Source organism: Streptomyces sp. C36 (assembly GCF_040932295.1).
Lineage (GTDB): Bacteria > Actinomycetota > Actinomycetes > Streptomycetales > Streptomycetaceae > Streptomyces > Streptomyces triculaminicus.
The window spans coordinates 1-57,671 of sequence record NZ_JBFQGI010000015.1 but is presented as its reverse complement, the minus strand read 5'-3'; the positions used below and the strand labels follow the sequence as shown (position 1 = coordinate 57,671).

The 57,671-nt window shown below is 73.1% G+C and carries 41 protein-coding genes, 1 other RNA gene and 1 pseudogene (2 of these 43 only partly in view); 33 read left to right on the top strand and 10 right to left on the bottom strand.

The window, feature by feature from the left end; translation table 11 throughout:
- On the top strand, position 1 holds a 1-nt sliver of the coding sequence (gene mtrB / locus AB4K12_RS30815) for an MtrAB system histidine kinase MtrB (RefSeq protein ID WP_368438054.1). It extends 2,033 nt beyond the left edge of the window; just 1 of its 2,034 coding nucleotides falls inside the window; its start codon lies beyond the left edge, outside the window; the stop codon is cut by the window's left edge — 1 of its three bases falls inside, at position 1.
- Positions 1-1,838, top strand: partial view of an LpqB family beta-propeller domain-containing protein gene (locus AB4K12_RS30810; protein WP_368438052.1) — the 3' portion only. Its footprint begins 16 nt before the window's first position; the window shows 1,838 of its 1,854 coding nt (coding positions 17-1,854); its start codon lies beyond the left edge, outside the window; it ends in the stop codon at positions 1,836-1,838. The genes mtrB and AB4K12_RS30810 overlap by 17 nt, the downstream gene beginning before the upstream one ends.
- Before the next feature lie 144 nt (positions 1,839-1,982).
- On the top strand, positions 1,983-2,708 hold the full coding sequence (locus AB4K12_RS30805) for a ComF family protein (protein ID WP_368438050.1): 726 nt from the start codon (positions 1,983-1,985) through the stop codon (positions 2,706-2,708).
- A 337-nt stretch (positions 2,709-3,045) separates the two neighbouring features.
- Complete coding sequence (gene raiA / locus AB4K12_RS30800) at positions 3,046-3,735, top strand: ribosome-associated translation inhibitor RaiA (protein WP_362262460.1); 690 nt, start codon at positions 3,046-3,048, stop codon at positions 3,733-3,735.
- 233 nt (positions 3,736-3,968) lie between these two features.
- A complete protein-coding gene (locus tag AB4K12_RS30795) occupies positions 3,969-4,712 on the top strand; it encodes a response regulator (protein ID WP_368438048.1) in 744 nt (247 codons plus the stop codon).
- Between the two features lie 90 nt (positions 4,713-4,802).
- Here the strand turns inward: AB4K12_RS30795 and AB4K12_RS30790 are convergent, their stop codons facing one another.
- The gene (locus tag AB4K12_RS30790) at positions 4,803-6,047 is read right to left on the bottom strand and encodes a winged helix-turn-helix domain-containing protein (RefSeq protein WP_368438046.1); all 1,245 of its coding nucleotides are present in this window, start codon (positions 6,045-6,047) and stop codon (positions 4,803-4,805) included.
- A 14-nt stretch (positions 6,048-6,061) separates the two neighbouring features.
- Complete coding sequence (locus AB4K12_RS30785) at positions 6,062-6,655, bottom strand: GNAT family N-acetyltransferase (protein ID WP_368438044.1); 594 nt, start codon at positions 6,653-6,655, stop codon at positions 6,062-6,064.
- A 239-nt stretch (positions 6,656-6,894) separates the two neighbouring features.
- On the opposite strand from AB4K12_RS30785, the gene secA reads away from it, so the two are divergent.
- A complete protein-coding gene (secA, locus tag AB4K12_RS30780) occupies positions 6,895-9,720 on the top strand; it encodes a preprotein translocase subunit SecA (protein ID WP_368438042.1) in 2,826 nt (941 codons plus the stop codon).
- A gap of 107 nt (positions 9,721-9,827) precedes the next feature.
- On the opposite strand, the gene AB4K12_RS30775 is transcribed toward secA, so the two are convergent.
- Positions 9,828-10,274 carry an Rv3235 family protein gene (locus AB4K12_RS30775; RefSeq protein ID WP_368438041.1) on the bottom strand — a complete coding sequence of 149 codons (447 nt, stop codon included), beginning with the start codon at positions 10,272-10,274 and terminating at the stop codon, positions 9,828-9,830.
- 289 nt (positions 10,275-10,563) lie between these two features.
- Here AB4K12_RS30775 and AB4K12_RS30770 point away from each other — a divergent pair, with 289 nt between their 5' ends.
- The 4 genes from AB4K12_RS30770 (at position 10,564) to AB4K12_RS30755 (ending at position 18,443) form a co-directional block, all read left to right on the top strand.
- Complete coding sequence (locus AB4K12_RS30770; protein WP_086574223.1) at positions 10,564-11,067, top strand: hypothetical protein; 504 nt, start codon at positions 10,564-10,566, stop codon at positions 11,065-11,067.
- A gap of 116 nt (positions 11,068-11,183) precedes the next feature.
- Complete coding sequence (locus tag AB4K12_RS30765) at positions 11,184-11,849, top strand: HAD family hydrolase (RefSeq protein ID WP_368438039.1); 666 nt, start codon at positions 11,184-11,186, stop codon at positions 11,847-11,849.
- A gap of 328 nt (positions 11,850-12,177) precedes the next feature.
- Positions 12,178-17,184, top strand: a complete 5,007-nt coding sequence (locus AB4K12_RS30760) for an NAD-glutamate dehydrogenase (protein WP_368438037.1) — start codon at positions 12,178-12,180, stop codon at positions 17,182-17,184.
- 83 nt (positions 17,185-17,267) lie between these two features.
- Complete coding sequence (locus tag AB4K12_RS30755; RefSeq protein ID WP_368438035.1) at positions 17,268-18,443, top strand: hypothetical protein; 1,176 nt, start codon at positions 17,268-17,270, stop codon at positions 18,441-18,443.
- Here the strand turns inward: AB4K12_RS30755 and AB4K12_RS30750 are convergent.
- Positions 18,371-18,895, bottom strand: coding sequence for a GtrA family protein (locus tag AB4K12_RS30750; RefSeq protein ID WP_368438063.1), 525 nt, complete (start codon positions 18,893-18,895; stop codon positions 18,371-18,373). The two genes, AB4K12_RS30755 and AB4K12_RS30750, sit on opposite strands and share 73 nt — an antisense overlap.
- Before the next feature lie 195 nt (positions 18,896-19,090).
- Between AB4K12_RS30750 and AB4K12_RS30745 the strand changes: the two genes are divergently transcribed.
- From AB4K12_RS30745 to AB4K12_RS30720, 6 genes are all read left to right on the top strand, one after another.
- Complete coding sequence (locus AB4K12_RS30745) at positions 19,091-20,170, top strand: sugar phosphate nucleotidyltransferase (RefSeq protein ID WP_368438033.1); 1,080 nt, start codon at positions 19,091-19,093, stop codon at positions 20,168-20,170.
- A gap of 71 nt (positions 20,171-20,241) precedes the next feature.
- Positions 20,242-21,057, top strand: a complete 816-nt coding sequence (locus AB4K12_RS30740; RefSeq protein ID WP_368438032.1) for a polyprenol monophosphomannose synthase — start codon at positions 20,242-20,244, stop codon at positions 21,055-21,057.
- Positions 21,058-21,060: 3 nt separating this feature from the next.
- Positions 21,061-22,578, top strand: coding sequence for a hypothetical protein (locus AB4K12_RS30735; protein ID WP_368438030.1), 1,518 nt, complete (start codon positions 21,061-21,063; stop codon positions 22,576-22,578).
- Positions 22,575-23,831, top strand: coding sequence for a glycosyltransferase 87 family protein (locus AB4K12_RS30730; protein ID WP_368438028.1), 1,257 nt, complete (start codon positions 22,575-22,577; stop codon positions 23,829-23,831). Before AB4K12_RS30735 ends, AB4K12_RS30730 begins: the two co-directional genes overlap by 4 nt.
- Positions 23,832-23,840: 9 nt before the next feature.
- A complete protein-coding gene (locus AB4K12_RS30725; RefSeq protein ID WP_368438026.1) occupies positions 23,841-26,696 on the top strand; it encodes a CDP-glycerol glycerophosphotransferase family protein in 2,856 nt (951 codons plus the stop codon).
- Complete coding sequence (locus tag AB4K12_RS30720; protein ID WP_368438024.1) at positions 26,693-27,838, top strand: glycosyltransferase; 1,146 nt, start codon at positions 26,693-26,695, stop codon at positions 27,836-27,838. Before AB4K12_RS30725 ends, AB4K12_RS30720 begins: the two co-directional genes overlap by 4 nt.
- Positions 27,839-27,963: 125 nt before the next feature.
- On the opposite strand, the gene AB4K12_RS30715 is transcribed toward AB4K12_RS30720, so the two are convergent.
- Complete coding sequence (locus tag AB4K12_RS30715) at positions 27,964-29,607, bottom strand: glycosyltransferase family 2 protein (RefSeq protein ID WP_368438022.1); 1,644 nt, start codon at positions 29,605-29,607, stop codon at positions 27,964-27,966.
- Between the two features lie 202 nt (positions 29,608-29,809).
- Between AB4K12_RS30715 and AB4K12_RS30710 the strand changes: the two genes are divergently transcribed.
- Complete coding sequence (locus tag AB4K12_RS30710; protein WP_368438020.1) at positions 29,810-31,309, top strand: glycosyltransferase family 39 protein; 1,500 nt, start codon at positions 29,810-29,812, stop codon at positions 31,307-31,309.
- A 22-nt stretch (positions 31,310-31,331) separates the two neighbouring features.
- Here the strand turns inward: AB4K12_RS30710 and AB4K12_RS30705 are convergent, their stop codons facing one another.
- The 4 genes from AB4K12_RS30705 to AB4K12_RS30690 all read right to left on the bottom strand — a co-directional run bounded on the left by AB4K12_RS30705 (position 31,332) and on the right by AB4K12_RS30690 (position 38,503).
- Entirely contained in the window at positions 31,332-32,231 is a 900-nt protein-coding gene (locus AB4K12_RS30705) for a carbohydrate ABC transporter permease (protein ID WP_368438018.1), read from the bottom strand.
- The gene (locus tag AB4K12_RS30700; RefSeq protein ID WP_368438062.1) at positions 32,228-33,514 is read right to left on the bottom strand and encodes an ABC transporter permease subunit; all 1,287 of its coding nucleotides are present in this window, start codon (positions 33,512-33,514) and stop codon (positions 32,228-32,230) included. The genes AB4K12_RS30705 and AB4K12_RS30700 overlap by 4 nt, the downstream gene beginning before the upstream one ends.
- Before the next feature lie 76 nt (positions 33,515-33,590).
- Positions 33,591-35,000 carry an ABC transporter substrate-binding protein gene (locus tag AB4K12_RS30695; RefSeq protein ID WP_368438017.1) on the bottom strand — a complete coding sequence of 470 codons (1,410 nt, stop codon included), beginning with the start codon at positions 34,998-35,000 and terminating at the stop codon, positions 33,591-33,593.
- A gap of 230 nt (positions 35,001-35,230) precedes the next feature.
- Positions 35,231-38,503, bottom strand: a complete 3,273-nt coding sequence (locus tag AB4K12_RS30690) for an FtsK/SpoIIIE domain-containing protein (RefSeq protein WP_368438061.1) — start codon at positions 38,501-38,503, stop codon at positions 35,231-35,233.
- 473 nt (positions 38,504-38,976) lie between these two features.
- On the opposite strand from AB4K12_RS30690, the gene AB4K12_RS30685 reads away from it, so the two are divergent.
- The 4 genes from AB4K12_RS30685 to AB4K12_RS30670 all read left to right on the top strand — a co-directional run bounded on the left by AB4K12_RS30685 (position 38,977) and on the right by AB4K12_RS30670 (position 44,834).
- The gene (locus tag AB4K12_RS30685) at positions 38,977-40,761 is read left to right on the top strand and encodes a serine/threonine-protein kinase (protein WP_368438015.1); all 1,785 of its coding nucleotides are present in this window, start codon (positions 38,977-38,979) and stop codon (positions 40,759-40,761) included.
- Between the two features lie 166 nt (positions 40,762-40,927).
- Complete coding sequence (locus tag AB4K12_RS30680) at positions 40,928-42,301, top strand: serine/threonine-protein kinase (protein ID WP_368438013.1); 1,374 nt, start codon at positions 40,928-40,930, stop codon at positions 42,299-42,301.
- A gap of 98 nt (positions 42,302-42,399) precedes the next feature.
- Positions 42,400-43,515, top strand: a complete 1,116-nt coding sequence (gene prfB / locus AB4K12_RS30675) for a peptide chain release factor 2 (RefSeq protein ID WP_368438011.1) — start codon at positions 42,400-42,402, stop codon at positions 43,513-43,515.
- 257 nt (positions 43,516-43,772) lie between these two features.
- Entirely contained in the window at positions 43,773-44,834 is a 1,062-nt protein-coding gene (locus AB4K12_RS30670; protein ID WP_368438009.1) for a hypothetical protein, read from the top strand.
- Between the two features lie 82 nt (positions 44,835-44,916).
- On the opposite strand, the gene AB4K12_RS30665 is transcribed toward AB4K12_RS30670, so the two are convergent.
- Positions 44,917-45,111: a hypothetical protein gene (locus tag AB4K12_RS30665; RefSeq protein WP_086567842.1), complete on the bottom strand. Its 195-nt coding sequence runs from the start codon at positions 45,109-45,111 to the stop codon at positions 44,917-44,919.
- A 271-nt stretch (positions 45,112-45,382) separates the two neighbouring features.
- Here AB4K12_RS30665 and ftsE point away from each other — a divergent pair, with 271 nt between their 5' ends.
- From ftsE to AB4K12_RS30605, 12 genes and pseudogenes are all read left to right on the top strand, one after another.
- Complete coding sequence (gene ftsE / locus AB4K12_RS30660; protein ID WP_086567844.1) at positions 45,383-46,072, top strand: cell division ATP-binding protein FtsE; 690 nt, start codon at positions 45,383-45,385, stop codon at positions 46,070-46,072.
- A 52-nt stretch (positions 46,073-46,124) separates the two neighbouring features.
- Positions 46,125-47,036, top strand: a complete 912-nt coding sequence (gene ftsX / locus AB4K12_RS30655; RefSeq protein ID WP_368438007.1) for a permease-like cell division protein FtsX — start codon at positions 46,125-46,127, stop codon at positions 47,034-47,036.
- A gap of 67 nt (positions 47,037-47,103) precedes the next feature.
- Positions 47,104-48,354: a S41 family peptidase gene (locus tag AB4K12_RS30650; RefSeq protein ID WP_368438005.1), complete on the top strand. Its 1,251-nt coding sequence runs from the start codon at positions 47,104-47,106 to the stop codon at positions 48,352-48,354.
- A gap of 18 nt (positions 48,355-48,372) precedes the next feature.
- Complete coding sequence (smpB, locus tag AB4K12_RS30645) at positions 48,373-48,876, top strand: SsrA-binding protein SmpB (protein ID WP_086567849.1); 504 nt, start codon at positions 48,373-48,375, stop codon at positions 48,874-48,876.
- A gap of 100 nt (positions 48,877-48,976) precedes the next feature.
- Positions 48,977-49,346, top strand: a transfer-messenger RNA (tmRNA) gene (ssrA, locus tag AB4K12_RS30640).
- Between the two features lie 133 nt (positions 49,347-49,479).
- Positions 49,480-50,688 carry a hypothetical protein gene (locus tag AB4K12_RS30635; protein WP_368438003.1) on the top strand — a complete coding sequence of 403 codons (1,209 nt, stop codon included), beginning with the start codon at positions 49,480-49,482 and terminating at the stop codon, positions 50,686-50,688.
- A 116-nt stretch (positions 50,689-50,804) separates the two neighbouring features.
- Positions 50,805-51,377, top strand: coding sequence for an ABATE domain-containing protein (locus AB4K12_RS30630; RefSeq protein ID WP_368438002.1), 573 nt, complete (start codon positions 50,805-50,807; stop codon positions 51,375-51,377).
- 332 nt (positions 51,378-51,709) lie between these two features.
- Positions 51,710-52,033, top strand: a pseudogene (locus tag AB4K12_RS30625) (hypothetical protein); the annotation flags it as partial.
- Positions 52,034-52,186: 153 nt separating this feature from the next.
- Positions 52,187-52,708, top strand: a complete 522-nt coding sequence (locus AB4K12_RS30620; RefSeq protein ID WP_281256970.1) for a sigma-70 family RNA polymerase sigma factor — start codon at positions 52,187-52,189, stop codon at positions 52,706-52,708.
- Positions 52,705-53,469 carry a zf-HC2 domain-containing protein gene (locus AB4K12_RS30615; protein ID WP_368438000.1) on the top strand — a complete coding sequence of 255 codons (765 nt, stop codon included), beginning with the start codon at positions 52,705-52,707 and terminating at the stop codon, positions 53,467-53,469. The genes AB4K12_RS30620 and AB4K12_RS30615 overlap by 4 nt, the downstream gene beginning before the upstream one ends.
- A 160-nt stretch (positions 53,470-53,629) precedes the next feature.
- Positions 53,630-55,918: a UvrD-helicase domain-containing protein gene (locus tag AB4K12_RS30610; RefSeq protein WP_368437998.1), complete on the top strand. Its 2,289-nt coding sequence runs from the start codon at positions 53,630-53,632 to the stop codon at positions 55,916-55,918.
- 399 nt (positions 55,919-56,317) lie between these two features.
- On the top strand, positions 56,318-57,671 hold a 1,354-nt coding region (locus AB4K12_RS30605), incomplete at its 3' end, for an NAD-dependent malic enzyme (RefSeq protein WP_368437996.1).

Below are 57,671 nucleotides of genomic sequence, written 5' to 3'. Positions count from 1 at the left end.
GGGTCCGGCGGATCGCCGGCGGCGGACGCGGTCGCCGGGCGGCGGGATTCGGCGTGCCGGTGGTCGTCGGCATGCTGCTGGCCGGCTGTGCCTCGATGCCCGGCAGCGGCGAGGTGAGCCCGGTCGACTCCTCGCAGCGTGCCGACGCCGACGCGCAGGTGCGCGTGTACGGCGTGCCGCCGCACAAGAACGAGCACCCCCAGGAACTGGTGGCGGGCTTCCTCGAGGCGACGACGAGCGACGACCCGGACTACGAGACGGCCCGGATGTACCTGGCGAAGAACGTCAAGCGGCAGTGGGATCCGTCCGCGGCGACCATCGTGCTCGACCGCACGCCGCAGGTGCGCGTCGAGCGCCGCGGGAGCGACCGCGAGCAGTCCTACACCGTCACCCTGACCGGCAAGCAGATCGCGCGGGTGGACGCCAAGCACGCGTACAAGCCGGACGAACGGCAGTTCACGACGACCTTGCACATGGCGCGCGAGGACGGCGAGTGGCGCATCGACACGCTGGACGCCGGGCTGGTGCTGGGGGTCTCGGACTTCCAGCGCATCTACCGGTCGGTCAATAAGTACTACTTCGCCGAGCTGGGCCCGGACGGGGGCGGCGCGGACAGCACCCGGGGCGTGCTCGTCGCGGACCCGGTGTACCTGCGCAAGCGGATAGACCCGGTGACCTCCGGGGTCAAGGCGCTGCTGGACGGGCCCACGAACTGGCTGGACCCGGTCGCCGGGACGGCCTTCCCGACCGGTACGCGCCTGGTCGGGCCGCGGCTGTCCCTGGACGATTCGAACGCCCTGAAGGTGCGGCTGAACGACCGGGCGGCCGGCGCCGACCAGGAGCAGTGCCGGCGCATGGCCGCGCAGCTGCTGTACACCGTTCAGGAGTCGGCCAAGGTCACCGATGTGACGCTGCAGCGCAAGGACGGCTCGCGGCTGTGCACGCTCGGCCGGGAGCAGGCCAAGGAGTACGCGTCGGACCAGACCTCCGGGCGTCCGGACCGGCAGTACTTCGTCGACGGCCAGCACCGGATGGTGAGCCTGGCCGACACCGACCACGAGGCGCGCCGGGTGGCGGGACCGTTCGGTACGGACGGGGCGGCCCAGCTGCGGTCGGTCGCGGTGGACCGCCACCAGCGCCGCGCCGCCGGGGTGTCCGCCAACGGTCAGTCGCTGTTCGTCGCTCCCCTGCAGGGCGGCGCGCCGCTCGGCGAGGCCCGGGTGACCGTGCACAGTGGCGGCACCGCGAGGACGGGGCTGACCGCTCCGAGCTGGGACGGACTGGGCGACCTGTGGTTCGCGGACCAGGACCCGGACCGGCCGCGGCTGCTGCGGCTGGCGGCGGGCACGGGCGCGCCCGAGGAGGTCCAGGTGCCCGGGCTGGACGGCGGGCGGATCAGCGGGGTGCGGGTCGCGGCGGACGGCGTCCGGATCGCACTGTTGGTGACGAAGGGGGACCATACGGTCCTCAAGCTCGGCAGGGTCGAGCGCCGGGGGAGCGTGGGACGGCCGAGCCTGTCGGTGCAGGAGTTGCGTTCCGTGGCCCCGCGACTCGAGGACGTCGTCGCGGTGTCGTGGGCGGGCGCGAGCCGGCTGCTGGTGGCGGGCAGGGAGCAGGGCGGCCCGCAGCAGCTGCAGTACGTCGAGACCGACGGATCCCAGCCGAACGGTTCGGGGCTGCCCGGCATCACCGTGGTGCGCGGCATCGCCGCGTCGGAGACGCCCGGCAAGGCGCAGGCGCTGGTCGCCGAGGGCGACGGCGGCATCTTCCGGCTGCTTCCGGAGTCGAACTGGAAGCTGGTGGGCAAGGAAGGCTCGGCCCCGGTCTATCCGGGGTGACGGCCTGGCCGGCCCGGGGTGAGGGCCTGGCCGGGGTGAGAACGCTCCCTGGCTGAGGCGCCGGCGTTTGTGCTGCTCGGGGCCCGGTTTTCATGGTTTTCCACAGGGGTGGCGGGGCTGCCGCCGCGGCGGGACAGTAGAGGCATGCGCGGATGGTGGCGGGAGATCGCGGGCCTGGTGCTGCCGCCGGTGTGCGCGGGTTGCGGGCGGTCCCGGGTCGTGCTGTGCGAGGAGTGCCGGATACGGCTCTGCGGCGGGCGGGCGCGCCGGGTGCTGCCGGATCCGGTGCCGCCGGGGCTGCCGTCCGTGCAGGCGGCCGCGCCGTACGCGGACGCGGTGCGGCATGTGCTGCTGGCGCACAAGGAGCGTGGAGCGATGGGACTGGCGGAGCCGCTGGGCGCCGCGCTGGCGGGCGCGGTCATGGGGGTGCGACGGTCTGGTGCGGCGAGGGACGTACGGGGCGGGAGTGGCCCTCTGCTGCTCGTACCGGTGCCTTCCACGCGGAGGGCGGTGGCCGGGCGGGGGCATGACGCCGGGCGCCGGATCGCTCTCGCGGCGGCGCGCGGGCTGCGCGGCGCCGGGATACCGGCCCGGGTGGCGGCGGTGCTGCGGCTGCGGCGGCCGGTCGCGGATCAGACGGGGCTGGACGCCCCGCACCGCAGGGCGAATGTGGCGGGGGCAATGGGGGTAACAGAACGAGTGGGACGCCTGTGGCTGCAGGGAAAGCAGGTGATGGTGGTGGACGACCTGATGACGACCGGGGCCTCTCTGGCGGAGGCGACGCGGGCGGTGTCCGCGGCGGGCGGCCGCGTCGTGGGTGCCGCCGTGGTCGCGGCTTCCCCGCGTGCTTTCGAAAACCACCGGAACTGACGGAGAAGGCCCTTCGTTCCTGAGGGAAACGGCGGGAAAACACCTGAATGGAGGTACGTCGCGGTAGGGGGTACCGACGGGCTTCCCGGCGAGATATGTTCGGTTGTGAGGAATGGCAGGAGCTATGCCTCATATCTCCGATTGGCGCGTTTCGTACGCCTTCGATGAAGCTTGAGACAAGCACGAAGGGGCTCGAAGCCAGGGGGTGTAGATCTTGTCGACGGGGGAGGAGGAGGTGGAAACCGCCTAGTCGGTGGCTCCGGAGATCCCCGGAGCCTGTTGCAAGAGGGATGCGCTCCGCAACCTTCGGCGGGGCGATCCGGGAACGGAGTTCTGCGTGGACATCGTCGTCAAGGGCCGCAAGACAGAGGTGCCCGAGCGGTTTCGCAAGCACGTGGCCGAGAAGCTGAAGCTGGACAAGGTCCAGAAGCTGGACGGCAAGGTGATTCGCCTCGACGTGGAGGTGTCCAAGGAGCCCAACCCCAGGCAGGCAGACCGGTCGGACCGGGTGGAGATCACGGTGATCTCCCGTGGACCGGTGATCCGGGCGGAGGCCGCGGCGACGGATCCCTACGCCGCGCTCGATCTGGCAACCAACAAGCTCGAGGCGCGACTGCGCAAGGAGCACGACAAGCGCCACGACCGCCGGGGCAACGGACGCATCCCGGCGAGCAACGTCGCGGCGGCCGTCATCGGCGCCGCGGAACTCAACGACAGCGGTCAGCTGGCTTCGGAGCAGCAGACGGGCGGGGTGCCCGTCACACACATGGGTTCGCTGGAGGTCCAGGGCGAAGGGCCGCTGGTGGTCCGCGAGAAGACCCACTCCGCAGCCCCGATGACGCTCGACCAGGCGCTCTACGAAATGGAGTTGGTCGGCCACGACTTCTATCTGTTCGTCGACTCCGAGTCCAAGCTGCCCAGCGTCGTCTACCGGCGACACGCCTACGACTACGGCGTCATCCGCCTCAACGCCGACCCGCTCTTCGAGGCGGAGCCCGGCGGCTCGGGCGGAGCACTCGGAGGCTGAAGCGCGCGGCCACGGCCGCGATCGGCGGCCGTGGCCCGTGTGAGCCGTTGAACCCGTTGAAGGTGCCCCAGGAGCGCCGGTGCGCCCCCGGGGCACCGCCGTGCGACCGCGAAGAGCACTGCCCGGCGGCCCGGCATGGAATCATGAGGGGCCAACCTCCGGTCCTCCGAAACCGGTTGGGGCGGCGCAGACTGTGCAACCGCGAGGGGCCATGGCCTTCAGGGGGAGGAACGATGGCGGACAGGTTCGGACTCGTGACCGGGCCCGGTGAGGACGACGACGGGGGCGCCCACGCGGACCGGGGGGCCGCCCGGGCGGAGCCGATCCGGGTTCTGGTCGTGGACGACCACGCCCTCTTCCGCCGGGGACTGGAGATCGTCCTCGCGCACGAGGAGGACATCCTGGTCGTGGGGGAGGCCGGGGACGGCGCGGAGGCGGTGGACAAGGCGGCCGACCTGCTGCCCGACATCGTGCTGATGGACGTCCGCATGCCCAAGCGCGGCGGGATCGAGGCCTGCACCTCCATCAAGGAGGTGGCCCCCAGCGCGAAGATCATCATGCTGACGATCAGCGACGAGGAGGCCGACCTCTACGACGCCATCAAGGCCGGGGCGACCGGCTATCTCCTCAAGGAGATCTCCACGGACGAGGTGGCGACGGCCATCCGCGCGGTGGCGGACGGGCAGTCCCAGATCAGCCCCTCGATGGCGTCCAAGCTGCTGACCGAGTTCAAGTCGATGATCCAGCGCACCGACGAGCGACGGCTGGTGCCGGCGCCCCGGCTCACCGACCGCGAGCTGGAGGTGCTCAAGCTCGTGGCGACGGGGATGAACAACCGCGACATCGCCAAGGAGTTGTTCATCAGCGAGAACACCGTCAAGAACCACGTCCGCAACATCCTGGAGAAGCTGCAGCTGCACTCCAGGATGGAGGCCGTGGTCTACGCGATGCGGGAGAAGATCCTCGAGATCCGGTGACCGGTCACCGGAGCCCGGTCACCGGAGCCCGGCGGTCCGTGATTCCGGTGCCCCCGGGCCCGTTCCGTCGGCGGCCCCGGGCCCGTTCCGTCAGCCGAGGGCCGAGACCAGCGCCGCGGCCAGGCGGGCGTCGTCGCAGCGCTCGACGCGCACGGCGTCGCAGCCCACCCACTCCGCGGCCTCCCGCAGCGCCCGGGCCATGGGCTCCACGGCCCGGGGCCCCTCGAGGGAGACCTGCCGGGCCACCAGCGTCCGCCCCTCGCGCGCCGGGTCCACCCGCCCGGCCAGCCGGCCGCCCGTCAGCAGGGGCATCGCGAAGTAGCCGTGCACCCGCTTCGCCTTGGGCACGTACGCCTCCAGCCGGTGCGTGAAGCCGAATATCCGTTCCGTGCGCGGCCGGTCCCAGATCAGGGAGTCGAACGGCGACAGCAGGGTCGTGCGGTGCCGCCCCCGGGCGTCGTCGGCCAGCGCCGCCGGGTCCGCCCAGGCCGGCTTGGACCACCCCGCCACCGCGACCGGGACCAGGCCCGTGCCCTCGATGACCGCGTCCACCTGCTCGCCCTTGAGTCGGTGGTAGTCGGCCAGGTCCGCCCGCGTCGCCACGCCCATCGCCGCGCCGGCCTGCGCGACCAGGCGCCGGGTGCACTCGGCGTCGTCGAGGTCGTCGTGGAAGAGCGCGTCCGGCACCGCGCGCCGGGCCAGGTCGTACACCCGCTTCCAGCCGCGCCGGCGCGTGCACACCACCTCACCGGTGTCGAGCAGCCACTCCACCGCGATCTTGGTCTCGGACCAGTCCCACCACTCGCCGCCGTTGCGCGCGCCGCCCAATTCCGCCGCCGTCAGGGGCCCGTCGGCCTCGAGGCGGGCGCGGACGGCCGCGCACGAGCGCTCGGAGTCCTGCATCACGTGCCAGCGGTGGCCGCGCGCCCGCAGGGCACGGCGCCGGAAGGCGAAGAGCGGCCACTCCTCGACAGGCAGGATGCACGCCGCGTGCGACCAGTACTCGAAGGCGTGGTCACCGGACCAGTACGCCTCCTCGATCGCCTCCCGCCCGACCGCGCCCAGGCGCGCGTACGGCACCAGCTCGTGGGAACGCGCCAGCACCGAGATCGTGTCCAGCTGGACCGCGCCCAGCCGGCGCAGCACTCCGCGCGTCGCCGCGCGCCGGTCGGGCGCGCCGAGCAGGCCCTGGGCGCGCAGCGCCAGCCGCCGGGCCTCGTCGGCGGACAGTTCGGCCTCGGGCCGGGGCGTCGCGGGCGTACGGGCGGTGCTCGTACGGCCGTTGGGGGTGGCGGCGGTCGTCATACCGGTCACCCTAGAGCCGGCCACTGACATCGCCGCCGGGAAGATCAGCCGCGCTCGGGAAAGGGCAGGTAGGGCGTGGGCGACGGCATCCCGAGGTCGGAGGGGAGCAGGGATCCGGTCCAGGCGTCGCGGCGGGTGCCGTTGTGGTGGATCTTCGCGCGCCGGATCCCCTCCATCCGGAAGCCCGCCTTCAGTGCGACGCGGCGCGAGCCCTCGTTCCCGGCCTCCGCGTACCACTCCAGGCGCTCGACGCCGAGGCCCTCGAAGGCCCAGCGGATCACCTCGCGTGCCGCCTCGACGGTGTAGCCGCGGCCGCGGGCCTCCTTGGCGGTCCAGTAGCCGAGCTCCGCCTGCCGCTCGGGGGTGCGCAGCTCGGCGAGCCGGTGCAGGCCCATGGAGCCGACGAGGCAGCCGTCGTCGCGGTCGAAGAGCCCGAAGTTGTACATGGAGTCGTCGCGCCATCCGTTCGGGGACATCTCCTCGACGAAGGCGCGGGCGTCCTGGAGCGAGTAGGGGGAGGGCACGTGGGTGTAGCGCGGAATGTCCGGGTCCTGGCAGGCGGAGTGCACCGCGGGCACGTCGGCGGGGGCGAAGGGGCGCAGCACGAGCCGTTCGGTGGTCAGCTGTATGGGCTCCATGGCCGGAGTGTAGAGACCGGAGTGCGGAGAGGAGCCCGCGGAACGGCGTCCGAATATCGGTGCCCGGCACCTTCCGGGAGCGCCGTTCGTTCTCCCTGCGGGTGACACCCGGCCTGGGTGGCGACGGACCTCCCGGCGCGGCGGGGTCCTCGCTTACGATGGCCGTTGCGGCGGGGACTGTCCCGTCGTGCCCGCGCACCCCACCGTGCCCAGGCCCGACCGGCAAGGAGCCAGCCTACGTGTCCGTCTTCGGCAAGATCATGCGTGCAGGAGAAGGCAAGATCCTGCGCAAGCTGCACCGCATCGCGGACCAGGTCAATTCCATCGAAGAGGACTTCCTCAACCTCTCCGACGCCGAGCTGCGTGGCCTGACCGAGGAGTACAAGCAGCGGTACGCCGACGGTGAGAGCCTGGACGACCTGCTGCCCGAGGCCTTCGCGACCGTCCGCGAGGCCGCCAAGCGCGTCCTCGGTCAGCGTCACTACGACGTGCAGCTCATGGGCGGTGCCGCCCTGCACCTGGGATACGTGGCGGAGATGAAGACCGGTGAGGGCAAGACCCTCGTCGGTACCCTTCCCGCGTACCTGAACGCCCTGTCCGGCAAGGGCGTCCACCTGATCACGGTGAACGACTACCTCGCGGAGCGCGACTCCGAGTTGATGGGCCGGGTGCACAAGTTCCTCGGCCTGTCGGTGGGCTGCATCCTCGCCAACATGACCCCGGCGCAGCGTCGCGAACAATACAACTGCGACATCACGTACGGCACGAACAACGAGTTCGGCTTCGACTACCTGCGCGACAACATGGCCTGGTCGCAGGACGAGCTGGTCCAGCGCGGCCACAACTTCGCGGTCGTCGACGAGGTCGACTCCATCCTGGTCGACGAGGCCCGTACGCCGCTGATCATCTCCGGCCCGGCCGACCAGGCCACCAAGTGGTACGGCGACTTCGCCAAGCTGGTCACCCGGCTGACCAAGGGGGAGCCCGCCAACCCGCAGAAGGGCATCGAGGAGACCGGCGACTACGAGGTCGACGAGAAGAAGCGCACGGTCGCCATCCACGAGGCCGGCGTCGCCAAGGTCGAGGACTGGCTGGGCATCGACAACCTCTACGAGTCGGTCAACACCCCGCTCGTCGGCTATCTGAACAACGCCATCAAGGCGAAGGAACTGTTCAAGAAGGACAAGGACTACGTCGTCATGGACGGCGAAGTCATGATCGTCGACGAGCACACCGGCCGTATCCTCGCCGGCCGCCGCTACAACGAGGGCATGCACCAGGCGATCGAGGCGAAGGAAGGGGTGGACATCAAGGACGAGAACCAGACGCTCGCCACGATCACCCTGCAGAACTTCTTCCGCCTCTACGGCAAGCTGTCCGGCATGACCGGTACGGCCATGACCGAGGCCGCCGAGTTCCACCAGATCTACAAGCTCGGCGTGGTGCCGATCCCGACGAACCGGCCCATGCAGCGCATGGACCAGTCGGACCTGATCTACCGCACCGAGGTCGCGAAGTTCGCCGCCGTCGTCGAGGACATCGCCGAGAAGCACGAGAAGGGCCAGCCGATCCTGGTCGGCACCACCTCGGTCGAGAAGTCCGAGTACCTCTCGCAGCAGCTCGCCAAGCGCGGCATCCCGCACGAGGTGCTCAACGCCAAGCACCACGAGCGCGAGGCGTCGATCGTCGCCCAGGCCGGCCGCAAGGGCGCCGTCACGGTCGCCACCAACATGGCCGGCCGTGGTACCGACATCAAGCTCGGCGGCAACCCCGACGACCTCGCCGAGGCGGAGCTGCGCCAGCGCGGCCTGGACCCGGTCGAGCACGTCGAGGAGTGGGCGGCGGCGCTGCCCGACGCCCTCAAGAAGGCCGAGTCCGCGGTCAAGGAGGAGTTCGAGGAGGTCAAGTCGCTGGGCGGCCTGTACGTCCTGGGCACCGAGCGCCACGAGTCCCGCCGCATCGACAACCAGCTGCGCGGCCGCTCCGGCCGTCAGGGCGACCCCGGCGAGTCCCGCTTCTACCTGTCGCTGGGCGACGACCTGATGCGCCTGTTCAAGGCCCAGATGGTCGAGCGCGTGATGGCCATGGCCAACGTCCCCGACGACGTGCCGATCGAGAACAAGATGGTCACCCGCGCCATCGCCTCCGCCCAGTCCCAGGTCGAGCAGCAGAACTTCGAGACGCGTAAGAACGTCCTGAAGTACGACGAGGTGCTCAACCGCCAGCGCGAGGTCATCTACGGCGAGCGCCGCCGCGTCCTGGAGGGCGAGGACCTGCGGGAGCAGGTCACGCACTTCATGGACGACACCATCGACGACTACATCCGCCAGGAGACCGTCGAGGGCTTCGCGGAGGAGTGGGACCTCGAGCGGCTGTGGAGCGCCTTCAAGCAGCTCTACCCCGTGCGCGTGACCATCGAGGAGCTCGAGGACGCCGCCGGCGACCGCGCGGGCATCACCGCCGAGTTCATCGCCGAGTCCGTCAAGGACGACATCGGCGAGCAGTACGCGGCCCGCGAGGAGCAGCTGGGCTCCGACATCATGCGCGAGCTCGAGCGCCGCGTCGTGCTGTCCGTCCTGGACCGCAAGTGGCGCGAGCACCTCTACGAGATGGACTACCTCCAGGAGGGCATCGGCCTGCGGGCCATGGCCCAGAAGGACCCGCTCGTGGAGTACCAGCGCGAGGGCTTCGACATGTTCACCGCCATGATGGAGGGCATCAAGGAGGAGTCCGTCGGCTACCTGTTCAACCTGGAGGTCCAGGTCGACCAGCAGCTGGAGGAGGTCCCGGTCGACGAGGCCGAGCGGCCGTCGCTGGAGAAGGTCCAGGACACCGTGCCCGCCGCCCGTCCCGAGATCCGCGCGAAGGGCCTCGCCGCCCCGCAGCGGCCCGACCGGCTGCACTTCTCCGCCCCCACCGTGGACGGCGAGGGCGGCGTGGTCGAGGGCGACTTCGCCAACGACGAGCCGGGTGAGTACCGCTCCGAGGCGGACGGCCTGACCCGCGCCGAGCGCCGCAAGGCGCAGCGCAGCGGTGGCGGTGGCGGCCGCCGTCGCAAGAAGTAGTCCGCACAGGCGGGCGCGGAGGGGCGGGACACCACGGGTGTCCCGCCCCTCCGGCGTTCTCCCCCTCCCGCCCGCGGCGGACCGCGTCATGGCCGCGCTGCCGCGTGTCATGGCCGCCGCGCCCCGCCCAGCTCGACGGCCGAGCACCGCCAGCGCAGGTCGGGGCAGTGCTCGAGCCGGAAGGCCAGCGCCTGGAGCCGGTCGCCGGAGGCGATCCGCGCGTACGCCTCGATCACCCCGGGCCGGGGCCTGAACTCGTCGCAGCGGCGTACGACCGGGGTGACGCCGCCCGGCGGCTCGGGGCGCAGGGGCGCGCCGGGCGCCAGCTCGGTCAGCTGGTCGTAGGCCGGGCCGAGGGCGTAGCCGAGCATCCAGTGCACCGGGCGCTGCCCGCTGAGGGTGAGCAGCAGGCGCTCGGCGAACCAGTAGCGGGGGTGCCGCTCGCGTTCGCGGCGGCGGGCGGCGGGCCCGTCGGCCGGGCGCCGGGTGTCCGTACGCCGGGTGTCCGGCCGGCGTGGCGGCGCGTTCCTGAGGCCGCTCTTCGTCCTGTGCATCTCTCGCCCCCGCGGTGCCCGGGCCCGGTGCGTCGTACCGGGCGGTAGGTCGTCGTGGATCTTCTATCGGCGCCTTCGGAGGGGCGGCAAGGACGCGGCGCGGGCAGGGCCGAGGCGGGCGGGGTTCACCTATCCGGGGGAGGCGGGCCGTGTCGCGCGGGCGCGGCCGGGAACCCCGGTGACCGACGGGCCGGACCGTGGGGGGTGACCGGCACTTCGAAGGGGGACTCGCGCCCGTATGCTGGCAGCACTGTTCGTAAGCCCTCAGTCACCCAGGAAAGCGGCGGTCATGCGCGTCTACGTCCCCCTGACCCTCCCCGGCCTCGCCGAGGCGCACAAGGCGGGCGAGCTGGGCCCGGCGCCGCTGGACGCCTACGCCGTCACCCCCGCCCTGCGCGAGTGGTACGTCTCGGAGGACATCGAGGAGCTGGAGTACGCGGCCCTCGGCCGCGCCGCCCAGGGCTCGCTGCGCCGGCTGGCCGCCGACCCGCGGGCCCCGCGCCGCCGGGTGGTCGTCGCCGTGGACGTGCCGGACGGCGCCGTGACCATCGACCCCGAGCGGGGCCTGGACCAGTCGGCGCTCGGCTGGGTGCGGCTGGCCGAGCCGGTGCCGCTGCGGAAGGCGGCGGCCGTGCACGTCGACTCCGACGACGCGGAGGAGGACGTGACCGCCGCTGCCGCCGCCCTGGGCGCGGCGGACCGGGGCGACGACGACGCGCAGTTCACGGTGGACGGCGCCGACGACCACGACCTGATGTGGTTCGGCGTGCAGGAGATCCCGAACCTGATCTGACACCGGTCCGGGGCGTTGTCACAGCCCCCGGGTACCGTCTGGGCATGGGGACGCACAACGTAGAAGACGCTGGAAGCGCTGCAGAGGCCGGGAGCGCCGTGAAGACCGTGAAGCCCGTGAACGGGGACGGGCCGGCGCACCTCGTCTGGGACTGGAACGGCACGCTCTTCCACGACATCGACGCGGTGATATCGGCGAGCAACGCCGCCTTCGCCGAGATCGGCCTGGAGCCCATCACCCTCGCGCGCTACCGCGAGCTGTACTGCGTGCCGATCCCGCGCTTCTACGAGCGGCTGATGGGCCGCCTTCCCACCCCGGCCGAGTGGGACCACATGGACCTGGTCTTCCAGCGGTACTACCGGGACCACCTCATACGTTGCGCGCTCGCGGACGGGGCCGAGTCGCTGCTGCGGAGCTGGCAGGAGGCGGGCGGCACACAGTCGATCATGTCGATGTACGGGCACGACGACCTGCTGCCGCTGGTGCGCGGCTTCGGCATCGAGCGCCGGTTCATCCGAGTGGACGGACGCACGGGCCCGTCCGGCGGCAGCAAGGCGGAGCACATGGCCCGCCACATAGCCGGCCTGGACGGGGTGAGCGCCCGCCGCACGGTGGTCATCGGCGACGCGGTGGACGACGCCGTGGCGGCGGCCCACGTCGGCGCGCACGCCGTGCTGTACACGGGCGGTTCGCACAGTCGCGAGAGTTTGGCGGAGGCCGGCGTCCCGGTTGTGGACAGTCTGGCGGAGGCCGTCGCGGAGGCCGAGCGCCTCGTCGGCTGAGTCGTCGCTGTCCAGAGCGTCAAAGTTCTGGCCCCGGATTTGTACGAAAGCGGCTCGTGACGTTTTCGGGGGGAAGAGCGATAGCCTTACCAGGTGATCAGCGCGATATCCAGCAGGGGCGACGTCGCCTCTGTCCTGCGCCCGGGATGCCACCGCTCCCGGGCCGCCGCTGGTCCCCGGAACCGGGCGCTTCACACGAACTTCATCGAGAACGTCCCGGTCACCCCTCATCCCGGCATAACGTCGAAGACGACCGGAGACTCCGGGTCACGGCGTGAAGCCATCACCACCTATGTCTCGCAACGGCGCGCGACAGGAGCCAGAGGACATGCAGACCAAGCTGGACGAAGCCAAGGCCGATTTGCTCGAGCGGGCGGCCCGCGTCGCTGAAACCGGATCGGCCGGGGGCCCACGCCCGGGCGGACCCCAGGGTGAAGGCGGGGTCGACCACGAGACCATGACCGCCTACCTCCAGCGTTACTACCTGCACACCGCGCCCGAGGACCTCACCGGACGGGATCCGGTCGACATCTACGGCGCGGCCATGTCGCACTACCGCCTGGCCGAGCAGCGGCCGCAGGGCACCGCGAACGTGCGCGTCCACACCCCGACCGTGGAGGAGAACGGCTGGACGTCCAGCCACTCCGTGGTCGAGGTCGTCACCGACGACATGCCCTTCCTGGTCGACTCCGTCACCAACGAGCTCTCCCGGCAGAACCGCGGCATCCACGTCGTCATCCACCCGCAGGTGATCGTGCGCCGCGACGTGACCGGCCGCCTGCTCGAGGTCCTCGGCTCCGCCTGCGACGCCCACGGCACGGACTCGGACACCGAGGCGCCGCACGACGCGCTCGTCGAGTCCTGGATCCACGTCGAGATCGACCGCGAGACCGACCGCGACGACCTCAAGCAGATCGCCGCCGACCTGCTGCGCGTCCTCAACGACGTCCGCGAGACCGTCGAGGACTGGGGCAAGATGCGCGACGCCGCCCTGCGCATCGCCGACGGCCTCGCCGACGAGCCGACGAACGACATCCCCGGCACCGAGCTCGACGAGGCCCGTGAGCTGCTGCGCTGGCTCGCCGCCGATCACTTCACCTTCCTCGGCTACCGCGAGTACGACCTGACCAAGGTCGCCACCAGCGGCGGCGAGGAGGACGTCCTGACGGCCGTTCCCGGCACCGGACTGGGCATCCTGCGCTCCGACCCCTCCCACACCCCCGACGGGCACCACGACGGCCACCACGCGCCGCTCTCGCGCCCCTCCTCGCCCTCCTTCAGCCGGCTCCCGGCGGACGCCCGCGCCAAGGCCCGCGAGCACAAGCTGCTGGTGCTGACCAAGGCCAACAGCCGCGCCACCGTCCACCGCCCCTCCTACCTCGACTACGTCGGGGTCAAGAAGTTCGACGCCGCGGGCAACGTCACCGGCGAGCGCCGCTTCCTGGGCCTGTTCTCCTCCGCCGCGTACACCGAGTCCGTGCGCCGCGTCCCGGTCATCCGCCGCAAGGTCGCCCAGGTCCTGGACGACGCCGGCTTCCGCCCCGACAGCCACGACGGCCGCGACCTGCTCCAGATCCTGGAGACCTACCCGCGTGACGAGCTGTTCCAGACGGACACCGACCAGCTGCGGTCCATCGCCACCAGCGTGCTCTACCTGCAGGAGCGCCGCCGGCTGCGGTCGTACCTGCGCCGCGACGAGTACGGGCGCTACTACTCCGCCCTGGTCTACCTGCCGCGCGACCGCTACACCACCGGCGTCCGGCTGCGCCTGATCGACATCCTCAAGGAGGAGCTCGGCGGCTCCAGCGTCGACTTCACCGCCTGGAACACCGAGTCGGTCCTCTCCCGCCTGCACTTCGTCGTCCGCGTCGAGCCCGGTGCCACCCTGCCCGACCTCACCGACGCCGACGTGGACCGCATCGAGCAGCGCCTGGTGGAGGCCGCCCGCTCCTGGGCCGACGGCTTCGCCGAGACGCTGACCGCCGAGGTCGGCGAGGAGCGCGCCGCCGAGCTGCTGCGCACCTACGGCCAGGCCTTCCCCGAGGGCTACAAGGCCGACCACAGCCCCCGTGGCGCCGTCTCCGACCTCGGTCACCTGGAGAAGCTGACCGCGGCCGGCGGCGACCGCGACTTCGAGCTGAGCCTGTACGAGCCGGTCGGCGCGAAGCCGGGCGAGCGCCGCTTCAAGATCTACCGCACGGGTGAGCCGGTCTCGCTCTCCGCCGTCCTGCCGGTGCTGCACCGCCTGGGCGTCGAGGTCGTCGACGAGCGCCCGTACGAGCTGCGCTGCTCGGACCGGACCACCGCCTGGATCTACGACTTCGGGCTGCGGCTGCCCGACAACATCGTGGGCGACGACGCGCGCACCCGCTTCCAGGAGGCCTTCGCGGCCGTGTGGACCGGCGCCGCGGAGAACGACAACTTCAACAACCTCGTGCTGCGGGCCGGCCTCGACTGGCGTCAGGCGATGGTGCTCCGGGCGTACGCCAAGTACCTGCGGCAGGCCGGTACGACCTTCAGCCAGGCGTACATGGAGGACACCCTCAGCAACAACGTCCACACCACGCGCCTGCTGGTCAACCTCTTCGAGGCCCGGATGTCCCCGGCCCTCCAGCGCGCCGGCAACGAGCTCATCGACGGGATGGAGGAGGAGCTGGACGGCGCTCTCGACCAGGTCGCGAGCCTGGACGAGGACCGCATCCTGCGCTCCTTCCTGACCGTCATCAAGGCCACGCTGCGCACCAACCACTTCCAGCGCGACGCCGACGGCGCCCCGCGCCCGTACCTGTCGATCAAGCTCGACCCGCAGGCCATCCCGGACCTGCCGGCGCCCCGCCCGGCCTTCGAGATCTGGGTCTACTCCCCGCGCGTCGAGGGCGTGCACCTGCGCTTCGGCAAGGTCGCCCGCGGCGGTCTGCGCTGGTCCGACCGGCGCGAGGACTTCCGCACCGAGGTCCTGGGCCTGGTCAAGGCGCAGATGGTGAAGAACACCGTCATCGTGCCCGTCGGCGCCAAGGGCGGCTTCGTCGGCAAGCAGCTGCCGGACCCGTCGGTCGACCGTGACGCGTGGCTGGCCGAGGGCATCGCCTCGTACAAGACCTTCATCTCCGGCCTGCTCGACATCACCGACAACATGGTCGGCGGCGAGGTCGTGCCGCCCAAGGACGTCGTCCGCCACGACGAGGACGACACCTACCTCGTCGTCGCCGCCGACAAGGGCACCGCGACCTTCTCCGACATCGCCAACGAGGTCGCCGAGTCCTACGGCTTCTGGCTGGGCGACGCCTTCGCCTCCGGCGGCTCGGCCGGCTACGACCACAAGGGCATGGGCATCACCGCCCGCGGTGCCTGGGAGTCGGTCAAGCGCCACTTCCGCGAGCTGGGCCACAACACCCAGACCGAGGACTTCACGGTCGTCGGCGTCGGTGACATGTCCGGTGACGTGTTCGGCAACGGCATGCTGCTCTCCGAGCACATCCGCCTGGTCGCCGCCTTCGACCACCGGCACATCTTCCTCGACCCGACCCCGGACGCGGCCGTCTCCTACGCCGAGCGCCGCCGTCTGTTCGAGCTGCCGCGCTCGTCCTGGGCCGACTACGACACCTCCCTGCTGTCGCAGGGCGGTGGCATCCACCCGCGCACGGCCAAGTCGATCCCGGTCAACGCCCATGTGCGCAAGGCCCTGGGCATCGAGCCGGGCGTCACCAAGATGACCCCCGCCGAGCTGATGAAGACCATCCTCAGCTCGCCGGTCGACCTGCTGTGGAACGGCGGCATCGGCACGTACGTCAAGGCGTCCACCGAGTCGCACGCCGACGTGGGCGACAAGGCCAACGACGCCATCCGCGTCGACGGCCAGGACCTGCGGGTCAAGGTCGTCGGCGAGGGCGGCAACCTGGGCCTGACCCAGCTCGGCCGCATCGAGTTCGCGCTGACCGGCGGACCGGAGTCCACCGGCGGCAGGATCAACACGGACGCCATCGACAACAGCGCCGGCGTGGACACCTCCGACCACGAGGTGAACATCAAGATCCTGCTCAACGCCCTCGTCATCGACGGCGACATGACCGTCAAGCAGCGCAACAAGCTGCTGGCGGAGATGACCGACGAGGTCGGCGAGCTGGTGCTGCGCAACAACTACGCGCAGAACGTCGCCCTGGCCAACGCCGTGGCCCAGGCCCCCAGCCTGCTCCACGCCCACCAGCGGGTCATGCGCAGGCTCACCCGCGACGGCCACCTGGACCGCGCGCTGGAGTTCCTGCCCAGCGACCGGCAGATCCGTGAGCGGCTGTCGACCGGCCGCGGGCTGACCCAGCCCGAGCTGGCCGTCCTCCTCGCCTACATCAAGATCACCGCGGCCGAGGAGCTGCTCACCACCGAGCTGCCCGACGACCCGTACCTGCAGCGACTGCTCTACGCCTACTTCCCGCAGGCGCTGCGCCAGTCGTTCGGCGAGCAGATCGACAGCCACGCGCTGCGCCGCGAGATCATCACCACCGTCCTGGTGAACGACACCGTCAACACCGGTGGTTCGACCTTCCTGCACCGCCTGCGGGAGGAGACCGGGGCCTCGCTGGAGGAGATCGTCCGGGCGCAGACCGCGGCCCGCGAGATCTTCGGTCTCAACGCCGTGTGGGACGCCGTCGAGTCGCTGGACAACGAGGTCGCCGCCGACGTCCAGACCCGTGTGCGGCTGCACTCGCGCCGTCTGGTCGAGCGCGGCACGCGCTGGCTGCTCAACAACCGGCCGCAGCCGCTGCAGCTGGCGGAGACCATCGAGTTCTTCCGCGACGGCGTGAACGCGGTCTGGGCCGAGCTGCCCAAGCTGCTGCGCGGCGCCGACATGGAGTGGTGGCAGTCCATCCACGACGAGCTCGTCGCCGCCGAGGTGCCCGACGAGCTGGCGGTCAAGGTCGCCGGATTCTCGTCCGCCTTCCCGGCGCTCGACATCGTCGCCACCGCCGACCGTTCGGGCAAGCAGCCGCTGGACGTGGCCGAGGTCTACTACGACCTGGCCGACCGGCTGCACATCACCCAGCTGATGGACCGGATCATCGAGCTGCCGCGGTCCGACCGCTGGCAGTCCATGGCCCGTGCCTCCATCCGTGAGGACCTCTACGCCGCCCACTCGGCGCTCACCGCCGAGGTCCTGTCGGCCGGCAACGGCGCCTCCACCCCGGAGGAGCGGTTCGGGGAGTGGGAGGAGCGCAACGCCGCGATCCTGACCCGGGCGCGCACGACGCTGGACGAGATCCGCGGCTCGGACGCCTTCGACCTGGCCAACCTGTCGGTGGCGATGCGCACGATGCGCACGCTGCTGCGCACCCACGGCTGAGGCACGACCTCCGCATCGGTATGAAAGGGGCGGCTCCGGGGAAAACCCCCGGAGTCGCCCCTTTCGCATGCTAAGAGAGACGGATGGCAGTCGTTCCACGGCTCGTTTCCCGCCCGTCACGGCTCGTATCCCTCCCCGCCCGTCGTGAGACGGCCGTCGCGGTGGCCCTCCATCTGGCCGTGGCGGCCGTCGGCTTCGCCGTGCTGCTGCTGGTGAGCCACCACCTCGGGCACGGGGTGCGCTGGGTGCTGTACCGCTGGGACAGCGGCCACTATCTGCGCGTCGCCGAGCGCGGATACCCCAGCGCCATCGCCTACCGCTCCGACGGGACGCCCGCGTACAGCCGGCTCGCCTTCTTCCCGCTCGTGCCGGCCCTCATCCGCGCCGCGCACCTGCTGACCGCGCTTCCCTACGCGTACGCGGGCGTGCTCGTCTCCTGGTGCGCCGCCGCGGCGGCCGCGGCCGGGGTGTTCGCGCTCGTGCGGGCGGCCGGGGGCGGCGCGGGCGCCGGGTACGCGTGCGTGGCGCTGTGGTCCTGCTCGCCGTACGCCTTCGCGCTGTGGGTGCCGTACTCGGAGGCGGTCTTCAGCGCGCTGCTGGTGTGGGCCCTGGTGGCCCTGCTGGCGGCCCGCTGGCTGACGGCCGGCGTGCTGTGCGCGCTGGCCGGCGCCGTCAGACCCACGGCCACGGTCCTCATCGCGACGCTGGCGCTGGCGGCGGGCTGGGCGGTGCTGCGGGGCCGGGACGGCTGGCGGCCGTGGGTGGCGCTGGCGCTGGCGCCGCTGGGGCTGGTGGCCGGGTGGCTGTTCCTGGGCAGCAGGGTGGGCCGCTGGGACGGCTGGTTCGAGGCGGAGCGGGCCTGGGGTCAGTCCTTCGACTTCGGCGTGGGCACGGTCGGGTTCCTGTGGGAGGTCTTCCTCCACCGCGACGGACAGGCCGAGGACGTACGGCATGTGGCCGTGGTGGCGGTGGTGCTGCTGACGGCCGTGGGGGCGCTGGCCCTGGCGCTGGACCGGAGCGTGCCGTGGCAGCTGGCCGCGCTGGTCGCCGCGGCCTGGCTGCTGATGATGGGGACGCCGGGCTCGCAGTTCTCGAAGCCACGTTTCATGCTGCCGTTCCTGCCGGTTCTGCTGCTGTTGGTGGCCAGGCCGCTCGCGCGTGTTCCGCTTGGGGTGCGGTGCTGTCTCTACGGTGGAGGTGCGGTGGTCTCGGGTTGGTACGCGGCCGGTTTGCTCGTGCTGTTCGACGGCTCGCCGTGACCGTCGCCGGCCGCGCCGTCGTGCCCGGACGCCCGCCGCGGGACGTGGCCGGGCAGGGCGCGGAACACCCAGGCGCGGTAGGACCAGAAGCGGAACAGCGTGGCCGTGGCGATGCCGACGAACTTGAAGACGTTGCTGAGGAAGGGGCTCGCCCATCCGAAGCCGTAGGTGGCGGCGTAGAGGATGCCGTTCTCGATGACCAGCCCGACGCCGCTGAAGGCGGCGAAGAGGAAGACCTCTCTGCTGCGGTGGCTCTTGTCGCGGTCCCGGTAGGTGAAGTAGCGCAGGCCGAGGTAGTTGAAGGCGATGGCCACGGTGGTCGCGATCACGCTGCAGCGCACCACCGGCAGTCCGGTGGCCCCCCGGCAGACGTTGAAGACTCCGAGGTTGACGAAGATCCCCAGGCCGCCCACCGTGCCGAACTTCGCGAACTCGTGAACGAGCGCCAGCAGGCGGCCGCGGCCACGCGTGCGTGTCCCTCTCGCCGCTCTCCCTCTCGTCCCTCTCGATGGTGTCGGTCGCAAGGGCTTCTCCCGATACGGTCGCCACGCCTAGCGGACATTTCACGCAGACAACCGATTGTAGTGTAAATTGCCGCAAAAAATGACGCACTGCGATGAGGCGACCACAACGGGCGAGGAACTGGCATGACAGAGGCGGTACTGCTCGTCGGCGGCAAGGGCACTCGGCTCCAGCCGCTCACCATCAACACGCCCAAGCCCATGGTCCCGGCGGCGGGAGTGCCCTTCCTGGCCCACCAGCTGGCCCGCGCGAGAGCCGCCGGGGTCGACCACGTCGTGCTCGCCACCTCCTACCTCGCCGAGGTCTTCGAGCCCTACTTCGGCGACGGCTCCGCCCACGGCCTGCGGCTCACCTATGTCACCGAGGACGAGCCCCTGGGCACCGGCGGCGCCATCCGCCACGCGGCCCGCGCGCTGACCTCCGGCCCCCGCGACCCCGTCCTGGTCCTCAACGGCGACATCCTCACCGGCCTCGACATCCGCGGCCTGCTCCTGCGCCACGAACGGGCGCAGGCCGACGTCACCCTCCACCTGACGCGGGTGGCGTCCCCCGGCGCCTACGGGCTCGTGCCCACCGACGCCGACGGCCGGGTCCTCGCCTTCACCGAGAAGCCGCAGCGGCCCGAGGAGATCGTCACCGACCAGATCAACGCCGGCTGCTACGCCTTCCGGCGCGAGGTGATCGACGCCATCCCCGGCGACCGCCCGGTCTCCGTCGAACGGGAGACCTTCCCCGGCCTGCTCGCCGACGGCGCGCTGCTGCACGGCGTGGTCGACGCCTCGTACTGGCTGGACGTCGGCCGCCCCGCCTCCTTCGTCCAGGCCTCCGCCGACCTCGTGCGCGGCGTCGTCCGCTCTCCGGCCGTCCCCGGGGAGCCCGGCGAACACCTCGTGCTGCCCGGCGCCCGCATCGAGCCCGGCGCCCGGATCGGCGGCGGCACCGTCGTGGGATCCGGCGCCCACATCGCGGCCGGAGCCGACGTCCAGGGGTCCGTCGTCCTCGACGGCGCCCGTATCGAGGCGGACGCGCGCGTGCGCGCCTCCATGGTCGGAAGCCGCGCCCGGGTGGGCCCGCGGACCGTGCTCGACGGCGCGGTGATCGGCGATCACTCCCGGATCGGCGCGGACAATGAACTGCGTGAGGGGGCGCGCATCTGGTGCGGCACGGCCATCCCTGACGCCGCCATCCGCTTCTCCGCCGTGTGACCCCCGCTCCCGCCCGCCCTCGACCGGTCGTGGTCCTCTCCGCCGGTCGTACCGACAAGGAACCGCTGCCCATGAGCGTTCACCACCGCACCGCCCCCGCGACACCGCTCCCCGCGGAATGGGGCCGCACTCCCCTGACCGTGGTGATGCCGACCTACAACGAGGCGCAGAACCTGCCCACCATGGCCGAGGCGCTGATGGCCCTGCCGCTGCCGGGCCTGAGCCTGCTGGTCGTCGACGACGACAGTCCCGACGGCACCGGAACCATCGCCGAACAGCTGGCCGAGAAGTACAACGAACTCGGCCGCACCCGCATGGGCGTCCTGCACCGCACCGCCAAGGACGGCCTCGGCCGCGCCTACGCCGCCGGAATGGACCGGGCCGTCAGCGAGGGCGCCGCCTACGTCCTGCAGATGGACGCCGACGGCAGCCATCCCGCCGACCGGATCGCCGAGATGCTCGGCGTCGCCCTGGCCACCGGCGCGGACGTCGTCGTCGGCAGCCGGTACGTGCCGGGCGGCACGCTCTCCGACGCCTGGGCCACCCACCGCAAGCTGCTCTCGCGCTGGGCCAACGCCTACGCCAGCGGCATCCTCGGCACCCGCGTCCGCGACATCACCGGCGGCTTCAACCTCTGGAGCGCGCAGGCGCTGCGCGCCATCGACCTCGCCTCCCTCGACAGCGCCGGCTACAGCTTCCAGGTCGAGATGAAGTACCGCGCGCTGCGGGACGGCTTCACCGTCATGGAGGTGCCGATCCACTTCGAGGACCGTGCCGCCGGGGAGTCGAAGATGAACCTGGCGGTCCAGCTCGAGTCCGTCGCCATGCCCTGGCGGCTGCGCTCGAAGGCGCTGCGCGCGGTGAAGCCCGGCAAGCGCGCCCACTGACCCGTGACCCGGACCGCCCCGCCCCTCGCCGTGCGCGCCGCGCTGCGGCGGTCGGCCGCCGTCGGCGTCGTACTGCTGACGGTCCTGTTGCTGCTCATGGTGGTGCGGCTGCCGTGGTCCGGCGACCTCGGCATGCACGGGGCGGTCCTCGAGCGGCTGCGCGCCGACCTCGTCCATCCGGGCAACCCCCTGGTGGACGAGGACACCGACAGCCCGTACTACTCGCCCTGGACGGTCTCGCTGGCGCTGGTCGCGACGGCGGGGGGCTGGAGCACCTTCGCGGTGCTGCGGCTGGCCGCCCTGGCCGGCCTCGTTCTGCTGGGCACCGGGACCGCCGCCTTCGTACGGACGTTCAGCCGCCGGCGGGGGGCGGTGCCGCTCGCCCTGCTGTGCGTGCCGCTGCTGTACGGGGTGCGGCTGTTCGCGTGGAGCGGTGTGCCGGGCCTCACCTCTCTCTGTCTGACCCTGGCCTATCCCAGCACCTTCGCCCTCGGGCTCGCCCTCCATCTGTGGGCGCTGCTGCGGCGGGCCCTGGCCGAGGCCTGGGGGCCGGTGGGGTTCCTGGGGCTGGGGGCGCTGCTGGCCGGGGTGCTGCTGTGCCATCAGTTCACGGGAGCGGTCGCGGTGCTGGGCGCGGCGGCCGTACTGCTGGGCGCGCGGCCGTGGCCGGGCACGGCGGTGCGGCGGAGGCTGGCCGCCGGGGCCGCGCTGGCGCTGGCGCTGCTCCTGTGCTGGCCGTACTACCCCTTCCTCGCGCTGGCCGGCGGGGGCGGCCTGGACGCCATCCACCGGCCGCTCTACGGCCATCTGGCGCAGAAGTTCTGCCTGGCGGGGCTGGGCGTGGTGGCGCTGGCGGTGCGGTGGCGGCGCGACCGCCGTGATCCGCTCGCCCTGCTGTTCGTCCTGGGCGCCGTGGTCTTCGCCGCCGGATGGGTGAGCGGGCACTACGCGTGGGGGCGGGTGCTGCCGACGGTGCTGATCTCCGCCCAGCTCGCCCTCGCGGTCGAGGTGGCGGAGGCGGCCGCGAGCGGCGCCGGCCGGCGGCGGTGGGCGCCGGCCGCGGTGACCGGGGCGGCCCTGCTGGCGGGGGCGTGGACGCAGGCCGGCGTGCTGGCGTACGTCCTGCGCGAGGACGCCGTTCCGCCCGGGCTGCGCGACGTGCCGGCCGTCGCCCTCTGGCCGCGGTTCGGCTGGGCGGCGGCGAGGGTGCCCAAAGGCGCGACGGTGATGACGGACGACTACTACGCGCTGCGCACGCTGCCCGCCTACGGCCCGTACACGGTGGCGCCCGCCTACCCCGACGCCTTCCTCCCCGACGAGAAGCGGCGCCGGGAGGCCACTCGGCGCTACTTCACCCCTGCCACCTCCCGGGCCGAACGGCTCGGCATCCTCAAGGAGTACGGCGTGCGATGGGTGCTGCAGAAGAACGGCGGAGCGGGCCTGCCGCCCGGCGATCCGGCGCTGCGGGCGGCGGCCCGGGGGCCAGGCGGGTTCGCGCTGCTGGAGGTCGTGGAGCGGTGAACGCCTTCTCGAACGCTTCCTCCGGGCGTCCGGACGGTCTGGGCCGCCTGCTGCGCGCCAGGGCCTCGTGGCCGGTGCTGACGGCCGCGGTGCTGCTGTTCGTGCTGAGCTCGATCCGCCCGTACGCCAAGGACCGCATCGGCATCGACAACGCTGTCGTCGTGCGTGCGGCCCGGGCGTTGCTCGAGGGCGGCTCGCCGTACGCGGACCGGCGGTTCCTGTATCTGCCGGGGGCCGTCTTCGCGGCGTTGCCTCAGACGCTGCTCTCCGAGCGGGTGCTGTTCTACGCCGTTCCGGTGGTGACGGGCGCGCTGGTGGCGGCGGGGGCGGTGCTGGCGCTGCGGATCTTCGACGTACGGGCCGACAGCCGACTGGCGGCGGCGGTGGCGGTGGGGATCGCGTTGTTCCTGCCGTTCCACAGCCTGGTCTTCCTGGGCAACTGGACGGCGGCCTCGGTGGTCGCCTTCCCGGCGGCCCTGCTGCTGGCGCGGCGGGGGCGGTGGAGGGCGGCGGGCGCGGTGGTGGGGGCGGCGATCGCGCTCAAGCCGATGCTGGTGCCGCTGTTGCTGCTGTTCGTGCTGGCCAGGCGGTGGCGGGCGCTGGGGTGGGCGGTGGGCGTCCTGGCCGGGGTGTCGCTGGCGGCGGCTTCGGCGATGCCCAGGCCCGGGCTGTTCCTCACCCGGACGCTGCCGTTCCTGTTGCACGGGCAGGACGCCTACGCGCGCCCGTACGACGCCGCGTGGCCGTCCGTGCTGCCCCGGCTGGGGGTGCCGCAGCCGCTGGCGTTCGCCCTGGCCGTGCTGGCGGCGGTGGCGGTGCTGTGCTGCGCCGGGCTGCGGTGGCGGGGCGGGGGCGAGCCGGGGGTCCGGCTGGTGGAGTGCGGGGCGCTGCTGATGCTGGCGGCGTTCGTGGTGTCGCGGCCGTCGTTCCTCAACTACGCGCTGGTCGTCGTGCCGTCGCTGGTGGCGTCGGTGGTGGTGCGGGGGGCGGTGGTGCGGTCGGTGTGGTTCTGGATGCCGCTGGTGCCGCAGTTGGGAGGGGTGCCGTGGCCGGGGCTGGACTCGGCGGAGCGGCACGCGTTCAAGGACATCGTGATGTTCGGCGGGCTGGCGGCGGTGCTGGCGCTGGCGGCCTGGCGGGGAGAAATCCGCGGGCGGATCGGGGGTTTGGTTACTGTGCGTAGCGGTGATTACTCTAAGTATCGACAGTCGGCCACCGCCGACGCCGCCGAGTCACTGCCCGACCGGAAGTGAGGTGATCGTATGCCCGCCACGGCTGAGCCCCTGCCCCCTGCCGGTGAAGCCTTCCCCGCCGCCGCTGCCGGCACCCCCGACGTCAGCGTCGTGGTGATCGTCTACAACGACGCCCCGAGGCTGCCGCGCGCCGTCCGGTCGGTGCTCGGACAGTCGCTGCGCCACCTCGAGGTGATCGTCGTCGACGACTGCTCGACGGACGCCACGCCGTCCGTCGTGCGGGAGCTGGCCGGCTCCGACCCCAGAGTGCGCGGCCTGCGGCTCGCGTCGAACAGCGGAGGGTGCGGCGCACCGCGCAACGCCGGCATCGCCGCGGCCCGGGCGCCCTATGTGATGTTCCTCGACAGCGACGACGAACTCCCCTACCACTCCTGCAAATCGCTGCTGCTGGCCGCCGAGGAGACCGGCGCCGACTTCGTGACCGGCGAGGTCACCCGCCTCTTCGAGGAGACCGGAACCACGGGCCTGTGGTACCCCGAACTCTTCGAGGACGTCCGCGTCGTCGAGGGCATCCGCGCGGCCCCCGAGTACTTCACGGACAGCCTCTCCACCAACAAGCTCTACCGCGCCGACTTCATCGACCGGCACGGTCTGTGCTTCCCCGAAGACCTGCACTACGAGGACCAGCTGTTCACCGCCAAGGCCTTCACTCTCGCGCGCGCCTTCGCGGTGGTGCCCTGGCCCGTCTACACCTGGCGGCTCGCCGGCGACCCCGCGGCCGGGCCGTCCATCTCCTCCAGCCGGCACAAGATCCAGAACGTGGCGGACCGCATCCGGGCGGCCCGGCTCGTCGACGACTTCCTGGAGGAGACGGGCAACGCCGACCTGAGGCCGGCCAAGGACGCGAAGTTCCTGAGGCACGACCTCCGACTCCACCTGGGCGACCTGCCCTTCCGCGACCCCCGGTGGACGGAGGAGTTCGCCGCCGCCGTAGCCCCGTGTCTGGCCGGCATCCCGGCCGAGGCCTTCGACGCCCTCCCGCGCGAACAGCGGATCTGCCAGTACCTGCTGACGCGTGGACGGCTCGAGGAGGCCGCCGAATGCGCGCGCACCCTCGACCGCCCCCGGCTCGCCCCGCGCCACACCGTGGTGGACGACGCCGGGCGCACCTACTGGGGCCGGACACCGCCCGAGGACGCGCGAGCCGCCGCCGCGCTGGACATCAGCGCGTGGCGGCTCGGCGAGCAGCCGTTCACCACCGGCCCGCTGCGGCACGAGGTGACCGCGCTCGAGCGAGCCGGCGCCCGGCTGCGGATCGCCGTCAGCACGTACGACCCGGCCCGGCTGCTGGCCGGACGGGTGCCGGTCACGGCCGAGCTGCGCGTCGCCGCCGCCGGCGAGCCGCTCGCGGTGCCCTTCCGGTACACGCCCGCCCAGGACCCTCCCGGCGCGGAGCGGGGACCGGCGGTGCGGACCGCCGACGTCGAGCTCGATCTGTCCCAGGTACCCATGGGGCTCAAGGGATTCCGGGGCCGGCGCCACCCCGTGATCACACTGGACCGGCTGGGGCTGACCCGCACCGACCCGCTGCTGGCCCCCGCCGGCCTGACCCCGCTGCGCGTCCGGGCGGGACGGCACGAGATCCGGGCGGCGTGCGAGGGGCGGGGCGCGGGCCGGCTCGAGCTCACCTGGGAGCGCGCGGGCGCCCTGGGCCGCGTCGAGGCCGCCGCGCCCCACCTCACCCCCGTCAGCCGCGGCGCCCGCCGGCTGACCCGCAGGATGACCGGCCCCCGCGCCAAGGCCCTGGCCTACCACGAGCTGCAGAAGCTCCCCATCGACGATGAACTCGTCGTCTTCGAGGCCCTGGAGGGCCGCGGCTACGCCGACAGCCCCCGCTACATCCACGAGGAACTGTGCCGGCGCGGCCTCCCGCTGCGCGCCGTGTGGTCCTACACGGGCAGCCCCTCCTCCTACCCGGACGGCGTGGAGCTGATCAGACGGGGCAGCTGGGAGTACGTCCGTACGGTCGCCCGCGCGCGGTACTGGGTGGACTCGCACGGCTTCCCGGCGCTCTTCGCCAAGCGGCCCGGCACCCGCTATCTGCAGACCTGGCACGGCCAGGCGTTCAAGCACATGGGGTTCGACATCCCCGAGCTGCGCCTCGCCGCCCCGGAACGGCGCCGGCAGCACCGCGAGATGGTGAACCGCTGGGACGCGCTGATCGCCCCCAGCGAGGAGTTCGAGCGCACCTTCGTGCGCGCCAACGAGTACAGCGGCGAGCTGCTGCGCACCGGCCTGCCCCGCAACGACGTGCTCGTGCGGCGGAACGACCCCGAGCAGCGCGACCGCGCCGCCGCCACCCGCGAGCGGCTGCAGATCCCGGACGGACGCTCGGTGCTGCTCTACGCCCCCACCTTCCGCGACGGGGCGCGCGGCAGCGGGGAGTCGGTGCGGGTGGACCTGGAGGAGCTGGCCCACGCAGTGGGCGACGCGTGGATGGTCGTGGTCCGCCCGCATTACTACGAACGCTTCACGGTGCCCCGCGAGCTGGGGCACGCGGTGCGCGACGGCCGTGAGTTCACCGACCTCAACGACCTGATGCTCGCCTCCGACGCGCTGCTGACGGACTACTCGTCGGTGATGTTCGACTACGCCAACCTCGGCCGCCCCATCCTGCTCTACGTCGACGACTACGAGAACTACCGCTCCGTCTCGCGCGGCACGTACTACGACCTGGCGGACATCGCCCCCGGCCCGATGCTCTCCACGACCGGCGAACTGGCCGCGGCGCTGAAGGACCTGAAGGCGGTGCGCGAGCAGTGGGCCGGGGCCCACGCCGCGTTCCAGGAGAGGTTCAACCCGCTGGAGACCGGGCGGGCGAGCAAGGCCGTGGTCGACCTGTTCTTCGAGGGGAGCCCCCGATGAGCCGCCGTGACCTCATCCTCGTGGGCATCGACGTCGACTCCATGGGCGGCTCCCAGCGGGTGCTGCACACGCTCGCCCAGGGATTCGCCGAGCGCGGCCACGCCGTCGAGCTGATCGGCATCCGGCCGAGCCCCGAACCGCACACCTACGTCGCCGACCCGGCGTACCGCCGCACCACGCTCTACCGCACGCCGGCGCCCCCGCCCTGGCAGGCCGCCTCGCTCTCCGAGCGGCTGAACCCGGCACGACTGCGCGAGGCCCACGCCGAACGGGCCGAGCGCGACCGCGCCCGGCGGCGGCTGGCCCGGCGCTTCGCGGCGGCGCGGGAGGGCCATGTCGTCATCGGCTCGCCCTGGGCGGCGGTCTGGCTCGAGGCAGTGCCCCGGCCACCGGGGCTGCGGGCCATCGGCCAGTACCACGAGTCCTTCCTGCAGGCCCGCTCGTCCGTCAACCTCCAGCTGATCCTGCGCCACTACCCGGAGCTGGAGAAGGCGCTGTTCCTCAGCGAGGCGGACGCGGCGGAGTTCCGCCGCCGGCGGCTGCCGAACGCCGCGGTGATGCCCAACCCGCTGCCGTTCACCCCGCTCGCGCCCGCGCCCCTGGACACCCGGCGCGTCGGCGCGGTCGGCCGCCTCGATCCCGTCAAGCGCCTGGACCGGCTGATCGACGCCTTCGCCACGGCCTGCGCCGGACACGACGGATGGGAGCTGCACCTCTTCGGCGACGGCCCGCTCGAGCCGGAGCTGCGGGCGAGAGCCGTCCGGCGCGGGATCGGCGACCGGGTGCGCTTTCGGGGCAGCGTCCGCGACATGGCCGCCGCCTACCGCGAGCTGTCCGTCCTGGCCCTCACCAGCGAACGCGAGGGGCGCCCCATGGCCCTGGCCGAGGCCTCCGCGGCGGGGGTGCCCTGCGTCGGCTTCGACCTGTCCGGCGGCGTACGCGAGCTCGTCGCGCACGGCCGCACGGGCACGCTCGTCCCGCACGGCGACACGGCGGCGTTCGCCGTGGCGCTGGAGGAGCTGATGGCCGACGGCGCGCTGCGCGAGCGCTACGGGCGGGCGGCGCGAGCGCACGTCGCGCCGCTGGCGCTCCCGGCGGTGCTGGACCGGTGGGAGGCGCTGTTCGAGGAGATCGACCGGTGAGGCGGGAGAAGCGGGAGAAGAGGGCGCTGCCGGCGGTGTGCGCGCGGTGCGGGGTGGCCGCGCCGGCGCGAGGTGCCGCCGACCCGGGAGGTCTCCTGCCAGGGCGTCTCCTGCCAGGGCGCCTCCTACCAGGGTGTGCTCTGGCGGACCCGGCGGCGCAGCCTGCGCAGGGCGACGCCGGTGGCGCACCGCACGCCGGGCGCGAGGCGCAGGGCGAGCGATCCGCCGCCGGTGGCGTAGGGCTGTGCCAGCAGCAGTCCGTGCCGGGCGCTGGGCAGCGCGACCGGCCGCATGTCGTCGCCGGCCGCCCGCACGGCGGCCCGCAGGATGCCGCCGTGGGTGCAGTGGATGCGCACGCGGATGTCCCAGGCCTGCGGGGCGTCGGCGGGGCGCCGGCCCCGCCGCGCCAGCTCGGCGAGGTCGAGGTTCAGCTCCGCTTCCCATGTGGAGTCGTCGGCGGCCAGCGGGACGGTGTGTTCGAGCACGGCCTTGCCGTCCCTGAGCCGCAGTTCGATGTCGACGGTGTGCGGGCGGGCCGCCGTCAGGCGCCCGTAGAGGTCGTGGACGCACAGGCGCAGCTCGGTGCGGGCGCCCGTCCGTGGACGCAGCTCGGCGTCCACGGTGACCGGCAGCCGGCGGGCGGGTTTGGCGCCGGGTCCGGTGAGGCCGTCGAGGAGGACCTGCGGCAGGTCCGTCGCCCAGACCGCCCGGCCCGCCGCTTCGGCGTACGGCGGGAGCAGCCGGGCGGGGCGGGCGGCGAGCTGGGCGAGGCGCTCCAGGTCGCGGGGCGTCGCCGTGGCCAGCACGACCCGGGCGATCCAGCGCGCCGGGGCGCGGGCGGCGCACAGGTCGGCCTCGTCGTAGGAGGCCAGGCAGTCGCGGGCCACGCGCCACCAGGCGCGGCGGTAGCCGGGCCCGTGGCCGGGCAGCTCCCGGACGTACATGCGCAGGTCGTGGTCGAGGAACTTCACCCGCGCGGCGTGGGCCAGCGGTGCGCTGCCGGCCTCGCGGAAGACCTCCACGCTGTGCTGGTGGGCGCGGACGCGGGCCTGCCAGTTGGAGACCCGCTCACGGTCGAGGGAGATCGACGGGCGGTCCGCGTCCCGCCGTACGTGCCAGATGTAGACGGTGTCGGGGACGGTCGCCACCCGAGGGGCGGCCGCCAGGACCCGGGCGGTGAAGACGAAGTCCTCGTAGCGGAAGGCCCCTTCGGGGAAGGCGATGCCGTGCCCGGTGAGGAAGGCGCGGGCGTAGAGCTTGTTGACGCAGAGGGTGTCGCGCAGCAGCGCCGGGTGCCCCTCGGGGCAGTCGTGGACGGCGGGCCGCCGGTAGAGGGGGGCCTGCCAGGGGGTGTCGCGCCGCCGGGGGAGCTCCCGGCGCACGCACAGCCCGGCCGCGACGGCGGCGTCGTGCCGCAGCGCCGCGTCCAGGAGCGCGGCGGCCGCGCCGTGGGGCAGGACGTCGTCGCTGTCCAGGAACATCACATAGGGGGCGGTGGCCGCGCGGACGCCGTCGTTGCGGGGGGTGCCGCAGCCACCGCTGTTGACGGGGCGGTGAATGACCCTCAGGCGTGGCTCGCCGGCGGCGATGCGGTCCAGGACGACGCGGGTGCGGTCGGTGGAGGCGTCGTTCACGGCGATGACCTCGGCGACGGCCGGACCCTGGGCGAGCGCGGAGCGTACGGCGTGACCGATGTGCGCGGCGTCGTTGTAGCCGATGACGATCACGCCGACCCGTGCGGTGAGGATTCCGCTCCCGTTCACTGTCACAAAACACAGTCTTATCGAATAAGTAGTGTCAATCAGGGCATTCTGCTCGTCCGCGTGGCCGGACGGGCCGGCGAAGGACCGGCGCAGGGGAGGGGCGCGCATGGTGAGGGAACGGGAACACGAACGGACGCGGGAACGGACGCGGGAACGAGCGGACGAACGGGCGGATGAACAGACGTGGGAGCGGCCCGCGACGGCCGCTGTGACGCGACGGGGGTGGGGCGGAGCCGCGCCGCTCGCGACCGTCGTACCGGCCGCCGTCATGCTCGTCCTCGGCCTGTGGGGGCTGGACCGGGGCACCATGTGGCGGGACGAGGCGGCCACCCTCCAGGTGGCGCGCCGCTCGCTGCCGGAGATCCGGCGCCTGCTCGAGGACGTCGACGCCGTCCACGGCCTGTACTACCTGCTGATGCACCCTCTGGCGGCCCTGGGCGCGGGGGAGACGACGCTGCGGCTGCCGTCCGTGGTGGCGGCCGCGGCCACCGCCGCTCTGGTCGCCGCCCTCGGCCGCCGCCTGGCCCGGCCCCGGGTGGGCCTGTGGGCGGGACTGCTGTACGCGGTCACCCCGTTCGTCAGCCACTACGCCCAGGAGGGCCGCTCGTACGCCCTGGTCGCGGCGGGGGCCGCGCTGGCCACCTGCCTGCTGATACGGGCCGTCGACGGGACGCCGGGGGAGGGCGGCGGGCCGCGCCGGTACGGGCGCTGGGCCGGCTACGGCGCGGTGGTCGCGGTCACGGCGCTGCTCCACGAGTTCGCCGTCCTGCTGCTGGCCGCCCACGCCGTGACCCTGCTGGTCTCCCGGGTTCCCGGGCGGGTGTGGCGCGGCTGGGGCTGCGCGGCGGTGGCCGCCTGCGGGCTGCTGGCGCCGCTGGTCGTGCTCTCGCGCCGGCAGAGCGAACAGGTCTCGTGGATCCGCACCCCGGGCTACGAGCAGGCCAGGGCGCTGCTGTACGCCTTCGCGGGGCCCGGCGAGGCCGTCGTGGTGGTCACGCTGCTCCTGGCGGCCGTCGCGATCGTCGCCCCCCTGCCCCGCAAGGGGCCGCTCGGGCTGACGGCGGTGGCCCTGCCCCTGGTCCTCGTCCCGCCCGTGCTGCTGTACGCCGCGTCCCAGCGGCAGCCGCTCTTCCTCGACCGCTATCTGCTCTTCTGCCTCGCGGGGCTGCCGCTGCTCGCCGCCGCCGGCGCCGAGCGGCTGCTCGGCCTCCTGCCGTGGCGGCGGGTGGCGACGGCGGCCGGCGTCGCGGCCATCGCCCTGGCCTTCGTCTGGCAGCTGCCCTTCCACGAACGGGAGCGGATGCCGGGCAGCCGGGGCGACGAGCTCGCCCGCGTCGCCTCCGCGGTCGGCCGCGTGGCCCGGCCGGGGGACGCGGTGCTGTTCCTCCCGCTGCACGAGCGCCGGATATCCCTGGCCTACCCGCGCGACTTCACCGGGCTGCGCGACCTCACGCTCAAGAGGACGCCCGCCGCCTCCGGCACCCTCTTCGGGGAGGAGGTCGGGGCGGACGAGCTGAGGGCCCGGCTGCGGGGGCTGCCCGCGCGGCAGCGGGTGTGGGTGGTGGCCGACACGACCACCGTGGGCACACCGTGGTTCCGCGCCCAGCGCGAGGAGTTCGCCAAGACGACCGCGCTGGGCGCGCTGTACCGGGAGGAGTCCACCGTGTTCGTACGCGGCGGCGCCGTGTCGCTCTACGTGCGCCGCTAGCGGGGGGCGCCGCCCCGCCGGTTCACTTGACGGCGCCGGCCATCACCCCGCTCACGAACTGGCGCTGGAAGGCGAAGAAGACGGCGAGCGGCACGATCATCGACAGGAACGCGCCCGAGGCGAGGATGTCGACGTTGTCGCCGAACTGACGGACCTGCTGCTGCAGGGCGACGGTGATCGGGGGGTTGCCACTGTCCGCGAAGATCAGCGCGACCAGCATGTCGTTCCACACCCACAGGAACTGGAAGATGCCCAGCGAGGCGATGGCGGGCCCGCCCAGCGGCAGCACCACCCGGGTGAACAGCCGCAGCTCGCCCGCCCCGTCCAGCCGGGCCGCCTCCAGCAGCTCGCGCGGTATCTCCGCGAAGAAGTTGCGCAGCAGGAACACCGCGAAGGGCAGGCCGAAGGCGGTGTGGAAGAGGACGACGCCCACCGTGGACTCGAAGATGCCCAGGGTGTTGAAGAGCTTGGCCACCGGAATGAGGGCGACCTGTACGGGCACCACCAGCAGCCCCACGACCACCATGAACCACCAGTCCCGGCCGGGGAAGTCCAGCCAGGCGAAGGCGTATCCCGCGAGCGCGCCGATCAGGATCACGAGCGCGGTCGCCGGAATGGTGATCAGGGCGGTGGTCAGCAGGGACTGCATGACCTTGTCGTTGGAGAAGAGGGTGTTGTAGCTCTCCGTCGTGAGCTGGGCCGGGTGGGCGAAGACCTGCCACCAGCCCGACGCCGCGATGTCCGACTTGTCGCGGAGCGAGGAGAGCAGCAGCCCCACCGTGGGCATCAGCCAGAACAGCCCCACCACGACGAGGAAGACCCGCAGCAGGCCGCCGCCCAGCCGGGCGGCTATGCGGGCCGGCAGCGACTGCTCCGCCCGTACGACCGTGTTCGCGGTCGGGGTGACGCGCGTGGTGCTCATCGCCGGCCCTCCTTCTCCTTGCGGATCCGCCGGACGTTGACGATCACCACCGGCAGGACGAGCAGCAGCAGGAAGACGGCGATGGCGCTGCCCACGCCCTGGTTGACGTTCGTGCCGAAGGAGGACTGGTAGAGCTGCAGGGCCAGCACGTTGGCGTTGTCGAGGCTGGAGCCGGGGGCGATGATGTAGACGAGGTCGAAGATCTTCAGCACGTTGATCATGAGCGTGACGACCACGACCGCCAGCACCGGCGCCAGCAGCGGCACGGTCACCCGCCGGAAGACCTGCCATTCGTTCGCACCGTCCACCCGTGCCGCCTCCAGCAGTTCCCGGGGCACGCCCGCCAGGCCCGCCGCGATGAGGACCATGGCGAAGCCCGCCCACATCCAGATGTAGGCGCCGATGATGGACGGCGTCACAAGGGTGGGCCCGAGCCAGTCCACACCGTTGTAGGCGGTGGCGAAGTTCGCGGCGGGCAGCCGCAGCCGGGCGCCGTCCGCCACCGGGGGCAGTGTGAACGTCCCGTCCGGGTCGGTCGTGGCCGAGGCCACCGTGCGGCCGTCCTTGACGGCCTCCACCGTCACTCCCGCGAGCGCCTTCTCACCCGCGTCGATCTTCCCGGCGGTACCGCCGCCGCCCCGGGTGAAGTCCATCCACACGGTGCCGGTGACCTTGCCCGCCACGTCCCGCGCGGGGATCGCCTCCTTCGCGCCGCCGACGTCCTCCGGCTTCACGGCCACCAGCGGCAGCGCGACGGCCGTGCCCGCCCGCACCACGTCCCGGGTGGTGTACGAGCCGCCGTCGCTCGCCGCCAGCTCGCCCGCGGGCCGGGGCCGTGCCCCCGGGTAGGGCGCGGGGGCCGCGAACGTGTCGTGGATGCCGACCCAGACCGCGTTGGCGACGCCGCGGTCCGGATTCTGCTCGTACACCAGCCGGAATATGATGCCGGCGGCGAGCATCGAGATGGCCATGGGCATGAAGACGACCAGCTTGAACGCCGTGCCCCAGCGCACCCGTTCGGTGAGCACGGCGAAGATCAGGCCCAGCGCGGTGGCCACGGCCGGCGCCACGACGACCCAGACGACGTTGTTCTTCAGGGCCGTGCGGATCCGGTCGTCGGTGAAGACCTCCTGGTAGTTGTCGACGCCGACGAAGCCGTCGCCGGAGGCGTCGAAGAGGCTGCGGTAGACGGAGTAGCCGATGGGGTAGACGACGAGGGCGCCGAGCAGGGCCAGCGCGGGCAGCAGGAAGCAGGCGGCGATCCACGGGCGCGTGCCGAGCACGCTCCGGGTCCTGGCCGCCGGGCGCTCCCCGGCCGTGGGCGGGGGAGCGGTCGCGGAGGTCACGGCGGTGGCCCCGTCAGCCCGTGAAGGCCTTGGCCGCGTCGGTCTCCAGCCGTTGCTGGGTGCCCTCCACGTCCTTCGGGTCGCGCAGGAAGTCCTGCAGCTGCTTCCACTCGCCCTGCCCCGGCTTGCCGCCGAACGCGGCGGGAGCCTGGTCGGACATGTCGAAGCGGAAGTCGTCGCCCGCCGCCACCACCGCCTTGGCGATGGAACGCATCACCTGGTCGGGGTAGACGGTCAGCGGCAGGTTCTTGTTCGGCGAGACGAAGCCGCCGTCCTTCGCCCAGATCCCCGCCGCGTCCGGGGAGGCCAGGAAGGTCAGCAGCGCCTGGGCGGCCTGCCCGTCCTTCAGTGCCACGCCCACGTCCCCGCCGGTCACCACCGGGGAGCGGCTGCCCACGGCGGGGAAGGGGAAGACCTTGGCGTCCGTACCGATCTTCGCCTTGGTGCCGGTGATGGTGGCGACGGAGAAGTCGCCCTCGAAGACCATGGCGGCCTTAGCCTTCTCCCCGCCGCTGAAGGTCTGGCTGACCGAGGCGGGGAACTGCGTCTGCAGCGCGCCGTCGTTGCCGCCCGCCAGCAGCTCCTTCCTGCCGAAGAGCTGGGCCAGCGTCGTCAGCGCGTCCTTCACGGACGGATCCGTCCACTTGATCTTGTGCTGGGTGAGCTGGTCGTACTTCTCCCGGCCCGCCTGCGAGAGGTAGACGTTCTCGAACCAGTCGGTGAGCGTCCAGCCGTCCGCGCCGCCGACCGAGACCGGCGCGACGCCGTAGTCGGCGATGGCCTGGGCGGTGCGCAGGAACTCCTGCCAGTTCTTCGGCTCCTTGGCGCCCGCCGCCTCGAAGATCTTGGTGTTGTACCAGACGAGGGACTTGTTCGCGGCCTTGAAGTACACGCCGTACTGTTTGCCCTCGGAAGCGCCCAGGTCGCGCCAGCCCTTGGCGTAGTTCTTCTCCAGCTGGGCCTTGGCCTCGGCGCCGAGCGGCTTGAGCCAGCCCTTCTTCGCGAATTCCCGTAGCACGCCCGGCTGCTGCAGTATGGCGACGTCCGGAGGATCGCCGCCCGCGACCTTCGAGCCGACGAACGCCGACATGTCGTCGCCGCTCGGCACGAACGAGATCTCCGCGCCGGTGCGCCTGGCGAACTCGTCCAGCACCTTGGTGAAGCTCTTCTGCTCGGCGCCGGTCCACACGGCGGTCACCTTGAGCTTCTGGCCGTCGAGCTTGGGGAGCTGGACGGTGTGGGGGATGACGTCGGACTTGCCGGGAACCGGTTCGCCGCTCGCGCCGCCCTTCTTCCCGCCGTCATCGCCGCCGCAGCCGGCCGCGGTGAGCGCCAGGCCCCCCGCCACGACCAGGGAGAGCGCGCCGCGTATGGCGCGGGTGGATGGTGTTGCGGTCGGTGATGTGCGTGTCGCCCTGCGCATGGCCCGTACCTCCCGTGCCCGGTCCCCGTTGACGGCCGCGCCGTGCGTTGTCCCTGCGTACGGCCGCACTCCCGTGCGACAGTCCTACGCCCGGTGTCAGGTCACCGCAATACCGTCTCCGGGGTTAACGAGCCGATCGTGACCGGGATGTGACGCGCTGCCAGACGGGCGACGGCAGCGCGGTCACGGCGACGGCGGGGGCGACGACAGCCGGGACGACGGCGGCGCGGTCACAGCAACGGCGGGGCGGCCTGCGCGGCCGCGGACTGGGCCGCCCGCTGCAGGGCGCTGGCCAGCAGGGCCAGGTCGGTCGGTCCGTTGCCCAGCTCGCGCAACGGGCGCCGGGTGGGCGGGTCGCCCATGCGCTGCCAGTCCAGCGGGACCACCGTCGGCCGCTGTGTGGCCGTGCGCGGGATGCGGCCGGTGACCCGGCCCGCCTGGAAGGGGATGGTCGCGGCGTCGTCGGGGCGCTGCAGCCGGCCCCGGCCGGGGGCCGGTTCGCCCGCTCCCGTGCCGTCCGGCTCCGCGGCGGAGGCGTCGGCCGGCGCGATCTCCAGCGTCGCCCGCAGCCCGGCCCGCTCGACCGCCGCCGTGTCGGCCGTACGGTCCGGGCGGCCCGACGCGACGATCAGGTGGACGCCCAGCCGCTCGCCGTCACGGGCCACGGACTCCAGCGCCCGGACCACCGAACCGGCCGCCGGCCGGCCCGTGGCGCCCAGGGCGGGGGCGACCAGGGCGTCGAAGTCGTCGACGAGGACGACCAGGCGCGGCAGCGCGGTCTCGGCCGTGCGGGCCGGACCGCCGCGCTGGGTGCGCAGCTTCAGGGTGCCGGTGGAGGGCGTCTCGAGGTCGCCGGAGGAGGGCTCCACCGGGCGGCGGGGAGCCACCACCGACGGCGCGGAGGCCGCGGTGTCGCGCTCGTGCCAGCCGGAGAAGTCGAGCGTGCCCAGCAGCTCGGCGCGGCGCTTGAGCTCCGAGCTCAGCGCCTGCGCGAACTCCCGCATCCGTACCGGGTCGGAGGCGGCGAGGTAGGTGGAGACGTGCGGCAGGTCCGTGCAGACCCGCAGCCCCTCCCCGCGCTCGGCGGCCGCCCCGTCGACGAGGACCAGCGAGAGCCGGTCCGGCCGGTCGGCGGCGGCCAGCGACGCGGCGAGCGAGCGCAGCAGCTCGGTCTTGCCGCTGCCGCGTCCGCCGTGCACCACCAGATGCGGGCCGTCCGCCGCCAGGTCGACCGTGAGCGGCCCGTGCGGCCCGGCGCCCAGCACGGCGACGGCCCGGCCCCCGGGGCGGGCGCCCCGGTCGGTCGCGGCCGCCCAGCGGGCGGTCAGCGAGGCGGGGGTGGCGCGGGCGAGCCCCAGCTCGTCCAGCAGGCGCGCGGTGCGCGGCAGGGCCGCCGCGATGCGCGAGCCCTGCAACGCCCCGGCCGTGTCCGCGAGCCGCAGGGGCGCCATCGCCCGGGCGAACCTCTCGGCCCAGGCGGCGGAGACGGCGTCGAGCGCGGCGATGTCCGGCCGCCCGGCGGCGCCCTCGGCACCGCCGGCGTTCCGGTCCGTGGCGGGCCGTCGGGCCGGCTGCCCCTGGCCGCCGGCCACCGGGGCCGCCTCCGGCACCTGGCGGATGACCTGGACGACCGTGGCCACGTCGCCGCTGAGCAGGGCGACGGCTCCGCAGTGCGGGAAGGCGGGCGAGGCCGCCGCGGCCGTCTTCAGGGTCGCCGACACCGGGGAGGAGGGTGTGGTGGCCGGGGCGTCCGCCAGGCACAGCAGGTGGATGCCGGCCGCCGGGCCGGCCACGGCCAGCCGGGCGACCGTCTCGCGCAGGCCCGCCGAGCCGGGATCGCCGTCCACGATCAGCACGGTGTACGGGCCGCGGTGGCGCCCCGCGGCCGCGGCGACGACCTCGGGGGAGGCGCCCGGCCAGCTGGTGCCCAGGGGGCCGTCGTCCAGGCGGCGGACCAGCTCGGCCGTGCGGGCCTCGGCCTGCTCGCGGTCGTAGGCCAGCAGCAGGCGGCAGTCCTGCCCGTGCGCGGGCCGCGCGTGCGGCAGCCAGCCCAGCCAGGACCACTCCGCCAGCCGCTCCTCGGCGGGGCGTGCGCGGTCGGCGCTGATGAGGACGTACTCGAGCGCGGCGGGCGCGTGCAGCGCGGCGAGCTGGGCGAGCACGGACCGGGCCAGTCCGGACAGCCGTGCCCGGGGACCGGCCAGGCCCAGCGACCCGGCCTGGCGCAGCCCGACCGTGACCGGCACGGAGGGCAGCGGGCCGCCGCCGTCGGCGCGGTAGCGGTCGGCGGTGCCCAGCCGAACGGTCAGCAGGTCGGGGTGGTCCGGGCCGCGCTCCCACAGCCGCGGTCCCGGGCCCAGGGCGGTCAGCAGGACGGCCGCCGGGTCCGGCCAGCGCTCGCGCAGCGCGACCGCGCCGGAGGCGGCGGGACCGCTCGCGGCGGGGTCGTCGTCGGCCGGGCGCTGCTCCACGGCCGGGTCGCCGGGGCGGCGGTCGGCGTCGCGCCCGGTCAGCCCGCCGGTCAGCCGGCGGGCCCAGGCTCCTATGCCGCGGCCGCGCCGCTTGCCGCCGGGCTCGGTGCCCTCGGCCGGCTCGGGGCCCGCGGCCGGGGCGGAGGGGGTGCCCAGGTCGGCGTACCCGGCGGCGCTGGTGGTGGCGCCGGCCCCCGCCGGGGCGGGCGTGGGGGTGGGAGGGGCCGGGGGGTGGCCCGCGCCGGGGCCGCCGTGCCAGGTGCCCTCGCCGTAGGCCGTGCCCGGCGCACCGTCGCCCCGGTCGGCGCGCGGGAGCGTGCCCGAGGCGCCCTGCGCCGGGGCGGCGTCCGGCGTCGCCCCCACGCGCAGGTGCCCCTCGCCGTCCGGGACCGCCGGCAGGACGCCGGGCCCCGAGCCGTCGGGGGAGCCGGCGCCGTGCAGGCTGAGCGTGGATTCGCCGACCCGCAGCAGAGCGCCCGCCGGCAGTGGCACGGGCTCGCCGTCCACGGCCTCGCCGTCGAGCAGCGTGCCGTTGGTGGAGCCCATGTCGTGCAGGGTGACGGTGCCGTCGTCGGCGAGGGTCACCGCGCAGTGCAGGCGGGAGACGTCGGGGTCGTCCAGGGGAATGTCGGCGGAGCTCGAGCGGCCGACGCGGACCTCGCCGCCGTGCAGCAGGTGGACGCCGCCGGCGTCCGGGCCGGAGACCACGTGCAGCCGGGCGGCCGCCTCCGGCACGCCGGAGTGGAGCACGCCCGCGTGCCGCTCGGGGTCGGCGGGGGCGCCCAGCGAGAGCACCGCGCCGTCCGTGAGCGGCGGCTCGCCCAGCGCGCAACGCTGCGGGTCGAGGCGCTCGCCGCCGGCGTGGACCACGACGGCACCGCTGCCGAGGTCGGAGCCGGCCGCCGCGACGGCGGTCGCGAGGCCGCTCGCCACGGCCGCCAGGGCGGTCCCCGTGGGGGCGGTCACGAGCACATCGCAGGCGCACGTGGTGTGGCCGCTGAGCGGCCCGAGGACGGTCAGCCGGATCTGCATCGCCGTCAACGGTCCCTTCCTGCCCCGGGTGTGCGGCGGGGCCGGGACTGAAGCCACCCCCACCGCGCACGGGCGCGTCGGCACGTACAGGTCACCACGTTCGCGCGGGGCCTCCCGCTCCCTCCCCGCCGCATCCGTGCTGCGAGCATCCTCGCACCTGCCGCCGACGACGCGCCCGGCGAGAGCCGATTCGTGATCTTGAACGACCATCCGAGTATCGGAAAGCTCGCATCCCACGGTCGCCATTGGCTGATTTCTTTAACCGCTTGTCCGCTCTCGACCTATTTCTTGCCGTTATTTACGAGAGCTTCCGACGCGCGGCAACCATCCGCCCGCGCCCCGCGTCTATCCCACAAGCCCCACCGGATTCGCCGGACGGACGGTCCGGGAGGCGGCACTACAGTGGGCGCGAAGCCGAACACCTCGGAGAGCTTGGATCACAGAGCTCGCATCACGACCAGGGAGCGCATGACGTGCGGCCGGTAGGCAGCAAATACCTGCTCGAGGAGCCGCTCGGACGCGGGGCCACGGGCACCGTCTGGCGAGCACGCCAGCGCGAGTCGGCCGGAGCCGAGGCGGCGGTGGCCGGGCAGCCCGGCGAGACCGTCGCGATCAAGGTCCTCAAGGAGGAGCTGGCCAACGACGCGGACGTCGTGATGCGCTTCCTGCGCGAGCGGTCCGTCCTGCTCCGGCTCACCCACCCGAACATCGTCCGCACCCGCGACCTGGTGGTCGAGGGCGACCTGCTCGCGCTCGTCATGGACCTCGTCGACGGCCCGGACCTGCACCGCTACCTCCGCGAGAACGGCCCCTTCACCCCGGTCGCGGCCGCGCTGCTGACCGCGCAGATCGCCGACGCCCTCGCCGCCAGCCACGCCGACGGCATCGTCCACCGCGACCTGAAGCCCGCCAACGTCCTGCTGAAGAACGACGGCGGCCAGATGCACCCGATGCTCACCGACTTCGGCATCGCGCGCCTGGCCGACTCGCCCGGCCTCACCCGCACCCACGAGTTCGTCGGTACCCCGGCCTACGTCGCGCCCGAGTCCGCCGAGGGCCGCCCGCAGACCTCCGCCGTCGACATCTACGGCGCCGGCATCCTGCTGTACGAGCTGGTCACCGGCCGTCCGCCGTTCGCCGGCGCGACCGCGCTGGAGGTGCTCCACCAGCACCTGAGCGCCGAGCCGCGCCGCCCCACGACGGTCCCCGAGCCGCTGTGGACGGTCATCGAGCGCTGCCTGAGCAAGCGGCCCGAGGAGCGGCCGTCCGCCGAGAACCTCGCCCGCGCCCTGCGCGTGGTCGCCGCGGGCGTCGGCGTCCACGCCTCCCCCGCGCAGGCCGAGGCCGCCCTCGGCGTCGGCGCGCTGCTCGCCCCGGACCCCGAGCCCGCCCAGGTGCCCGGCACGGGCCTGGGCGCCGCTCCGGCGGCCGGCTCCGGCGACGCCGACCCCACGCAGATGCTGCCGCCCGTCGCCCCCGGCTCGTACGACCCGAACGCCGCGACGAGCGTGATGAACAGCACCGGCCACGGCGCCGGCCCCAACGCCGACCCCACGCAGGTGCTGCCCGGGGGCCCCGGCGCGTACGGCGGCGGGGATCCCACGCGCGCCATGCCGCCCGTGCCCCCGGGCCCGCCGCAGGGCCGCCCGGACCAGCAGCAGGGCGACAGCCCGCACCCGTGGCAGACCCAGATGCGCGCGGCCCGCGACCGCAACGACCAGACGCAGGTGCAGTACCTCGACCCGAGCGAGGACCCGCTGCGCCGCCGTCCCGCCCGCCGCCCGGGGCCCGCGCCCCAGCAGCCCCAGCAGTACGGGCAGCAGCACGGACAGCAGGGGTACGGGCAGCAGCAGTACCCCGCCCAGGCCCCTCAGCCGCAGCCGCGCCCCCAGCAGTACGCGCCGCCGCGCGCCCCGCAGGGCCGCCCGGACCGGCGGCCCCAGCGGCACCACACGCCGCAGCCGCCCCAGCCGCAGCCGTACACCCCGCCGCCCGCCCCCGCGCCGGCCCCCGCTCCGCGCCGCGAGCCGCGCCCGCCGCGGCAGCGCAGCGCGAACCCGATGCGGATCCCGGGGCTGGGCTGCCTCAAGGGCTGCCTGTTCATGATCCTGGTGCTGGTCGTGGGCTCCTGGCTGGTGTGGGAGTTCACCCCGCTCAAGGACTGGGTCGCCGACGGCAAGAGCTTCTGGGACGCCACCTGGGACTGGGTCACCGACCTCAAGGACTGGATCTCGAACGTCGGTTCCGAGGCCAAATAGTCCGTCGTGCCGGGCTCCCGATGTCTGTCGATTTGTCGACACCTGACGGGTGTTTTCTGCCGCAGAAGTGGCGGTTGGCGGCGAATCGGAGTCCCCAACGGTCCGTCAGACGCGTAGCTTGGTCGCCAGTGCGTCTGTCGGATGACGGAGGAGTCGGGGAACAGTCTTGGCACGGAAGATCGGCAGCCGGTACACCGCCCACCAGGTCCTGGGACGCGGCAGCGCCGGGACGGTGTGGCTCGGCGAAGGCCCCGAGGGGCCCGTCGCCATCAAGCTCCTGCGCGAGGATCTCGCCTCCGACCAGGAGCTGGTCGGCCGCTTCGTGCAGGAGCGCGCGGCCCTCCTCGGTCTGGACCACCCCCGCGTGGTCGGCGTCCGCGACCTCGTCGTCGACGGCGCCGACCTCGCCCTGGTCATGGACCTGATCCGCGGCACGGACCTGCGCACGCGCCTCGACCGCGAGCGGCGCCTGGCGCCCGAGGCGGCCGTCGCCATCGTGGCCGACGTCGCGGACGCGCTCGCCGCCGCCCACGCCGCCGGGATCATCCACCGCGACGTCAAGCCCGAGAACGTCCTGCTCGACATGCAGGGCCCGCTCGGCCCCGCCGGCGCGCACCCCGCGCTGCTCACCGACTTCGGCATCGCCCGCCTCGTGGACTTCCCGCGCCCCGCCCGCGAGCGGCCCGCGGGCTCCGGCGACACGGCGGGCGGCCGCTCGCCGGGCCAGCGCAGCGTCATCGGCACCCCCGACTACCTCGCCCCCGAGATCATCGAGGGCCTGCCGCCGCGCGCCTCCGTCGACGTCTACGCCCTGGCCACCGTCCTGTACGAGCTGCTGGCGGGCTTCACGCCCTTCGGCGGCGGCCACCCCGGCGCGGTGCTGCGCCGGCACGTGACGGAGACCGTGGCGCCGCTGCCCGGCATCCCCGACGAGCTGTGGCAGCTGATCGTCCAGTGCCTGGCCAAGGCGCCCGCCTCCCGGCTGCGCGCCTCGGAGCTCGCCGCCCGCCTGCACGAGCTGCTGCCCGGACTGGCCGGCATCCCGCCGCTCGACATCGACGAGCAGCCGGACGAGGAGCCCGAAGCGGCGGGCCCGGAGCGCGAGGGGCCGTACGAGTCCGCCGCGGCCTCGCCCGGCGTCGTGGAGCCGCGTCGGCGCGGCGCCGTCCCGCTGGTGCCCGGCGGCGTCTCCGACTCGTCCCGCGACACGCACACCAGCATGCGCGTCCCCGGCCCCGAGGAGCTCGCGGGCGGCGCCCACGGCACGGCGCGCGCCCCGCGCTCGCCCGGCCAGCCGCGCGCCGGGTCCGCCCGCAACCGGGCCGAGGCCGCCCGGCGGCGCCGGATCAAGCTGGGCGCCGCGGCCGTGGCGCTCGCCGCGGCCGCCGGAGTGGGCGGCTGGTTCGCCACGAGCGGCGGCTCCGACCCCGGGGACGCCAAGCCGGGCGGCAAGCCCGGCGTCCACCGCACCGGCCCCGCCCGGCCCCCGGCCGGGCCCGGACAGGACCCCGGACAGGGCTCGGTGGCCCCACTGCGCTAGGCGTCCGGGCCGCCGTGGGGCCGCCTCCGGGCCCTCCGCGGCGGCCGCCGGACCGCCCTTCGGACCGGGATGTTGCGCGTAGCCGTTAGTCTGGGTGCGTGGCAGTCGTTGACGTTTCCGAAGAGCTGAAGTCCCTCTCCTCGACCATGGGGTCGATCGAGGCCGTTCTGGACCTCGACAGGATGAGGGCCGATGTCGCCGTGCTCGAGGAGCAGGCGGCGGCCCCGTCGCTGTGGGACGACCCCGCCGCGGCCCAGAAGATCACCAGCCAGCTGTCGCACCTGCAGGCCGAGGTCCGCAAGGCGGAGACCCTGCGCGGCCGCATCGACGACCTCGCCGTGCTCTTCGAGCTCGCCGAGGCCGAGGACGACGCGGACACCCTCGCCGAGGCCGAGGCCGAGATGGCGTCGGTCCGCAAGGCGCTGGACGAGATGGAGGTCCGCACCCTCCTGTCCGGCGAGTACGACTCCCGCGAGGCGCTGGTCAACATCCGCGCCGAGGCCGGCGGCGTCGACGCCTCCGACTTCGCCGAGCGCCTGCAGCGCATGTACCTGCGCTGGGCCGAGCGCCACGGCTACAAGACCGAGATCTACGAGACCTCGTACGCCGAAGAGGCCGGCATCAAGTCGACCACCTTCGCCGTCCAGTCCCCGTACGCCTACGGCACGCTCTCCGTCGAGCAGGGAACGCACCGCCTGGTGCGCATCTCGCCCTTCGACAACCAGGGCCGCCGCCAGACGTCCTTCGCCGGCGTCGAGGTGCTCCCGGTCGTCGAGCAGACCGACCACGTCGAGATCGACGAGTCGGACCTGCGCGTGGACGTCTACCGCTCCTCCGGCCCCGGCGGCCAGGGCGTCAACACGACCGACTCCGCGGTCCGCCTGACGCACCTCCCCACCGGCATCGTCGTCTCCTGCCAGAACGAGCGCTCGCAGATCCAGAACAAGGCGACCGCCATGAACGTCCTCCAGGCCAAGCTCCTCGAGCGCCAGCGCCAGGAGGAGCGCGCCAAGATGGACGCCCTCAAGGGCGACGGCGGCAGCTCCTGGGGCAACCAGATGCGTTCGTACGTCCTGCACCCGTACCAGATGGTCAAGGACCTGCGCACCGAGTTCGAGGTCGGCAACCCGCAGTCCGTGCTCGACGGCGAGATCGACGGCTTCCTGGAGGCCGGTATCCGCTGGCGCAAGCAGCAGGAGCAGACCGACAAGTAGGCGTCGGTGACGCCTGACGACAACTGCGAACAACCCCCCGCCTAGCAGGACATACCCGCCCGTAACTTCCTTGACGCTGCCCGGAAAACTGGGAAGGCTGAAGGGTGGCATGCGATCACTGGGGCGCGTGTGGCGGGGGGCGAGGCGGCACGGCCGGTACGGCATTCGTACGGCCGGAGTCACGCCGTCCCCGGAACGCCCCCGCCCCGTGCATTGGCTGCTCCAATGACGAGATCGGCTACTGGGGGTAGCAGCAGATGACGAACAAGACGCGACTGCGTGTCGCGCGAATAGCCGCGGGTGCGATGATCGCCGCGGGCGCCTCCCTGACGGCCGCGGGCGTGGCCTCGGCCGCCGGTGTGGACGTCGAGGTCGGCGGCGCCAAGGTGAAGGCCCACGTGGGCGTGCGTGCGCCCGACGGCGACCCGACCACGGGTCCGACCGAGATCCCGCAGCCCCCGACCTCCGGTGGCTCCACTTCCGGCGGCTCCACTTCCGGCGGTTCGACCAGCGGTGGCTCGACCGGGGGCGACCCGACGACCAGCGGTGGCTCCACGAGCGGTGGCTCGACCAGCGGTGGCTCCACCGGTGGCGACCCGACGACCTCCGGTGGCTCCACCTCCGGCGGTTCGACCAGCGGCGGTTCCACCGGTGGTGACCCGACGACCTCCGGTGGCTCGACCAGCGGTGGCTCGACCGGTGGTGACCCGACGACCTCCGGCGGCTCGACCAGCGGCGGTTCGACCAGCGGTGGCTCCACCGGTGGTGACCCGACGACCTCCGGCGGTTCCACCAGCGGCGGCTCCACCTCGGGTGGTTCGACCTCCGGTGGTTCGACCTCCGGCGGTTCCACCTCGGGTGGTTCGACCAGCGGTGGCTCGACCTCGGGTGGTTCGACCAGCGGTGGTTCGACCTCCGGCGGCTCGACCTCCGGCGGCTCCACCAGCGGTGGCTCCACCGGTGGCGGCGACCACGACGGCTCCTCCGCCACCGGCGGCAGCGGCTCGACCGGCGGCAGCGGCGACGACGACACCCACACCTGCCCCGTGGACACCGACGGCAACTGCAACACCGGCACCGACAGTGCCGGCTCGCGGCCCGTGGACCAGGGCAAGGACAAGGAGGAGCTCGCCCAGGTCGGCCAGCCCAGCCAGGGCGGCTCGTCCGGTTCCTCCGACTCCGCCACGCCGTCCGGCGAGCTGGCCCAGACCGGTGCCGGTCAGACGACCTTCCTGCTGGCCGGCGCCGCGACGATGATCGCGGGTGGCATCGGCTTCCGGATGCTGCCGCGCCTGATCAACCGCGGTACCGCCGCCTGAGGGCCGTACCCCAGGTGACACGATCGAGGCCCGGAGCGCTGTCGCGCTCCGGGCCTCGATGGCTTATGTCCGCGTCGGTGCGTCACCCGGCGAAGCCGCGGGCGAGCACGGCCACCGCGACGAGCGCCACCAGCAGCGCTATCAGCGCGGCCGGCGTCAGCCCGCCGAAGACGCCTTCCTGGTGCTGCAGCCGCTCACGGCTGGCCCGGCACACCGGGCACCTGCCCTCGGCGACGGGGGCCGCGCAGTTGGCGCACACCAGTCGGTCGCATGTCATGCGAATTCCTCCTCCGGTACGTCCAACGCGCGAGAAAGCCGAGCGGTTCCCCTTACCACTGTGCCAGCTTTCCCGCCGTTCGGCGCGGGCGGTCCCCCAAACCACGGGATGGGGGCCGAATGTCCGGGACTTTGTCCCCGATGGGGCGGTCGTCGACGTCGACGCCGGATGCCCACTGCGCGTGCACGAGCGGTTCGGTAGGGTCACGCACACCGACGGACGCCGTACGAGGCGGCGTCCGTGCCGCTACGAGGCGACGCGTGGTGCACCTGTGATCCGATTCGACAACGTCTCCAAGTCCTACCCGAAGCAGAACCGGCCGGCTCTCCGGGACGTCTCGCTCGAGATCGAGAAGGGCGAGTTCGTCTTCCTGGTCGGTTCCTCGGGTTCCGGGAAGTCCACGTTCCTGCGCCTGCTGCTGCGCGAGGAACGCGCCACCCACGGCCAGGTCCATGTGCTGGGCAAGGACCTCGCCCGGTTGTCCCACTGGAAAGTGCCCCACATGCGCCGCCAGTTGGGCACCGTCTTCCAGGACTTCAGGCTGTTGCCCAACAAGACCGTCGGCCAGAACGTCGCCTTCGCCCTGGAGGTCATCGGCAAGCCGCGCGGGGAGATCCGCAAGTCCGTGCCACAGGTCCTGGAGCTGGTGGGGCTCGGAGGCAAGGAGGAGCGGATGCCCGGCGAGCTCTCCGGCGGCGAGCAGCAGCGGGTCGCGATCGCCCGCGCGTTCGTCAACCGCCCGCTGCTGCTGATCGCCGACGAGCCGACCGGAAACCTGGACCCCCAGACGTCCGTCGGCATCATGAAGCTGCTGGACCGGATCAACCGCACCGGGACCACGGTGATCATGGCCACCCACGACCAGCAGATCGTCGACCAGATGCGCAAGCGCGTCATCGAGCTCGAAGAGGGCCGTCTCGTACGTGACCAGGCGCGCGGCGTCTACGGCTACCAGCACTGAACCGTCCAGACGGCACTGTAGGCACTGACACAGTAGGCATTGAAAGGACGCCATGCGCGCCCAGTTCGTCCTGTCGGAGATCGGCGTCGGTCTCCGCCGCAATCTCACGATGACCTTCGCGGTGATCGTCTCCGTCGCCCTGTCGCTCGCCCTGTTCGGGGGCTCCCTGCTCATGCGCGAGCAGGTCGGCACGATGAAGGGCTACTGGTACGACAAGGTCAACGTGTCGATCTACCTCTGCAACAAGAACGACGCCGAGACCCAGCCCGCCTGCGCCCGGGGCGCGGTCACCGAGGACCAGAAGAGGCAGATCAGGGCCGATCTGGAGAAGATGCCGATCGTCCAGAACGTTCAGTTCGAGACGACGGACGAGGCGTACAAGCACTACAAGGAGCAGTTCGGCAAGTCGCCGATCGCCTCCTTCCTCACCCCCGACCAGATGCAGGAGTCCTTCCGCGTCAAGCTCCGCGACCCCGCCAAGTACCAGGTCGTCTCCAGCGCCTTCGCCCAGCGCGCCGGGGTGCAGGAGGTGGAGGACCAGCGCAAGACGCTCGAGCCGCTGCTCAACCTCCTCAACGGCATGAACATCGCGGCCCTGCTGGTGATGGCGCTGATGCTGGTCGTCGCCCTGATGCTGATCGTGAACACGGTCCGGGTCTCGGCCTTCAGCCGCCGCCGCGAGACGGGGATCATGCGGCTGGTCGGCGCCTCCAGCTTCTACATCCAGATCCCGTTCATCATGGAGGCCGCGTTCGCCGGGCTGCTCGGCGCGGGCTTCGCGTGCGTCCTGCTGGTGGGCGGCCAGTACTTCCTGGTGAACAACTGGCTGGTTCATCAGATCGACGTCATTCAGTTCATCGGATGGGACGCGGTCCTGGCCAAGCTCCCGCTCGTGCTCGCGATCGGGCTGCTCATGCCCGCTCTGGCGGCCTTCGTGGCGCTGTGGAGATACCTCAAAGTGTGAGACGTGCCAAGGGCGTCGTACGGTCAACTCCCCATGCGGCGCCCCCCGGTGTCCTAGACTCACGCGCATGCCCGGCCCGACGATGTTCGCTCCGCAGCGCCGCGTGCGCCGTGGAGCGGCGCTGACACTGGTCTTCGCCGGTGTGGTGGCGGCGGGCGCCGCCGCCGGGGCGTTCGACGCGGACACCGACGACGGCCGGACTCCGGCGTACGGCGCCCCCGCGCGCACCGCCGCCCGGGCCGTGGACCGCAACGCCGTGGACCGCCGGACCCTCGAGGCCGCCGCCGAGGCGGCCGCGCAGGACGGCCGGTCCGGCTCGGAGGCGGCCGCCGAGGTGGTCAGCCGCAGCGGGGACAGCTGGGGCGCGGTCTACAGCGCCCGCGAGTACGAGGGCTTCGCGCTCGCCCTGGACGGCGCGTACGTCGGTGTGGGCCTCACCATCCGGCGCACCCCCGACGGCCGGATGGAGGCGGGCGGCGTCGTGCCCGGCAGCCCCGCGGAGCGGGCCGGCATCGCCTCCGGCGACCGCATCGCCGGCATCGACGGCACGGACGTCACAGGCCGCCCGGTCACCGAGGTGGTCTCCCTCCTGCGCGGCGACCGCCTCCGCGACGGCCGGTCCTCCCCGGCGGCCTGGGGCCGGCCGGACGGCGTCGGTACGCCCGTACGCCTGGAGCTGCGGCGCGGGGGGCGGCGGTGGGAGCGCACGCTGCGGCGGGAGCGGCTGGTCACCCGGAGCGTCGAGGTCGAGCGGATCGGTGACGGCGACGGCGCGGGGCCGCCCGCCACCCTGGTCAAGGTCGCCTCCTTCACCAAGGGCACCGGCGAGCGGGTCCGCGAGGCGGTGGCCGCGGCCGCGCCCGGCGAGGGCGTCGTGCTGGATCTGCGCGGCAACTCCGGCGGGCTGGTCACCGAGGCCGCCACCGCGGCCTCCGCCTTCCTCGACGGCGGTCTGGTCGCCACGTACGACGTCCACGGCCGCCAGCAGGCCCTGCGGGCGGAGCGGGGCGGGGACACCCGGCGGCCGCTGGTCGTCCTCGTCGACGGCGGCACCATGAGCGCCGCCGAGCTGCTGGCCGGGGCGCTGCAGGACCGCGGCCGGGCGGTCGTGGTCGGCTCGTGGACCTTCGGCAAGGGGTCGGTCCAGATGCCCAGCCGGCTGCCCGACGGCTCGGTCGCCGAGCTCACCGTCGGCCACTACCGCACCCCCGCCGGCCGCCGCGTCGACGGCGCCGGGATCGCCCCCGACCTGGCCGTACGCGGCGACGCCGAGCAGCGGGCCCGCACGGTATTGGGTGGCCTCGGGGGTGGGTCCTAGTGCGAGAATGGCGACGCTATGACTAAGAAAGAGAAGACGGGTCGCAAACTGGTCGCGCAGAACAAGAAGGCGCGACACGATTACCACATTCTGGACACCTACGAATGCGGCATGGTGCTGACCGGCACCGAGGTGAAGTCGCTGCGCCAGGGTCGTTCCTCGCTGGTGGACGGCTTCGTGCAGATCGACGGCGGCGAGGCCTGGCTGCACCAGGCCCACATCCCCGAGTACGCCCAGGGCACGTGGACCAACCACAGCGCGCGCCGCAAGCGCAAGCTGCTGATGCACCGGGCGGAGATCGACAAGCTCGACTCGAAGTCGCAGGAGACGGGGCACACCATCGTGCCGCTCGCCATCTACTTCAAGGACGGCCGGGCCAAGGTCGAGATCGCTCTGGCCAAGGGCAAGAAGGAGTACGACAAGCGGCAGACGCTGCGCGAGAAGCAGGACACGCGCGAGTCGAACCGGGCGATCGCGGCCGCCCGCAGGCGTCAGCGGGCCCAGCAGGCCCAGCGGGGCTGACCCCTCCCGGGAATACGCTGGCACCGTCGTGCGTTGGTCACGTACGATGGGCGAACCGCACACCGGCTGGTAACCGGTGCGCAGCTTGAAAACACAACATGGGGATGATCGGTTTCGACAGCGGATGTCGAAGCAGGGGAAGCGTGTCGAGGAAGCGGCAATGATCTCGTAAACCATATGTCGCAACCAATAATCGCCAACACCAAGCGCGATTCCTTCGCCCTCGCTGCCTAAGTAGCGACTTGCGAAGTGTCAGCCCGGGGCTGTTCCCGACCCGGATCCTGGCATCAGCTAGGGAACTAAACCACTAGGTCCGGTCACGGGACCTGGTGGGAAATCAAACAGTGGCTGGGCCTGTCGGAGACTTGTTCGCGTGATCTCCGGGGCCGAGAAAATCGCAGCGAACTGCACACGGAGAAGCCCTGGTTCTGCACCGTTGGACGCGGGTTCGATTCCCGCCATCTCCACTCATCCCATGTTTCATGTGAGGCGAAGGCCCCACCGCCGAGAGGCGGTGGGGCCTTCGTCGTCCCCAACGGCCCTCCGGGAGCAACCGCCCGGCCCGGCCGGCCCTCTTACAGGAGGACCGAAGGGGGTGGCCGGGTGAACTGGACACGGACGGCGGTCGCCGCGCCGGCCGTCGTCGCGCTGTGGCTGGGCACGGTCCCGGCCGCGTCGGCCGACGACGGACAGGGCGGGGTGCAGCTGCTGCTCAACGGGGCCTACGACAACCGCCCCGGCGAGCTGATCGACATCGATGTGCGGGGCGTACGGGGGCCCGGCGAGGTCACCGTCTCCTCGCCCGTCTTCCCCCACCCCGTGCGCCTGGCCCCCTATGCCGAGGACGGCGCGGGTCACCACGGGCGGCCCGCGATCTCGATGACCGTGGCGCCCGGTACGTACCCCCTCACCGTCCGGGCCGGCGGCAGGGTGGTGGCCAAGGAACGGGTGGAGGTCCAGGCCGCGCGGCGGCCGGAGTTCCTGGCGGGCACGCCGGGCGACGTGCTGCGGCCGGGGGAGCGGCTGGCCCTGTCGTTCGACGACCTCTACCCGGGGGAGCGGGGCGACGTCTTCACGGCGGCCTCGCCGGCCTTCACCGCGAAGGTGCGGCTGACCCACGACCCGGCCGGCGGCCACTGGAACAACCCGCGGATGTTCACCGCGCTCGTCGCCCTGCCGACGGACGTCAAGGACGGCACGTACAAGGTCGCGCTCAGCGGCCCGGACGGGCGGCGGATCGATGAGAAGCCGCTCGAGGTCCGCGCGGCCCGCCCCGGCGACTCCGACTACGTGGGCAGGGCGCGAGGACCGGCGTTCTTCACCGCCTCCGGCCGGCCCGACGACGCCCGCCCGCACGGCCACCGGGTCCGGGCCGGCGGCAGCGTCAACGTGCTGTGGAGGGACGCCTCACCCGATCCGGGGGAGGAGGAGCGGCTGATGGCGACCTCGCCCGCCTTCGAGCGGCCCGTGCCGCTGCGGCGCGACGACAGCAAGGCCGGGGACGGCGACGACCCCCGCTACTACGGCCCGGCCCGCGTCCGCGCGGGCCTGGAGGCCGGCCGCTACCCCGTCACCGTCATCAGCCACCACGGGCGGGTCAAGCGCACGGGTCACCTCGTCGTCACCGGCCACGCCGCCTCCGCGGCCGCCGCCGGCCCCGGCGACGACGGCCCGGACCGCACCCTGCTGATCACGGCCACGAGCGCGGGCCTCGCGGCGGCGGTCGCCGCGACGGGCGTCGCCCTGCTGCGGCGCCGCAACAGGACCGGAGGATGGCGGCGCGAGCACGCCGAGGGCCCCGCGCGGAGCTGACCGGCCCGGGGCTTTTCGAGGCCGCCGGCCGGTCCACCCTGAAGTGCGGCAGCTCGGGCGGGGCCGGGAACGCGGCGCCGCGGAGGGACTCGGGAAACTCGGGAAAGGGGACGCGCATGGCGTCGGCAGCGGCCTCCTACGACCTGCGCTTCGACGCCGGGAGGCTGTGTCTCGACCTGGTCGCCACGGCCGAGCCGGTGGAGCGGCTGGACAGCCCCCGGCGATTACGGGCCTGGCTGCTCGGCGTGGGCCTGGTGCCGCCGGGCACCCCGCTCGACGCCGTGGACGCGGCGTGGCTCGCGCGTTTCCAGGCGGCCCGGGGCCTGCTGCACCGTGTCGTGCACGCCGAGATCGACGGCCGGGCCGCCGACCCCGACCTGGAGCGCGTCAACGCCCTCGCGGTCACCGCGCCGCCCGCGCCGGTCGTCGTGCGGAGCGCCGACGGCGACCTCGTACGCGCCGTCACCGGAACCCCCGACTGCGGCGCCCTGGTGGGGCAGATCGCCCGGGACGCCGTGGAGCTGCTCACCGATCCGGCGGAGCGGAACCGGCTGCGCCGGTGCGAGGGCGAGGGCTGCCCGCTGGTCTACGTCGACACCTCGCGGGGGCGGCGCCGGCGCTGGTGCTCCAGCGAGGTGTGCGGCAACCGCGAGCGGGTGGCCCGCCACCGGGCGATGAAGCGCCGGTAGGCCACCGGCGGAGATTTCCTCCCCCGGAAGTGAACACGGCGGCCCACGCGTGCGTACTCATGGCCGGAAGGGGCTCCCGGCCCGCACCCGCACACCAAGGGGACGTCATGACGGCACACGCGCGGAGGACCGCACGCATCGGCCTGTTCGCGGTCGGCGGGGCGGTGGCACTCGCGCTCACCGCGACGGGCTGCGGAGCGGGCGACTCCTCGTACGGCGGGAGCGACAAGAGCACGCCGGGCCCGCAGCAGGAACAACGGCAGGAACAACCGAAGGAACAGCCGCAGCAGCCCGACGCCGGGGCCGCCGGCCTGGCCACGGCCCAGGACCCGAAGCTGGGCACCGTCGTCACCGACGCCAAGGGCTTCACCCTCTACCGCTTCGACAAGGACACGGCCAAGCCCTCCGCCTCCCACTGCGAGGGCGACTGCGCCGCCGCCTGGCCGCCCGTGACCGTCGCCGACCAGCTCTCCCTCAAGGGCGTCGACAAGAGCCTCGTGGCCACCGTCACCCGCGCCGACGGCTCCAAGCAGCTGACGCTCGGCGGCTGGCCGCTCTACCGGTTCGCCAAGGACGCCAAGCCCGGCGACACCAAGGGCCAGGGCGTCGGAGGCACCTGGTTCGCCGCCGGGCCGCAGGGCAAGAAGGCGCAGGCCCCCGCCAAGGCCCCGGCCGGCGACTCCGGCTCCACCGGCGGCACGTCCGGCGGAACCGGCGGTTACGGCTACTGACGGCAGAGGGAACCCGCGCCCCGGGAATCCCCGACCGCGCTCTCGACCCAGGGGGATGGCTTGCGCAAGGATGCCGCCGTGGCTGACAGGACGCGTCCCGACGAGGACCTGATGCGGTCGCTCTACGAGGAGCACGCCGGCCCTCTGCTGGCCTTCGTGCTGCGCCTGGTGGCGGGCGACCGCCAGCGGGCCGAGGACGTCGTCCAGGAGACGCTGCTCCGCGCCTGGCGCAACGCCGACCAGCTGCGCGGATCCGCCGGCTCCGTACGGCCGTGGCTGGTGACCGTCGCCCGGCGCATCGTCATCGACAACCACCGCAGCCGGCAGTCCCGCCCCCGCGAGGTCGACCCCGGCCCCCTGGAGCTGATCCCCGCGGCCGACGAGATCGACCGGGCGCTGCGCCTGATGACCATCTCCGACGCGCTCGGCGACCTGTCCGAAGCCCACCGAGAGGCCTTGATCGAGACCTACTTCAAAGGACGTACGGTGAGCGAGGCAGCACAGGCGCTGGGCGTACCGGCCGGGACCGTCCGGTCCCGCGTCTTCTACGCGCTGCGCTCCCTGAAGCTCTCGCTCGAGGAACGAGGAGTGACGGCATGAACGGGCCGGCACCGGACCATGAGCACCCGCGCCGGGACGACGGGCACACCGCCGTCGGCCCCTACGCCCTCGGCGTCCTCGACGAGGCCGACGCCGCCCGCTTCGAGGAACACCTCGCCGAGTGCCCCCGGTGCGCCGCCGAGCTCGACGACCTGATGGGCCTCACCCCCCTCCTCGCCGAGCTCAAGGAGTCGTCCCCCGACCCCGGCCTCCTCACCGTCCGGCCCCGCCCCGAGCTGCTGGACCGGGCGCTCGACGACGTCACCGCCACCCGCCGGGCGCGGCGCGTCCGCCGGCTGTGCCTGGCGGCCGCGGCCGCCGCGCTGATCGTCGCCGGGCCGTTCGCCGGCGCCGCGCTCACCGCACGGGACGTCCCCGACCACAGCGGCGTCAGCGCGGCCAAGCAGATGTACGAAGAAGGCGACAAGATCGGCGCCGTCGATCCCGTCACCAAGGTCGACGCGACCGTCTCGCTGCAGAACAAGCCCTGGGGCACCCATGTGGCGCTCCGGCTGGGCAACGTCAAGGGCCCCCTGACCTGCGACCTCGTCGCCGTCGGCAGGAACGGCCAGGAGCAGACCGTCACCACCTGGGCCGTCCCCGCCTCCGGATACGGCCTGGACAAGGGCGACGGCTCCCCGGCCAAATGGGGCGCCGAGCCGCTCTACACCCACGGCGGCGCCGCGTTCGAACGCGCCGACATCGTCCGCTTCGAGGTCCGCACCCTCGACGGAAGGCACCTCGCGACGGTCAGGATGTGATCCGTCAACAGGTAACAGTCGTGGCAAACCCCTCATGTCATGACAGGTGCGGTCGGCACCCTTGTTCGCGTACGGTTGACGGCTGCCCTACGCACAGCAGAAGGGGGCCTGGGTGGCCGCGCAGAACGCCACACACGCGCACGTGGCGACAGGACCGGCGATGGAACCCGACGGGGTCCGCGACCGTGAGATCGGTGCCGAACAGCACCATCTGGACCGGGTGTACCGGCGCCTGGAGGAGAAGATCCACGAGGCGGAGTTCCTCATGGACGACGCCGCCAAACGAGGCCAGGTCGGCACGCCGGGCGCGCTCGCCGAGCGGGACGCGCAGGTGTTCCGCGCGGGGGTGCACCTCAACCGGCTGAACAACGAGTTCGAGGACTTCCTCTTCGGCCGGATCGACCTCCTCCTCGGCAAGGACGGCAAGAAGGGCCCCGACGGCGCCTACACCTCCGTCGAGCCCGCCGACGACGCCGTGCGCGAGGACCGCGCCGAGATCGCCGAGACGCTGCACATCGGCCGCATCGGTGTGCTCGACGCCGACTACTCCCCGCTGGTCATCGACTGGCGTGCGCCCGCCGCCGCGCCCTTCTACCGCGCCACCCCGGTGGCGCCCGGCCGGGTCGTACGCCGCCGCGTCATCCGCTCCAAGGGCCGCAAGGTCCTCGGCGTCGAGGACGACCTGCTGCGCCCCGAGCTGACCACGACGCTGGACGGCAGCGCCCTGCCGGTGGTCGGCGACGGCGCGCTGATGGCCGCCCTGGGCCAGGCCCGCAGCCACACCATGCGCGACATCGTCTCGTCCATCCAGGCCGAGCAGGACATGGTCATCCGCGCCCCCGCCGCCTCCGTGACCGAGGTCGAGGGCGGCCCCGGCACCGGCAAGACCGCCGTGGCCCTGCACCGCGCCGCCTACCTCCTCTACCAGGACCGCAGGCGCTACGCGGGCGGCATCCTCGTCGTCTCCCCGACCCCGCTGCTGGTCGCCTACACCGAGGGCGTGCTGCCCTCCCTGGGCGAGGAGGGCCAGGTCGCCATCCGCGCCGTCGGCTCCCTCGTCGACGGCGCCGAGGCCGACACGTACGACGAGCCGGCCATCGCCCGCGTCAAGGGCTCCTCCCGCATGCTCAAGGTGCTGCGCAAGGCGGTTCGGGGCGCCCTGGAGGTCCCCGCCGGGGGCACGGGCGCCCCGGACCGGCTGCGCGTGGTCGCCTTCGGCGCCCGCGTGGAGCTGGAGGCCGACGACCTCCGGCGCATCCGCGAGTCCGCCCTGGGCGGCACCGCGCCGGTCAACCTGCTGCGGCCGCGCGCGCGGCGGCTGATCCTCGACGCCCTCTGGTCGAGGGCCGGCGGCCCCCGGCGCTACACCGACCCCGAGCTGGCGGCCGAGGCCCGTTCGGCGTTCGACGAGGACGTCACCACCGAGGACTCCTTCATCGACTTCCTCGAGGCCTGGTGGCCCGAGCTCACCCCGCGCCGGGTGCTGGCCTGCATGGCCGACGAACGCCGCCTCTCGCGCTGGGCGCGCCGGGTGCTCAACCCCCGCGAGGTCCGTCAGCTGGCCCGGTCGCTGGGCCGCCTGGACGGCCAGGGCCGGGGCCCGCTGTCGGTGCACGACGTGGCGCTGCTGGACGAGCTGGAGACGCTGCTGGGCGTGCCGCACCGGCCCAGGAAGCCGCGCGAGGCGGACCCGCTGGACCAGCTCACGGGGCTGGAGGAACTCATGCCCCAGCGCGGCGAGTCGCGCCGTGAGCGGGCCGAGCGGCTGGCGCAGGAGCGCCGGGACTACGCGCACGTCATCGTCGACGAGGCGCAGGACCTCACCCCGATGCAGTGGCGCATGGTCGGCCGCCGCGGCCGCCACGCGACGTGGACGATCGTCGGCGACGCGGCCCAGTCCTCCTGGTCCGCCCCGGACGAGGCGGCCGAGGCCCGCGACGAGGCGCTGGGCGCCCGTCCGCGCCGCCGCTTCCGGCTGACGGTGAACTACCGCAACCCCGCGGAGATCGCCGAGCTGGCGGCGAAGGTGCTGGCCCTGGCCATGCCGGGCATGGAGTCGCCCTCGGCCGTCCGTTCCACCGGCGTCGTGCCCCGCTTCGCCGTGGCGGGCGCCGACCTGGGCGTGTCCGTACGGGACGAGGCGCTGCACCTGCTGGCTGACGTGGAGGGCACCGTCGGCGTGGTCGTGCCGATGGGCCGCCGCGCCGAGGCGCGCGGCTGGCTGGCCGGTCTCGGTGACCGGGTGGTGGTGCTGGGCAGCCTGGAGGCCAAGGGCCTGGAGTACGACGCCACGATCGTGGTCACGCCCGCCGAGATCGCCGACGAGTCGCCGGCCGGGCTGCGCGTGCTGTACGTGGCGCTGACCCGCGCCACGCAGCGGCTGACGGTGCTGTCGGGGGAGCGGGACGATCCGGACGAGCTGGGCGTGCCGGACCTGCTGCGGGACTGACGGCGAGGGGGGTGGGGCGGCGTCGACAGGCTGACGCCGTCCGACCGGAATTGACGTGCCCTAAATGGAAGACGCCCTACCGGAATGACTTCCGGGAGCGGTTTGTTAGCCTGGGTACGGCACCGGCTCGATCCAAGCCCCCGGGCCCAACCTTAGTCGCTTCGAGCGACCACTTGCCGCGAGGCGAGCATGGCGGGTCGGTGTCACAGACGTCCCGAACGGGCGTCCCTCTCCACCGGAGGGGGACGCCCGTTCGGCGTTTTCGGCCTTCTCGTATCTTGGAAGGCCCCTTCCGGTATGCGGCGCTGGTTACCGCGTACTGGCCGGTAGGTGGGACGATCAGGCATCGCGCATCAGTGAGCGCGGCAAACGAAACAGGGAAAGCAGAGGAAAGCGGCCATGGCAACGGCGCCTAGCGTCTCGTACTCGATGACGGTCCGACTCGAGGTCCCCGCGGGCGGGACCGCGGTCAGCCAGCTCACCACGGCCGTCGAGTCCTCCGGCGGCTCCGTGACCGGCCTCGACGTGACCGCCTCCGGCCACGAGAAGCTGCGGATCGACGTCACCATGGCGACCACGTCCACCGAGCACGCCGACGAGATCGTGGAAAAACTCCGCGGCATCGAGGGCGTCGTCCTGGGCAAGGTCTCCGACCGTACGTTCCTGATGCATCTCGGCGGCAAGATCGAGATGGCCTCCAAGCACCCCATCCGCAACCGTGACGACCTCTCCATGGTCTACACCCCCGGCGTGGCCCGCGTGTGCATGGCCATCGCGGAGAACCCCGAGGACGCCCGCCGCCTGACCATCAAGCGCAACTCGGTCGCCGTCGTCACCGACGGCTCCGCCGTCCTGGGCCTGGGCAACATCGGCCCCAAGGCCGCGCTGCCCGTCATGGAGGGCAAGGCCGCCCTCTTCAAGCGCTTCGCCGGCATCGACGCCTGGCCCATCTGCCTGGACACCCAGGACTCCGACGCCATCGTCGCCATCGTCAAGGCCATCGCCCCCGGCTTCGCCGGCATCAACCTCGAGGACATCTCCGCACCCCGCTGCTTCGAGATCGAGGCCCGCCTGCGCGAGGCCCTGGACATCCCCGTCTTCCACGACGACCAGCACGGCACCGCCATCGTCGTCCTCGCCGCCCTCACCAACGCCCTGCGCGTGGTCGGCAAGGGCATCGGCGACGTACGCGTCGTCATGTCCGGCGCCGGCGCCGCCGGTACGGCCATCCTGAAGCTGCTGACCGCCGCCGGCGTCAAGCACGCCGTCGTCGCCGACATCCACGGCGTCGTCCACGCCGACCGCAAGGACCTCGTCTCCGCCGACCCCGAGTCCGCGCTGCGCTGGATCGCCGACAACACCAACCCCGAGGGCATCACCGGCACCCTCAAGGAGGCCGTGCGCGGCGCCGACGTCTTCATCGGCGTCTCGGCCCCCAACGTCCTGGGCGGCGAGGACGTGGCCGCCATGGCGGACGATGCCATCGTCTTCGCGCTCGCCAACCCCGACCCCGAGGTCGAGCCGGCCATCGCCCGCCAGACCGCCGCCGTGGTCGCCACCGGCCGCTCCGACTTCCCCAACCAGATCAACAACGTCCTGGTCTTCCCCGGCGTCTTCCGCGGTCTCCTGGACGCCCAGTCGCGCACGGTCAACACCGACATGATGCTCGCCGCCGCCCGCGCCCTCGCCGACGTCGTCGCCGGCGACGAACTCAACGCCAACTACATCATCCCCAGCGTCTTCAACGACAAGG

Coding starts and splice junctions, on each gene's coding strand:
- AB4K12_RS30695 (WP_368438017.1), bottom strand. CDS start 35,000: ATGCGCAGGGCGACACGCACATCACCGACCGCAACACCATCCACCCGC.
- AB4K12_RS30745 (WP_368438033.1), top strand. CDS start 19,091: ATGACAGAGGCGGTACTGCTCGTCGGCGGCAAGGGCACTCGGCTCCAG.
- AB4K12_RS30670 (WP_368438009.1), top strand. CDS start 43,773: ATGACGAACAAGACGCGACTGCGTGTCGCGCGAATAGCCGCGGGTGCG.
- AB4K12_RS30775 (WP_368438041.1), bottom strand. CDS start 10,274: ATGCACAGGACGAAGAGCGGCCTCAGGAACGCGCCGCCACGCCGGCCG.
- AB4K12_RS30790 (WP_368438046.1), bottom strand. CDS start 6,047: ATGTCAGTGGCCGGCTCTAGGGTGACCGGTATGACGACCGCCGCCACC.
- AB4K12_RS30690 (WP_368438061.1), bottom strand. CDS start 38,503: ATGCAGATCCGGCTGACCGTCCTCGGGCCGCTCAGCGGCCACACCACG.
- AB4K12_RS30760 (WP_368438037.1), top strand. CDS start 12,178: ATGCAGACCAAGCTGGACGAAGCCAAGGCCGATTTGCTCGAGCGGGCG.
- AB4K12_RS30795 (WP_368438048.1), top strand. CDS start 3,969: ATGGCGGACAGGTTCGGACTCGTGACCGGGCCCGGTGAGGACGACGAC.
- AB4K12_RS30610 (WP_368437998.1), top strand. CDS start 53,630: ATGGAACCCGACGGGGTCCGCGACCGTGAGATCGGTGCCGAACAGCAC.
- AB4K12_RS30705 (WP_368438018.1), bottom strand. CDS start 32,231: ATGAGCACCACGCGCGTCACCCCGACCGCGAACACGGTCGTACGGGCG.
- ftsX (WP_368438007.1), top strand. CDS start 46,125: ATGCGCGCCCAGTTCGTCCTGTCGGAGATCGGCGTCGGTCTCCGCCGC.
- AB4K12_RS30740 (WP_368438032.1), top strand. CDS start 20,242: ATGAGCGTTCACCACCGCACCGCCCCCGCGACACCGCTCCCCGCGGAA.
- AB4K12_RS30755 (WP_368438035.1), top strand. CDS start 17,268: ATGGCAGTCGTTCCACGGCTCGTTTCCCGCCCGTCACGGCTCGTATCC.
- AB4K12_RS30615 (WP_368438000.1), top strand. CDS start 52,705: ATGAACGGGCCGGCACCGGACCATGAGCACCCGCGCCGGGACGACGGG.
- AB4K12_RS30650 (WP_368438005.1), top strand. CDS start 47,104: ATGCCCGGCCCGACGATGTTCGCTCCGCAGCGCCGCGTGCGCCGTGGA.
- smpB (WP_086567849.1), top strand. CDS start 48,373: ATGACTAAGAAAGAGAAGACGGGTCGCAAACTGGTCGCGCAGAACAAG.
- AB4K12_RS30785 (WP_368438044.1), bottom strand. CDS start 6,655: ATGGAGCCCATACAGCTGACCACCGAACGGCTCGTGCTGCGCCCCTTC.
- AB4K12_RS30805 (WP_368438050.1), top strand. CDS start 1,983: ATGCGCGGATGGTGGCGGGAGATCGCGGGCCTGGTGCTGCCGCCGGTG.
- AB4K12_RS30770 (WP_086574223.1), top strand. CDS start 10,564: ATGCGCGTCTACGTCCCCCTGACCCTCCCCGGCCTCGCCGAGGCGCAC.
- AB4K12_RS30725 (WP_368438026.1), top strand. CDS start 23,841: ATGCCCGCCACGGCTGAGCCCCTGCCCCCTGCCGGTGAAGCCTTCCCC.
- AB4K12_RS30630 (WP_368438002.1), top strand. CDS start 50,805: ATGGCGTCGGCAGCGGCCTCCTACGACCTGCGCTTCGACGCCGGGAGG.
- AB4K12_RS30720 (WP_368438024.1), top strand. CDS start 26,693: ATGAGCCGCCGTGACCTCATCCTCGTGGGCATCGACGTCGACTCCATG.
- AB4K12_RS30665 (WP_086567842.1), bottom strand. CDS start 45,111: ATGACATGCGACCGACTGGTGTGCGCCAACTGCGCGGCCCCCGTCGCC.